This window comes from Candidatus Poribacteria bacterium, from assembly GCA_016866785.1.
In the GTDB taxonomy this organism is placed as follows: domain Bacteria; phylum Poribacteria; class WGA-4E.
The window spans coordinates 1-51,336 of the sequence record VGLH01000011.1 but is presented as its reverse complement, the minus strand read 5'-3'; the positions used below and the strand labels follow the sequence as shown (position 1 = coordinate 51,336).

Here is a 51,336-nt window from a genome sequence, read left to right as displayed (position 1 = left end):
CTCTTCGCGCGACATGCCCATCAAGTCGGTTCGCTCGCCGTCGATAGCGGTTCCCGTCATCGCGAGATCGGTCGTCTGCTCAGATGCCATCGGTGAGCTCTTGCCCACGGGGCCCATCACGCTCCGCCGCCGCTGAGAAGGGCTCGCAGGCGCTCGTTGATCCGCTGCGGGTTCGCCTTCCCGCGCGACAGCTTCATCACCTGTCCGACGAGGAACCCCAGCGCCTTATCCTTGCCGCCCCTGAAGTCGGAGACGGGACCCGGGTTCTCCTCGATGGCTTGCGTGACCCACGCGTCGAGCGAGGTCGTGTCCGACACTTGCACGAGACCCTGTTCCTCGATGATCCGCTCCGGAGCCTTTCCGGTCGAGACCATCTGCTCGAGAACCGTCTTGGCGATCTTGCCGCTGATCGTCCCGTCGGCGATGAGGCGGATCATCGACGCCAGCGCTTCGGGTCGGACGGACGTCTCCTCGACGGTCTGCCCGGCGTCGCGCAGCAGGGCAGTGAAGTCGCCCATGATCCAGTTGCTCGCTGCCTTCGGATCGCCGCTCTCGCGCGCGACCTGCTCGTAGTAGCCCGCGAGGGGGCGTTCCGCCGTGAGAACGCCGGCGTCGTAGTCGGGGATGCCGTACTCAGCCACGAACCGGTTTCGACGAGCGCGTGGAAGCTCAGGCAGTCGGCTGCGCACGTCCTCGACCCACGCCGAATCGACTTCCATGGGAACCAGGTCGGGCTCGGGGAAGTAGCGGTAGTCGTGAGCTTCTTCTTTGCCGCGCATGGCGCGCGTCGTGCCAGAGTCCACGTCGAAGAGGCGCGTCTCCTGGACGACCTTGCCGCCAGCTTGGAGGATCTCGCGCTGCCGGACGATCTCGTGTTCCAGCGCCGCCTGGACGAATCGGAAGGAGTTCATGTTCTTGAGCTCGGCGCGGGTGCCCAGCTCGGATTCCCCGACGGGACGCAGCGAGATATTCGCGTCGCAGCGGTAAGAGCCCTCGTCCATGTTGCAGTCGCTGACGCCGAGGTATTCGAGGATCTCCTTGACGGCGCGCCAGTAGGCGATGGCTTCGGCTGGCGAGCGCAGGTCGGGCTCGCCGACGATCTCGATGAGCGGCACGCCCGCGCGGTTGAAGTCCACCCAGCTCGCGTCTGCCAATCCCTCCGCGTGGACGAGCTTGCCGGCGTCCTCTTCGAGGTGGACGCGCCGGATGCGGCAGAACCGCTCCTCGTCGTCGACGTCGAACGCGATGCCGCCGTCGAGGCAGAGGGGCAGATCGTACTGCGAAATCTGGTAGCCCTTGGGCAGGTCGGGGTAGAAGTAGTGCTTGCGGTCGAACTTGCTGTACGGGGCGATGGAGCAGCCGAGGGCGAGCCCCGCCATGACGGCGTATTCGAACGCGGTCTCGTTGAGAACCGGAAGAACGCCCGGAAGCCCCAACGTGATGGGATCGACGCGGGTGTTCGGTTCGCCGCCGAACTGGTTCGCGGAGTAGGTGAACAGCTTGCTCTGCGTCCGCAGCTCCGCGTGTATCTCGATGCCGATGACGACTTCGTAGTCCATACCCACCCGTTTGCCTCGCCGAGGCTTCTAGGACGTCAGTCAGCTTCCGCCTTCGGGGACGTTCGGGACGCGCAGCAGCCGTCCGAAGAGACGGCTCTTGATCGTCAGGAAGGTTCCCAGCACGGCGAAAAGACCCGCCAGCGCCCAGACGGAATGCCAGTTGCTCCGCATCAGGCTCCACAGCGATTCGCCGCCGAGCATCGTTTGCGCCTGCTGGAGCGCGATGGAGCGGTCGATCGAGTGCTGCTCCGCCAGTTGGTCAGCCAGATGTCCTGCGGTGTTCCACTTGGCGTTGAGGATGAACGTCAGCGCGATCCCGAGGATGGCGGCGATCCCAGCCGGCACGATGCTGCCCCATCCCCTCGACTTCGTGACGTAGAGGACGACCGCGCCGCACAGGATGCCCATGAGGAAGACGCCTCCGGGGAACACGCCCCGATTGGTCGCCAGCAGACGCGCCAGGAGCAGCGCTCCGCCGACGGCGGGAGCGAGCGCCGCCAACGCGCCGAACCACTGCCGCATCGACGATTCGTTCATGCGGAACCTTCCCCAAGCCTCGGTCGGCGCGTATGGTAGTCGGTCGATTGCTCGAACGCAAACGCCGCGCGCAGCAACGACGGCTCATCGAACGGCTTCGCGAGAACCTGCACGCCGATCGGCAGGCTCCCGGACGTGGACCCACAGGGGATCGAGATACCGGGGATGCCTGCCAGGTTCGCCGAGATCGTGAAGATGTCGGACAGGTACATCTGGAGCGGGTCGTCGGTCTTTTCGCCCAGCCCGAACGCCGCCGTCGGCGACGTCGGCGTGACGATGAGATCGAACCGCTCGAACGCCTCGTCGAAGTCGCGTTTGACGAGCGTGCGGACCTTCTGCGCCTTGAGGTAGTAGGCGTCGTAGTAGCCGGAGCTGAGAGCGTAGGTTCCCAGCATGATACGCCGCTTCACTTCGGGACCGAAGCCCTGGCTCCGCGTCTTGCGGTACATGTCGATCAGTCCGCGCGCGTCATCGGCGCGGAACCCGTAGCGCACGCCGTCGTACCGCGCGAGGTTCGAGCTCGCCTCCGCCGTGGCGACGATGTAGTAGACGGCGACGGCATACTCCGTGTGCGGCAGGGAGCACTCCTCGACCTCGGCTCCCAACGCCTCGAACTGGCGAACCGCCGCGCGGACGGAAGCCTCGACCTCCGGGTCCATCCCGTCGATGAAGTACTCGCGCGGGATACCGATCCGCAAGCCCTTCACGTCGGGGATGAGCGATTGCGTGTAGTCGGGAACCGGCAGATCGGCAGACGTGGAATCGTAGGGGTCGTGCCCGCTGATGGCTCCGAGCATGAGCGCCGTGTCGGTGACATTGCGCGCGAAGGGCCCGATCTGGTCGAGCGACGAGGCGAAGGCGATCAGCCCGAACCGGGAGACGCGCCCGTAGGTGGGCTTCATCCCGACGATGCCGCAGAGCGACGCCGGCTGGCGAATCGACCCGCCCGTATCCGATCCGAGCGTCAACGCCGCCATGCCCGATGCGACGGCGGCGGCGGAACCCCCGCTGGAGCCGCCCGGAGCGCGCGTGCGATCCCACGGGTTCCGCACCACGCCGAACGCCGAGTTCTCGTTGGATGAGCCCATCGCGAACTCGTCCATGTTCAGCTTGCCGACCAGCACGGCGCGCTGCGCCTTCAGCTTGGCGACGACGGTGGCGTCGTACGGGGCGATGAAGGACTCCAGGATCTTCGAGGCGCAGGTCGTTCGGACGCCCTCGACGCAGAGGATGTCCTTTAGTCCGACGGGAACGCCCGCCAGCGGCGGTAGGCTCTCGCCTCTGCCGATCCGCGCATCGACGTCTCTCGCCGTCGCCAGCGCGGAGTCCTCCATGAGGGTCAGATAGGCGTTGATATCGCCGTTCGCGCTGCGGATGCGGCTCAGGACGGACTCGGTCACTTCGACAGCGGACGCCTGCCGCGAGCGGATCAGGTCGCCGATCTCATGCGCCGTGCGGTCGCAAAGGGCATCGGATGGCATACGCTCGGTTCTCGCAATCACTCGATGACGCGGGGCACTTCGTAGTGACCCTCGGACTCTTCGGGCGCGATGGCAAGCGCCGCCTCACGGGACATGGACGCCGCCGCTTCGTCGCGCCGGACGACATTGCGGATGGGCAGCACGTGCGACGTCGGCGGCACGTCGTTCGTGTCGAGCTCGTTCAGTTTTTCGATGTAGGCGAGGATGCGGCTGAGCTGTTCCGTGAGCTGGCTCGTCTCTTCGTCGGACAGCTCGAGTCGCGCCAGTTGGGCGACGTACTCGACGTCCTGCGTCGTGATGCGGGACAATCCAGCCTCCTTCTCAGTCAGAGCGGGCGCAGCTTGGCGAACTCGGCGAGGAGCGACTTCACGGTTCCGTCGTCGAACTCGACCTCGACGCGCAGATCGGCTCCCTGGCCCTCGACGCGAAGCACCTTCCCGCTCCCGAACTTCGCGTGGGCGACGCGCCGGTGCTTCCGAAGGAAATCATACTGCGAGGAAGCCGTCTGGGGCTCCGGATCGAAGCGCGAGACGGACTTCGTCGGTGCGGGTGGAGCCTTCGGCGCAGGTGTTCCCGTCATCGCGGCGGAGAGCAGTCGTCGCGCCTCCTCCGGGCTGGGTCTGCGTCCGAAACCGCGCGGCGCGAAGCCGGTCGGCGTCCACGGTTCCACCTCTTCGAGCAGATCGGCTGGCACTTCGTCCAGGAACCGCGACCGAAGCGTCTCCTGCTGGAACCCCTGCACGCGCCGGACGCGGGCGCGCGACAGGTGGAGCTCCTGCATCGCGCGGGTCATGCCGACGTAGCAGAGGCGGCGCTCCTCCTCGAGCTCCGCTTCGCTGTTCATCGCGCGTTGATGCGGGAACAAGCCCTCTTCGAGTCCCGACAGAAAGACGCAGGGGAATTCGAGCCCCTTCGCGCCGTGGAGCGTCATCAGCGTGACGCGGTCGGGGGCTTCCTCCATGCCGTCCACGTCCGTCGCCAGCGTGATCGTCTCCAAGAACCCCTCCAGCGACGGGTTCTCCTCGTGTTCGGCGTAGTCCGCCGCCGCCGAGACGAACTCGGAGAGGTTCTCGATGCGCCCTTCGGCTTCGATGGTGTTCTGCTCTTGGAGGCTCTTCAGGTAGCCGCTCACGTCGATGGCGCTTTCGATGATCTGCGGCACGGAGCCGTCGAGCTGGATCGACCGGAGAACCGTCAGGAACCCGGCGAGACTGCGCCGCGCTCCGGCGTTGAGCGTCTCGATCTCCTCGGCGCGTTCGACGGCTTCCATGAGCGTCAGATCGTTCGCCTCGGCGAACTCCTGGACCCGGTCGAGGGTCGTCTTGCCGATGCCGCGTGTCGGCGTGTTGATGATGCGCTGGAGGCTGATGTTGTCGCGCGGGTTCACCAGTACGCGCAGGTAGGAGATGATGTCCTTCACCTCCATCCGCTCGTAGAACTTCACGCCGCCGACGATCTGATACGGGATGTTCTCCCGCCGCAGGGCGTCTTCGAAGTTCCGCGACATGGCGTTGATGCGGTAGAAGATGGCGCAGTCGCCGTAGGGCTTGCCGTCGCTCTTCATCGCGCGGAGGGTGCGGCAGACGTACTCGGCCTCCTGCCGCTCATCCTCGGCGTCGAAGTAACGGAGGAGGGCTCCTTCGGGGTTCTGTGTGTAGAGCTCCTTGCCGCGCCGCCGCCGGTTGAACCGGACGACGTTCTGCGCCGCCGAGAGGATGTTCCCGGTGCTCCGATAGTTCTGCCCCAGCGAGATAACGGTCGTCTTCCGGTAGTCGCGCTCGAAGTCCAGGATGTTCTGGATGTCCGCGCCGCGCCACGAATAGATGCTCTGGTCGTCGTCTCCGACGACGCAGATGTTCTCGTGCTGCTCCGCCAACATGCGCGTCAGTAGGTACTGGCTATGGTTGGTGTCCTGGTACTCATCCACGTGGATATAGAGGAACCGGTGCTGGTATTCCGACAGAACGCCCGGATGCTCCTGGAACAAGCGGATGGCGAGCAGGATGAGGTCGTCGAAGTCGAGCGCGTTGGTGACGCGGAGTTGCTTCTGGTAGGTCTCGTAGAACTCGGCGCAGCGTTGCTCGAAGTAGTTCGCTGAGTTGGCAACCTCTTGGGGTCCGAGCATTTGGTTCTTGGCTCGGCTGATGGTTCCCAGGACGTCGCGCGGGCGGAACCGGTTCTCATCGACCTGGTGGGACCGCAGGACGTGCTTCATCAGCGCGACCTGATCGACGTCATCGAAGATCGTGAACGTCGGCGTGTAGCCGTCGAGCCGCGCGATGTCGCGGCGCAGAATCTGCACGCAGGTCGAGTGGAACGTCCGCGCCCAGATGCTTCGGCTCTGGGGACCCACGAGCGTTTCGAGGCGATGCTTGAGCTCTCCGGCGGCTTTGTTCGTGAAGGTGACCGCCAGGATTCGCGTGGGAGGGACGCCCTTCTCGTGGATCAGATAGGCGATCCGGTGAGTCAGGACGCGCGTCTTGCCGCTCCCAGCGCCAGCGAGCAGCAACAGCGGGCCCTCCGTATGGAGCACCGCCTCCCGCTGCGGCTCGTTCAGGTTCGCTAGGATGTCCATAGAGCTTCTGGGCAGAGGAACGCGCGGACGGGCATAACCACGCCTCGATGGTAGCACACGCCGAGGCGGCGCGTGAAGCCGCGCTCAGTCGGCTCGCGCATGCAACGGCGAGTCCGGGCCCTCACGGAGAGGAAGCAGACGGAACCCCTTCTCCCCGCAGGGAGAAGGTTGGGATGAGGGCGCGCATTGATACGACCGCCCCGAGCCGGTAAGATGCCGCCCGAACCCACGGTGACACAACGGAGGCTTGCCAGATGCTGACGCCCGCGCAGCGGTTCCACTTCGACGTCAACGGGTTCGTCGTCGTTCCCAGCCTGTTCGATGCGGACGAAACGGCAGCCGCGCGAGCCGTCCTCGACCGGATGCTCGTCGACGAGCAACTCAACGAGCATCGCGCCTGGGTTCGCGCCAAGAACGACCACCACACGCACTTCGGACCCATGATCGAGTACGACCCCGTGCTCCTCGACATCGCCGCGCACGAGAAGGTGCTGCCGATGCTCGAAGACCTCGTCGGCGGCGAAGTGCGGCTCGAGGAGACCGAAGCCATCGTGAACCGCCGCAACCCGAACGCCAGCGCCGAAGAGCTCGCCAAGCGACGGTTCCGCCCGACGGGATTCCATCGCGGCATCTCGCCAGAAGTGAGCTCGTTCGCCCGCGACGGCAAGCACCACTATCTGTGGGTCAAGACGCTCATGCTGCTCTCGGACGTTGGACCCGACGACGGCGGAACCGTCATGATACGCGGGAGCCATCGTCTGCCGCATGCCGTCGGAGACGTGCGGGAGTGGTGGGACGACTCGCACGTTGCGCAGGCGGAGGGCCCGGCGGGCTCGGTTCTCTTCATGGCGGAATCGACCATCCACTCGACGGCGCAGATCCGGTCGGATCGAACGCGTTACGTCCTCATCAACGGCTACACGCCACCGTGGACGCAGGCATGGCCCCAGTATGACCCCAGTCCGGAGTGGGTCGAGAAGCAGACGCCGGAGATGCGGCGGTTCCTGCTGGGAGAGAGCCGCTACTCGTGGGGAGTGCGGTAGCCTCTCGGTCGGTTCGACCGACGTCCAGCCGCGCGGCTGCATCGACGCCTACGGTTCGGCGATGAGCCGTTCGACGGCGTTCTCCAACGCCATCGTCACGTCGCGGATGGCGGCGCGCTTGTCTGCCGCGTAGGCGTCCCGATAGGCATCGAGGCGGATGGGCTCGCCGACCCGGACGCGACCTGTCCTCGGCACGAGGCTCTTCGGCGACCCGTAGACCTCTTCCTCGATGAGCCAGAGGGTCTCGAAGAACGTCTCCGTCCGCATGGAACGCTCGACGGCGAGCGCATCGAAGGCGTGGAATGCGCAGACGCGCTTGATCGCGTCAGTGAAGGTCGCGAACGTCCGCGACCGACGTTCCCGCAAGTCGTGGGCGTAGCGGCTAGGCGTGCCCAGCTCTGCGTAGACCTCATCGTCCAACCGGTTGCGCAGGGCGCGCGCTCGGTCGAGGATCGTTGCGCTCGACCGGGGTTCCATGCCGAAGAAGTGCTCCATCTGTTCGAGAATGCCCGAACGAAGCCGCGCGACTCGTTCGGTCAAGGGAGCCTCGGACTCGGCCTCTCCGTAATACGTCGTTTCCAGCACATCGAGCAGGTGGCGACCGATGGCGCGGAACCGTTCCAGGGGTTCCTCGCGCGAGACGCTGCCCAGCAGGTCGCGTTCGAGCCCGGCAAGCCCGTCGCGGAGCTGTTCCTCGTGGGCTGAGTCGATCTCGTACCGGATGCCGGTCGGTACGAGAAGCACGTCGGAGCCCTTCCCGGTGGTGATCCGGTCTTCGAGCCCCCAGAACGAGAGCGTCGTGACACCGGTCTCGAAGGGCGTCACCGCGCCGGGACGATGCGAGAGCTCCCCTTCGGGAAAGATGACCAGCGGTCGGGAACCGTCGGCGATCAGCGCTCGGGTCGCGCGGAACGATGCGCGGTCGGCGGTTCCCCGCACGACCGAGTAGGAGCCCGCCTGCTGCATGACCCACCCGCGCCATCGCCCGCCGCCCAGTTCGGTGAACGACTCTCGCGCCGCGAGGAAGAAGAAGGGCCGTCGCAGGCGCGACGATAGGGCGAACATGAGGTACGGGTCGTCGTGGTTGCAGTGGTTCGGGAGGAGCACGACGCTGTGCGGGAGCGCCGCTCGAAGGCGTTCGAGGTCGTCCGCATCGACGTTCAGGCGCAGGCCCTTCCTCGAGCCTCGCAGGATCGCGCCGTTGAACGCGCTCAGGAGGCGGTACCCGGCCGTGCTGTGTTTCGGCGGAATGAAGCTGAGCATCGGGCTACGGCTCCCCAGTGGGACGACGGCAACCGAGAGCCTATCATGGCGAACGCGGCATCGCCACGAGCCCGCCGACAGCGCGCCGGTTCACGCCGGGCTCAAGCGATATCCGTGAGGACTTCGGTAGAGGTCAGTCTGCCGAGGAGGGTTCAGCTCGCCGCCGTCGGATCGCCTGCCAACCGAGAGAAGCCGCGACGACCGCCATGATCCCAAGCGTGATCCATCCCAGCGGCACCCGCTCGACGAAAGTGCGGAATCGGTCGCCGAGGATGTACGCCGGCACGCCGAACACGGCGAGATGGAAGAGCGTCCCGACCGTGCTCAAGAGGACAAATCGCGCGTATCCCCTACCCATGTGCCCGAAGGCGAACGGGACGTAGAGTCCAAGTCCGCCGAGGAACCTTCCAAAGAGCATCCACGTCTTCGGACGCCTGCCCATCACGGACGTCGCGGCTTCGGCGCCGCGTGCGAACCACTGGGCGAGCCGCATGCCGCCCGCATCGCGCCCGTTCATCGACCTGCCCATCCAGTAGACGGCGTGTTCCCACATCAGGACGGATGCCGTCGCCGTGGCGAATAGCACGTAGGGATCGATGCCCTTGCCGCTGGCGGCGACCATGGCGAGCACGAAGACGTTGGGAATCGCTGAGTGATCCACCGTCGTCACGAGGAAGACCGGCGCAAGGATCGCCAGCGTGCGCAGTGCGGGCAATGGATGTGCCTTCGGGGACGGAGTGAGACCGACGCGCCGATGATGCCACGCGCGCTGTGGTTCGGCAACCGGTGAGTCCGCGTCCTGACCTTCTCCCTGAAGGCTCCCTGCAAGGAGAAGGGGTTCGGTTCTGCCCCTGCGGTTACTCTCCGTCCTCGGGCGGGAGCGATGGGACCGGGCTGGCGAGATAGGACTCGAGGATGATCGCCGCCGAGACTTCGTCCAGGCGCGCCTTGACGCGCTCTCGTTCCTTCTTGCTGGGGGCTTGACGCCTGCCCGTTCTGGAGGGCTTCCGCAACACGCGCGACGCTTCGGTCGTCGTCAGCCGCTCGTCCCAAAGCACGACGGGAACCTCGGTGGCAGCCTTGAGCTGCTGCACAAAGACGAGCACCTTCTCCGCCTGAATCCCGATGCTGTTGTCGAGCATCTTCGGCAGACCGACGACGATCCGAACGGCATCGTGCTCAGCGGCGATGCGGACGATCTCGCGACAGGCGGCGCGGTCGCTGCTTCGCTCGATGGTCGTCAGCGGCGTCGCCAGCATGCCGAGCGCATCCGACTTGGCGACGCCGATCCGCTTGTCGCCGACGTCGAGTCCAAGAAGAATGGGCATGGAGTCTCCCAGCCAAACGCGGAGTCGCGCTTCCGAATCCGGTTGCCTACGGTTCCCGGCACATGTTACAAGGGTCTCCGCCGCGTTGTCGCCGGGGACGCAACCGCGAGCCGTCGGAGACGTCCTTGTTCCGCCGCGCCATTCCCGCGATCGCACTGCTGCTCGCCATCGTCGCATCGGCGCCTGCCGCGCTGCCGATTCGCTCCGGCGTTCGGACGTGGGACGACAACCTCCCGCTCGATACCGGCGAGCGCCCAAGCCAACTGCTGCTCGACCTGAGCGGTGTCTGGTCGTTCCGTCCCGACCCGAAGGACGAAGGACTCGACGCGCGTTGGCAGGAGCCCGAGTCGTGGACCGGCGACCATGCCGGCGTCCCGTTTCGCGTTCCGGGAGTATGGAACGAAGGGCAGGAAGTCGGTGTTCAGCCGAACTACAACGGCGCTGGCTGGTTCCGCCGAACGTTCGATCTGCCCGACGCATGGTATGACAGTACACTCGAACTCCGCTTCATGGCGGTCTACCTCGTCGCAACCGTGTGGCTCAACGGCGTCGAGCTCGGATCACATCGAGGCGGCTACACGGCGTTCTCGTTCGACGTGTCGGCGGCGGTCGCGCATGGGACCAATACGATCATCGTCCGCGTCGACAACACACCGAAGCCCAGCCAAGCGCCCCATCATTCGATCGACTGGTGGAACACGGGCGGCATCACGCGCGAGGTCTACCTGGTCAAGCGCGAGCTACCTACTGTGGAACGGCTCTCCATCCGCGCATCGCTCAACCCCACAACGGCGACGATGACCATCGGATTCGGGCGCGGCGTGCCGCGAGCCGTCCGCATCGCTGTCGCGGACGCCAGCCTGGAGCACTCCTACACGTTCGAGCTGGACGATTCGATCCTCTCGCTGCGGCGGTCGGCGTCGCTGGAGGTCGAACTGGAGCTCCCCATACCCGATGCGTTGCCCTGGTCGCCGGAGTCGCCGAATCTCTACATCGCCAAGGTGTCGTGGCAAGGCGAGGACGACGACTGGAACGTCGCCTGGGAGCGGTTCGGGTTCCGCGAAGTGCGCGCGGTCGGCTCCGAGGTTCACCTGAACGGCTCCCCGGTGTGGCTCCAGGGCATGGCGTTCCACCAGGACTATCCGGGGATGGGCAGCGCGGGAACGCGGGAAGCCCAGCGCGCCGATCTGCTCATGTGCAAGCAGCTCGGCTGTAACTTCGTCCGGCTGGGACACTACCCGTTCCACCCGGATTCGCTCGACCTGTGCGATGAGATGGGGCTGCTCGTCTGGTCGGAGATACCCGTTTGGCAGAACCCGGCGTCCGATCTGGGCGATCCGGGGTTCAACGACCACTGGGTCTATCCGCAGCTTCGGGAGATGCTGAACCAGTTGGGGAACCATCCGTCGATCATCGTCTGGAGCGTCGGCAACGAGTTCAGCCAGGCGTGGCTCTCGCGCGGGCAGCGCGAAGACGACCGGATCATCGACTACGTGCGCCGGACGACGGCGTGGGTCCGCGAACGGGACTCCAGCCGCCTCGTCTCGTACGCTTCGGCGGCGTCCACGGGTGTCGGCACGTGGGAGTTCCTCGACGTCATCGGCAAGCCGCTGCACTACGGCTGGTTCCACTCCGCAGATGTGTACGACCTCCGCCGGGAAGTGGACATGGTCCGCGAGGCGATACCCGACAAGCCGATCCTGTGCGTCGAGCTCGCCGGCATGTCCTACACGGATCGGTTCGCGCCGTACGGAGCCGACGAGCGCCACTCGCTCGAATACCACGACAAGCTGCTTCGGGTCGATCTGCAGTCGCTGATGTCGCGTCGGAGCTTCGTCGTCGGAACGACCGTGTGGACGCTCCGCGACCTCAAAGGCGGTCGCGAGATCGGCACCTATGGGCTCTTCACACGCGACTGGAAGCCGAAGTACCTCTACGACACGGTGAAGCGGCTCTACGCGCCGGGACCTCGCGTCCTGATCCACGAGCCGGCGACGCGCGTCCGGGCAGGTCAGACGTTCGACGTGTCGCTGGAGCTCTTCGGGGCAGAACCGGATGGAGCCCGGCTGGGCGGGCTCGACTGGTTCATCTTGTCGGAGCAGGGCGTCGTGGAGCGAGGAGAGCTCCCGGTTCCCACGCCGACTGGGTCGGTCACAGCCATCGGCAGCGTCCGCTGGGAACCGCCGAAGAACGCGCGCGGATTCCACCTGCTGGTGGTGAATCTGCGCAGTGCCGACGGTTCCCTCGTGATGATGAACGACCTGCCGTTCGACGTCGTCCGATCCGACGACGACAAGGGCGAGACGCCGGCGCATCTCTGGGTGGACGCCGACGCGGAGGGCGTGCGGGTGACCGTCGCCGGGATCGTCAAGACGACGGACGCGCTGGGCAAGGTTCCGTTCGTGCTGCCGGGCGGGACGTATGACGTGCGCTGGGAGACTCCCGATGGGTCGTCCGGCACGATGCGATCCAAGGTTCGGAAGGGCTCTGAGACGACGGCGACGGTGGGGCCCGCAGCGGGGAGGAACTAGCAATGGCGGAACGCTTTGCAGGCGCGTGGCCCGTTCTGTTGACGCCGTTCGCGGCTGACGGCTCCATCGACCTGGGAGCCTACCGAACGATGCTGGAGTGGTACATCGCGCGAGGGGTCGGGGGGTTCTACGCGAACTGCTCGTCGAGCGAGATGTTCGTGCTCGAGAACAACGAGCGCTTGAGCTTGGCGCGGGGAGCCGTCGAAGCGTCGGCGGGGCGCGTTCCCGTCACGGCAACGGGCAACTTCGGGGAGACGCTGGCGGAGCAGATCGCCTTCTGCCGCCAGATGGGGGACACCGGCGTCGACGCGGTCGTGATCCGGGTTCCAGATCACGAGACGACGGACGAGGAGCTCCGTACGCACTTCCTCGCGTTTGCCGATACGCTCGACTGCCCGTTGGGAGTCTACGAGTGCCCGTCGCCGGTGCGTCGGCTTCTGCCGGCGTCGCTGACGCGCGAGCTCGCGCAGACGGGCAGATTCCTCGCGTTCAAGGAGACATCCTGCGACCCCGCCAAGACGGCGGCTCAGGCGGAAGCCGCGCGTGGCACGCCACTGGGCATCTTTCAGGCGAACACGCCGTTCCTGCCGGAGGCGATGGCGGACGGGTGCGCAGGAACCATGAGCCTTGCGGCGAACGTCGATCCCGAAGACGCCGCGGCGGTCACGGCTTCCGGCGGAACGGACGCTTCGGCGCACGCGCGGCTCTGCCAGTTCGATTTCCTGACGCGGCTGGGGCATCCGCTCGTGTCCAAGGAGATTCTGGCTGCCCGAGGCGTGCCGATCTCCGCGACGACGCGCGTGCTGCGAGGGGAGCTCTCGCCAGAGTTCCGCAGGGGACTGCGCCGAGCCGTCGAGGGCATCGTGGAACGCGGGATCGCGCCGGCTTAGCGACCCATGGCGATGGGTGTGCGTTGCCAGCCCTCTCGGGCCCGCATCCCGACTTTCTCCTGCAAACTGTCGCGCGCTCAGGGCCCGTGTGGGAGAAGGTCAGGACGAGGGGCAAGGCTGCACTCCGTGTCGGCAGACCGCTCAGCTCCGCCTCCTTTCCGCTTCAGGGAGGATGGGGCTAGAGCGCTAACGCAAACCCGACCAATAAGATCGTGATTGGGCAACTCCTACCGAAGTACTTGACAAGAACGCTCACTTATTGCTAGAATATAGCCAGAATCTTGACCGTATCGGTCGGCAATCCGTTGGTTCTAGGTCGTCGGACGCTGCGATGCGGATCTCATCGAAGGCTCGGTACGCGCTCCTGGCGATGTGCGAGCTCGCCTCGCAGCCGGGCGAAACCCTGTCCGTCGCCGCTCTGGCGGAGCGTCAGAACATCCCGCACACCTTCTTGGAACAGCTCCTCCTGCGGCTCAAGCGCGCCGGGCTCACGACCAGTCGGCGAGGACCCGACGGCGGCTACACCCTCGCCGAGAACGCCGACCGCATCCGCATCGGGGACATCTACACCGCGATCGAGGGACCCATCGACCTGCGCGCCGACTCGCGCGAAGCCGGCTGCGCGGACACCGAGCGAGCGGCGGAGAGCGTGTGGCAGGAGCTCGAAGACGCTGTGCTCGAACGGCTCAACGGCATCACGCTCCAAGACGTGGCGGATCGGTCGGCGCAGACGACTCAGGAACCCGTCGTGGCGCACAACTTCACCTTCTCGATCTAGTTCCGGGAGCCGTCCGTGACGCGCAGCGCTATTGCGAACGTGCTGGGATTGATCGGGAGCACCCCGCTGGTGCGACTGAACAGCCTCCCAGAGCGCGGATGTGCGGAGATACTTGCGAAGCTCGAATCACACAATCCCGGCGGGAGCATCAAGGACCGCATCGCGCTGTCGATGGTGATCGACGCGGAGCAGCGCGGGGCGATCCGTCCGGGAGCCACCATCGTCGAGCCGACCGCTGGGAACACGGGGTTGGGGCTCGCCATCGTCGCGCAGTCACGGGGCTATCGGGCGATCCTGACGATGCCCGAGAACGTGAGTGTCGAGAAGCGGACGCTCCTGACGACCTTCGGGGCAGAGATCGTGCTGACGCCCGAATCGGACGGCATGGCGGGTTCCATCTGGGAGGCGGAGGAGATTCTTCGCCGGACGAAGAACGCGTTCATGCCGAACCAGTTTCGGAACCCGGCGAATCCGGCGATCCATCGACAGACGACGGGTAGAGAGATCCTCGAGGCGACGCAGGGGCAGATCGACACCTTCGTGACGGGCGTCGGGACCGGCGGCACGCTGACGGGCGTCGGGCAGGCGCTGCGGGAGCACATCCTCGGTGTGAAGATCGTCGCCGTCGAACCGGCGGCGTCGGCGATCCTGTCGGGCGGCAGACCGGGTCCGACGCGGATCGACGGCTTGGGCGCGGGGTTCGTGCCCGAGGTGCTCGACGCGAGTCTGATCGACGAGGTCATCGCGGTGGGCGAGCAGGACGCCTACGACACGATGTGCGCGATCAGCCGGTCGGAAGGTCTGCTGGTCGGGATGAGCGCGGGAGCCAATGTCTTTGCCTCGCTTCGGGTGGCGGAGCGTCTGGGGCCCAAGAAACGGGTCGTCACCGTGTTGTGCGACACGGGAGAGCGCTACTTCAGCTTGGCGAAGCATTTCGAGAAGTCGTAGCGCGGCGGCAGAGAAAGAGGTCAACCGCCGGAGGGTTTTCCGGCACGTGCGGAACGCGTGTGCGCGAACGAGGAAGAGGTCAACCATGGCAGGGCAGCTCGCGCCATCAGGCGCTGCTGACGATTTCGACAGGATCGCGGGTTTCGCGCAGCAGTTCGCCGGCGCGGATCCGTCGGACGTGCTCCGGTGGGCGCGCTCGCGCTATGCGCCGGAGCTCGCCATCGTGTCCAACTACGGTCCGGGAACGCTCGTGGCGATCCACCTGATGGCGGAGATCGACGCCACGGTACCCGTGATCCATCTGAACACCGGCTTCGAGTTCCCGGAGACGGAGGCGGTCGGTGAGCGGCTTCGCGAGCGCTACGGAGTAGAGATCATCGAGGTCGTTCCTGAGTTGACGGTCGACCAGCAGGCGGAGAAGTATGGTCGCGACCTGTTCCGCACGGACGCCGACTTCTGCTGCCACATGCGGAAGGTCGAACCCCTGGCGAACGCGCTGTCGGGCTATCGCGCGTGGGTCACAGGCATCCGGCGAACCCAATCGGAGACGCGACAGGACGCCCGGATCGTCGAGTGGGACCTGCGGCACGACATGGTGAAGGTCAACCCGCTCGCCGAGTGGAGCCGGGACGACGTGTGGGCGTTCATCCGCAAGCACGGCATCCCGTACAATGAGCTGCACGACCGAGGCTACGCGAGCATCGGGTGCACACACTGCACGCGTCCCGTCACGGAAGGCGAGGACGAGCGCTCCGGTCGATGGAGCGGCACGGCAAAGAGGGAATGCGGCATCCATATGGCGCACTTCGCGCCGACGTCGCGCGCGCAGGTTCGGCAACGGCACACCGCATAGAGGGGACGTGGGTCGGACATGGGTAAAGGCTTCACGGTCTGGTTCACAGGACTGTCCGGCGCAGGCAAGACGACGATCTCGAACCGCCTCGAAGCGCTCATCCGGGAACGCGGGCGAAACGTCGAGATTCTCGACGGCGATGTCGTCCGAACCCACCTGAGCAAAGGTCTGGGGTTCAGCAAGGAAGACCGCGACGAGAACATCAAGCGGATCGCGTTCGTCTGCAAGCTCCTCACGCGCAACGGCGCGGCGACCCTCGCGGCCGCGATCTCGCCCTACCGCGAGGTGCGCGACTACGCGCGGGCGGAGATCGGCAACTTCGTCGAGGTGTACGTCCGGTGCCCGCTGGAGGTGTGCATCGAGCGGGACGTGAAGGGGCTCTACAAGAAGGCGCTCGCGGGCGAGATCCCGCAGTTCACCGGCGTTTCCGACCCCTACGAAGAGCCGCTGAACCCCGAAGTCATCTGCGACACGGATACAGAGACGGTCGAGGCATCGGCGAAGAAGATCATCGCCAAACTGGACGAGCTCGGGTACCTGTAGTCGCGGCATCCGACGCGGCTGCGATACGCCCGCTAGCTTGACGCCGACGATGAGCCGCCAGCAGCATCGCTTTCACGGAGACGCGCGACGGTTCGAAATCCTGGCGGCGTTCATCGCCGACCGGTAGGGGACTTCCGTGCGCTACATCGCCGGCGGACGCGGGATGCTCTCCCGCTTGCTGAACAAGCGGCACAACGACGCTGCCGAAGTCGTCGATCCGCGCGGCTGGGTGCTCCGGGGCGTTCGGCACGAGCGCGTCGTGCTGGATTTCCGGGGACCCAAGAACGTCGGTATCGTCTCGGAACCACCGAGCGCGTGACGTTTTCCGTGAGCGCGGAGCGATCCGTCCGATATAATGCGCTGGAACGCGGCTCTCGTGTCAGCTTAGGAGGACGATCCTCGTGGCTCTGGTTCGCATCCCGACTCCGCTTCGACGACTGACCGCCGGACAGGCGGAAGTGACCGCCGACGGCGATACCATCGCCGCCATCATCGACGATCTCGAATCGAAGCACGCCGGCATCAAGGCGCGCATCTGCGACGACAGCGGCGCGATCCGCCGGTTCGTCAACATCTACCTGAACAACGAGGACGTCCGGTTCCTCAAGGGAGCCGAGACCCCCGTCGCGGCTAACGACGAGGTCTCGATCATTCCCGCGATCGCCGGGGGCTCGATCCCATCGAAGGGATGACATGGCAGGCTTCACCGACGAACAGATCCGGCGGTACAGCCGGCATATCATCCTCAAAGAGGTCGGCGGCAAGGGACAGACGAAGCTGCTGAACTCCAAGGCGCTGCTCATCGGGGCAGGCGGGCTCGGCTCTCCGGCGGCGCTCTATCTCGCGGCGGCGGGCGTCGGCACGCTGGGCATCGTCGATCACGACCGGGTCGACATGAGCAACCTCCAGCGGCAGGTCCTCCATTCGATGGCGGACGTCGGCAGGCTCAAGGTTGAGTCCGCCGCCGAGACGCTCACCGGCATCAATCCCGACGTGAAGGTCGTCCCTTATCCGGAGAAGCTCTCGTCCGAGAACGTCATGGCGATCTTCGGCGACTACGACATCATCGTGGACGGGTGCGACAACTTCCCAACTCGGTATCTCATCAACGACGCCTGCGTGTTCCTGAACAAGCCGAACGTCCACGGGAGCATCTTCCAGTTCGAGGGACAGGTGACCGTGTTCCATCCGGGCGTGGGGCCCTGCTACCGATGCCTCTACCCGGCTCCGCCGCCGCCGGACTTGGCTCCGAGCTGCCAGGAAGCGGGGGTTCTCGGCGTGCTGCCCGGCATCGTCGGGACGACGCAAGCGGTCGAGACGATCAAGGTGTTGCTGGGCATCGGCGAGCCGCTCGTCGGGAAACTCCTGCTCTACAACGCCCTGACGCAGGACTTCCGCAAGCTCAAGCTGAACCGCGACCCGGAATGCCCTGTCTGCGGTGACAACCCGACGGTCACCGAGCTGATCGACTACGAGGAATTCTGTGCCGTCCACTGGTGATGCTGAAGGCGATCACGGCTCGCTTGGCATCCTGCTGACGACGGGCTTCGAACACCAGGACGCCCACACGGTCGTCCGACTGGCGCGCGCCGCTCATGCGCAGGGGCGGCGCGTTCGCGTCTTCCTCATGGCGGACGGAGCCTACCACATCGCCCGCGAGGCGTTCCAGGCACTGGCGCGCGACGGCATCGAAGTCGCCGTCTGCGCCCACAACGCCGAGGAACGCGCCATTCCCGAAGTGACCGGCGTCCCAAACCTCCATTGGGGCAGCCAGTTCGATCTGAGCCTGATGACATCCGAATGCGCCCGGGTCATCGCGTTCAACTGAACGCGCTCAATCACGGCGAAGGACGGACCCATGGCAGCGGTGAAGATCGCGTTGGTCGGCTGCGGCAGCGTGTCGCAGCACTATCTCGCCGATCTGCGGAAGAGCCCGGACGCGCAGGTGGTCGCTGTCTGTGACGAGCGGATCGAGCGCGCCGAGGGACGGGCCCGAGAGTTCGGCGTCCCGGCAGTCTACGGATCGCTGGCAGACCTGCTCGCGGCGGAGCCGTTCGACCTCCTCATCAACACGACCGGCATGCAGACGCACTACCCGCTGAATCGGCTCGCGCTGGAAGCCGGCAGGAACGTCCTCTGCGAGAAGCCCATCGCCTCGACGCTGGCGCAGGGACAGGAACTGCTCGCCCTCGCCAAGCGGAAGGGCGTCCGCATCTGGGGAGCCCCAAACGCCGTCACGAGCCCGCAGTTCCGCTGCCTGGCGGAGCTCCTCGCCAGCGGCGAGATCGGGAAGGTCCACGCCGCGCACGCATGCTACGGGCACTCGGGCCCGTCGTGGGGCCCCTGGTTCTACAGGAAGGGCGGCGGAAGCCTCTACGACCTGGGCGTTTACAGCGTGACAACGCTGACAGGGCTCCTGGGGCCCGCACGAGCCATCGTCGCGCTTGCAGGAACGGCAATCCCGGAGCGCGAGATCGAGGGCGAGCGCGTGCAGGTCGAAGCCGACGACAACACGATGCTGCTCATCGACCACGGGGATGCCGTCTACTCGCACATCCAGACGGGATTCGTCTACCGCCGTCACCGTGAGGACCGTACCATCGAGCTGATCGGAACGCGCGGCGCGGCGAACCTGCTCGGATGGGACTGGGCTCCGAAGGGCGTCGAGGTGTGGTCGGATGAGCACCCGGAGTGGCAGACGCGGTGTCCGGACGCCGGCAGCTACACGTGGCAGCACGGGGCATCCTACCTGGCAGCGTGTCTTGTGTCAGGGTCGGAGCCGCTGATGACCGGCGAGCACGCCGTCCATGTGCTCGACGTGATGAACTCGGCGCTGGAATCCGCCGCGACGGGTCGGCGGGTCGAGGTTCGCTCGTCGTTCCGACATCCGCTCTTCGCCTGAGAGGGTGCGCGTGTCACGCGTGACGGTCATCATTCGTAGCGCGCCTCTGAGAAGCCGCCGCACGGCAGAAGCCCTGCGGATGAGCCTGGGACAGTCGCTGTCTGAGAACGAGGTGGACGTGGTCCTGGCTGGCGATGCCGTCTATGCGCTGGGGCAGGTGGAACCGGAACGGATCGACGGCGGCGACATCGCGCGCCCGATGGAGACCCTCCCCCTTCTCGGATGCGGCGTCTACGCCGAGGCGGAATCGGTGGAAGAACGCGGCGTGCGAGTTCCGCGCGATGTTCAGGTTCTGACCCGCACCGAGATTGCGGAACGAATCCTCGACAGCGATTGCGTCATCCCATGGTGAGCTACGACGTGCTCCATCTGGTCCGGCGCTTAGACGAGTCCTACGGCATGGCAATCATCGCCGAACAGGCACAGAAGGCGAAGGTCGCGGTCGTCTATCTGCAGGACGCTGTCTTTCGTCCCAGTGAGACGAGCGCCGATCGGTTCGCTCTCGACGAGGACTGCCAGGCGCGCGGCGTCTCGCCCGACCTGCCGCGTCTGTCCTACAATGAGCTCATCGATCTCGTCTTCGCGAGCAGGCGCGTCGTGTGCTGGTGAGAAGGTGACATGAAGCCCTGCGGAGTCCATGCAGACAGCCGCGTTCCCGACGAAGGTATCCTGACGCACATCGGCAACACGCCGCTGCTGCGTCTGCGCCGGATTCCACGCGATTTGGGGCGTCCCAACGTCGAGCTGTTCGCCAAGGCGGAGTGGTTCAACCCCGGCGGATCGGTCAAGGATCGTGCCGCGCTGCGGATGATCGAGGACGCGGAACGCTCCGGCGCGCTGACGCCCGACAAGGTGGTTCTCGACTCGACGTCAGGCAACACGGGAATCGCCTACGCGCTCATCTGCGCGGTCAAGGGCTACCGATGCGAGCTCGTCATGCCGGGCAACGTGAGCCAAGAGCGGCTTCGCACCGTCCGGGCGTATGGCGCGAGCGTCACGTTCTCCGACCCGCTGGAAGGCTCCGATGGAGCGCTTCTGCTGGCTCGGTCGATCTACGAGACGTCGCCCGACAAGTACTACCTGCCGTGCCAGTACGACAACGACTCGAACTGGCGAGCGCACTACGACACGACGGGCGTCGAAATCCTCAAGCAGACGAACGGGCGCGTGACTCATCTGCTCGCAGGCGTTGGCACGAGCGGAACCGTCATGGGAACCGGTCGGCGGCTGAAGGAGTGCAACGACCAGGTCCGCGTCTACGCCGTCGAGCCGGACAGCGGGTTCCACGGTCTCGAAGGGCTCAAGCACATCGAGACGGCAATCGTGCCGGGCATCTACGACCCGTCGGTGCTTGACGGAACCATCCACGTGGGGACGGAAGAGGCATACGACATGTCGCGCCGTCTCGCCGCCGAGGAGGGGATTCTCGTCGGGAAGTCGGCGGGCGCGGTGATGGTCGGGGCGATGCGGCTCGCCGGTGAGTTGGATTCCGGCGTGGTCGTGTGCGTGTTCGCCGACGGCGGGTCGCGCTATCTGAGCTCCGCCCTGTTCGAGGAATAACGCGCTGTGGAGGTTCCCGCCCAAGTCTGGCAGGCGATCGTCGCCCACGCCGAGCGTGACTACCCCGAGGAATGCTGCGGCGTCTTACTGTCGGCGGGCGGATCGATGATCGTCCGCGAGTGCCGAAACGTCCAGAACGCGCTGCACGCCGCCGATCCAGCCGCCCATCCGCGCGACGCCCGCACGGCGTACTCGGTCGATCCGCTGGAGCTGCTCGAAATCACGCGGGAAGCCGACCGAGGCGGCGCAGCGATCGCGGGATTCTACCACTCCCACCCGGATCACGAGGCATACTTCTCCGAGGAGGACCGCGCCCGCGCGGTCATCGATGGCTGGGACGAGCCAATCTATCCCGACGCGACGTACATCGTCGTGTCGGTGCGGAACGGACGGGCTGCGGGAGCCCAAGGGTTCCGCTGGGACGATGCGGCGCGTCAGCACGTCGAATGCGCTATCGTGGAGAAGAGTTGATGACCGAAACGCGCGTCGATCAGGAGCTCGACCTCAAGGGCGAGATCTGTCCGTACACGTTCGTGAAGTCCAAGCTGGCGATGGAGAACCTGGCGGCGGGTCAGGTGCTCCGCGTGCTGTTCGACCACGAGCCGGCGGTCCGGAACGTGTCGCGGAGCATGGAGCACGAGGGTCATACGGTTCTCGCCCGCGGAGCCGTCGGGGAGCGGCTCTGGCAAGTCGTCGTCCGCAAGGCATAGACTCGACGAAGGGTGCGCCATGCCGCGATATGCCTACATGTTGCGGCTTCGAGACGATCCGCAGGCGATCGCGGAGTACCGCGAGCACCATCGCCGCGTGTGGGACGAAGTGGTCGAGGCGCTGCAGGCTGTCGGCATCCAGCGGATGGATATCTACCTGCTGGGTCGAACGCTCGTCATGACAATGGAGGTCGGCGACGACTTCGATCTGGAGGGGTGGGGCGCGGCGTACCTGGCGCATCATCCGCAATGCCGCGAGTGGGACGCCCTGATGCGCACGTATCAGGAGCCCGTTCCCGAAGCTCAGCCGGGCGAATGGTGGGCGCGCATGGAGCCGGTGTTCCAGCTCTGACGAATCGGAAGGAGAGACGCCGTGGCAGCAGTAGTGCCGGATCGGTTCCGCTGGCGGCTTTCCGAGCCGCTGCTGTCGCCGCTGGATCGTCCGGGCGACCCGTGCTTCTCGGTCAAGGACCCGACGGTCGTCTATTCCGGCGGACGCTGGCACGTGTTCTGCACGATTCGGAGCCGCGTCCGATCCCACCAGATCGAGTACATCGCGTTCGACGAGTGGGAGAACGTCTCGCAGGCAGAGCGCCATCTGCTGCGGTGTCGCGAAGGCTACTTCTGCGCGCCGCAGGTGTTCTTCTTCCGACCCCACGAGCAGTGGTACCTCGTCTATCAGGTGGGCGAGCAGGGCAGGAAGCTCGGCTTGCAGCCGGCGTTCTCGACCACGACGACGGTCGGCGATCCCGCCTCGTGGTCTCCGGCGGAGCTCTTCTTCCCGAACGCCGATCCGGAGGGCGTCGAACGCTGGATCGACTTCTGGGTCATCTGCGACGATGACCACGCCTACCTGTTCTTCACGTCGCTCGACGGACGGCTGTGGCGGATGTCCACGCCGCTGCCCGACTTTCCGCGCGGCTTCTCGAACGCGACCTGCGTGCTGACGGACATCCACCCGGAGTGGCGGCTGTTCGAGGCGAGCCACACCTATCGGCTACGCGGTTCGGAAACCTACCTGACCGTCGTAGAGGCGGAGAACCGTCTGCGTGACAACCGCCGGTTCTACCTGTCGTTCCTCGCCAACCGGCTGGACGGCGACTGGGAACCCGTGGCGGCGTCGGTCGCGAACCCCTTCGCCAGCGCGGATAACGTCTCCGCCGACGGCGAACTCTGGGCGGAGCACGTGAGCCACGGCGAGCTGCTTCGCGCCGGAGTCGACGAGCGGTTGGAGGTCGATCCGCAGGGCTTGCGGTTCCTCATCCAGGGCGTGCGAGCGGAGCAGTTCGGCGGCAGACCCTACGGCGAGATCCCCTGGCGGCTGGGCATTCTGAGCGCCGAGATCGGCTGACCTCCTGCGACGGCTCTATCGACACAGCTAAGCAATCCTAACCACCGATTCCGCCGTCAAATAGTGTAGGAATCCGGCACGATCGCTCTGGCGTTATGGAGTTCGCTGGCTATATGTATTTGTGAACACAATCACAATCTGGTGCGGTGAAGGTATCCGGGGGTTCGCGCCAAGGCGGTGTAGCCATGCGATCCATCTTCGATCCGGCAGCGCAGCACAGTGACGTCGACAGCAAGGTCGTCGCCGCTCTCGAACGCCTCTCCGAAGCTTTCCGCATCCTGCTCTGGATGGAGAATCGAGAGACGCGCCTGAGCCCCATCCAGATGCAGTTTCTCGTCCACTGCCTCTATCAGCCTGCCGAGAACCGGACGGTCGGGAGTCTGGCGGAGTACTTCGGTCTGACGCCCGCGACCGTCAGCGACGCCGTGCGGGTGCTCGAAGCAAAGGGCTACGTGGGTCGCCAACAGGATGCCCTCGACCGCCGGGTCGTGCACCTCTACCTGACGGCGGACGGAAGAACCGTCGCTCAGCGCGTCAGCGGTTGGGCGGAGCCGATGCGCAAGGCGCTGGCGGACATCTCGCAGGATCAGAAGTTGGTCGCGATGGAAGTGCTGATGGGCATGATCGCGAACCTCTTCCATTCCGGCGTGATCAGCGTCGCCAACATGTGCCTGCTGTGCGCGAACCTCGCGGCGAACGCGTCGGGCGACGAGGACGCGCCCTATTGGTGCAGCCTGCGCGACCAGCCAGTTCACGCGAGCGATCTGCGGCTGAACTGCGCCTCGCATCGTTCCCTCTACGGGGGGTTCGGCTGAGCGCCCGAAGCTCTTCTGCGGCATGCCTTTCTCCGTTAGGATGGGCGTACGGGTTCCCTACCTGAGAAAGGACTGCTGCAATGCGTGAGCTTCGGTTTGGCGTCGTCGGCTGCGGGGGCATGGGCACCCTTCACTGCAGCAACGCGAGCTTTGTGCCCGGGCTCACGACGGTCGCCTACTGCGATGTCGATCTCGCCCGCGCCGAGAAGTTCCTCGCGGCGTACGGCGGCGAGTACGCGACGACCGACATGGCGCGCGTGTTCGGCGACGCGTCGATCGACGGCGTGCTCGTCCAGACGGGCGAAGTGCACCATCCCCGCGTGGTCACAGCGGCGGCGCGCGCCGGGAAGCACATCTTCTGCGAAAAGCCGCTCGCCCGCACACTCGCCGAGGCGCGGGAGGCGGCTCAAGCCGTCGATGCGTCCGGCGTCAAGATGGTCTTCGGCGTCTGTAACCGGCTCGCGCCGATGGTTCGTCGCGCCAAGGGCATCGTTCCGAACCCCCACTACACCTTCTGTCAGTGTTCCGACACGGTGACGGGTCAGGCGGTTCACAACCTCGACCTCGCCGTGAACCTGTTCCACGAAGCGCCGCTGGTGCGCGTCTACGCGCAGGGAGCGCAGGTCTGGAACTACGATCCCCATCTGCCGGTGGACAGCTTCGTCGCGACGCTCACCTTCGCCGACGAGAGCGTCCACTGCTACATCCAGCACGGCGGGAGCCGTAACGGGACGCTCCGCAAGTACAGCTACCAGCTCTTCGGCAAGGATCGCTGCGTGTTCCTCGCAGAGCGGTTCAAGAAGTGCATCGTCCACGATGCGTCCGGGACGGTCACGCAGACGATGAGCTTCGAGGGACCCGACTTCGGCGGGCAGGGCTATCACGACGTTCGGGGCCCCATCGGCTACATGGGACACTATGATGAGATCGCCCATCTCGCCGACTGCATCCGAAACGACGGTCAGACCGAGATGACCGTCCGGCATGGCGTACGGGTTCTCGCGGTCGAGAAGGCGATCCTGGAAAGCTGCGTGTCCGGCGCTCCGGTCGACTTCCCGGCGTTCTGCCGCGCCAACGGGATCGAGGCGTATGCCTGAGCCCTACGCGACGGCGTCGGAAGCGCGACTGGCGATGCGTCGGGGCGAGTGGACGGGTCCCACGACCTACCGGATGCCCGGATGGGTTCAGTGTAACCTGGTCGCTCTGCCGCGCGAGGATGCCTACGACTTCCTCGTCTATTGCCAGCGGAACCGCGACGCCTGCCCGATCGTGGACATCACCGATCCGGGGAGCGTGGAACCCGCCCACGCCGCTCCCGGGGCGGACCTGCGCACGGACCTCGCCCGCTACCGAATCTACCAGAATGGGGAGATGGCAACCGAGCCGACGGACGCTCGCGAATGGTGGCGCGATGACCTGGTCGCCGTCCTCATCGGTTCCAGCCTGACGTTCGACGAACCGCTCCGCCGCGCCGGCGTCGAGCTTTCGCCGGACGTGTGGGTTCTTCGAACGGAGTTGCCGACGCGTCCGGCGGGACGCTTCTCCGGCAGGCTCATCGTGACGCTCCGGTTCCTCCGACCGCGCGACGCGATCATCGCGACGCAGTTGACGGCGCGATTCCCGTGGAACCACGGAGCGCCGCTTCATATCGGCGATCCGTCCGACATCGGCGCGGACGTGGCGGATCCCATCGTCGGCGAACCGATCACCGAGCCGCCCATCGGGAGGACAGGCGTGTTCTGGGCGTGCGGTGTGACGCCCCAGCAGGCGGCGCTCGACGCTCGTCTGCCGCTGATGATCACGCATTGCCCGGGGCACGGCTTCATCACGGACCTGCGCGCCGACGCGATCTGCCAGCCGTAGCGCCCTGTCTTGTGGCGCACGGATCGACGGCTACACTTGTAAGCGCGAGAGTCGAGGCGGTGGAACCGCCCCAAACCGACCCGATGGGAGGAGAGCCCATGCGACGTTCGACCGCGATTCTGTTTGCCATCGGCATCCTGACGATTCCCGTTGCCGCCGCGCAGGCGTACACGCTGGGGCTGGTCCGCGAGGGAGCGGCGCAGCCCAACGCCGAAGCCGCCTACAAGTGGGCTGCGAGCAAGTACGACACGAAGGAGATCGGCCGTCCGAAGGCGAAAGCCGATCTGCTCGGCTACGGCGTCGTGTGGTGGGATGAGAGCCACGCTCCGGCAATCCCTGCGCCGTTCCTCGACAAGGCAACCGTGGATGCCTTCCGAGGCTACGTGCAGGACGGCGGTGGTCTGCTCCTGTCTAACCTGGCGTTCCATTACCTGTTCGAGATGGGCGTCGAGAGTGGCCAGCCCCGCTATTTCGGGCGCAACGACGCCAGCCCGCTCAACTGGACGGACTTCCAAATATCCAAGGGGCAGGACAAGCATCCGGTCTTCAGCGGGCTGAAGATCGAGAACGGGTTGATCCAGTACGACATTCAGGGCTGGACGGACGGATCCGACTTCTATGCTGCTGCCGGACCCACAGGACCCAAGGACGGGAAGACTCTGGCACAGGTCGTCGATGGTCAGCCGCAGACGAACCCGCTCGTCGAGTATTCCGTCGGGAACGGCGCGATCGTGGCTATCGGGTGGGTCTGGTCGTCGTGGGTCGTCAACAAGAAGCTCGATGACGTCAACACGAAGCTCCACGCGAACATCATCGACTACCTGGCGACCAAGTCAGCGTTCGCGGCGGTCGCGCCGCGCGGCAAGCTGGCGACCTCCTGGGCGGAGCTGAAGCGCTAGCGGATCAAGAGCATCCGCTGCACGCTTCGGAGCTCTGCGCCGCCGCGAGACGGAGCGATCCGCACTTCGTACCAGTAGAGCCCGGCGGCGACGGGCTCGCCCTGATCGTTGCGCCCATCCCACGGGATCGCGCGAACGCGGGACGAGTAGTCGCCCGACGGCAGAACCCCCGCGTGAATCGTCCGGACGACGCGCCCATCCGCCGCGTAGACCGTCACATCGACGCGCGATGTCTCCGCGAGCGTAAAGGGAATCCACGTCTCCGGGTTGAAGGGGTTCGGGTAGTTCTGCCCGATCCGCGTCACCACCTGTGACGGTGGTTCGCCCTGTGAGGAGCCTTCCTCGACCGGCTCGACGGCGAGTGGAGCGCCGTCGTCCGTCCGGCGGTAGGTTCGCAGGAGCGTCGCGTCGGCGGTGAGCAAGCGGCTTCCGACGAGCGCGATGCCGCCGACCCAATCGAGTGAACGCACGCGCGCCGTCTCGATCGGCGCGGCAGGGTCCTTCGCATTCCACGCGGCGACGTAGCTCTCGCCTCCGGCAAACACCCATCCCGCCTGCGCCGTCAGAACGCGGAGGTCGAACCCGGCGTCCCATCTGGCGACCGGAACCGGCGCGAGCGGACCCGCCACGTCGTAGACGACGATGTCCGTCCCTGCTCCGACGAACAACCGGTTCCCATCGACTTGCAGGGCGCGGGCGGAACCAGTCGTCGGCAGCGTCCGCACGAGGCGGAGATTCGCCGGATCGCTCGCGTCGAACACGTCCACGCCCGATTCGGTCGCCGCCGCATAGAGCGCCGTTCCCGCCAAAGCGAGCGCTGCGACATGTCCCGAGCTCGACGCGCCGCCCCGCACCTTGAACGTCCCGGCGTCGAGCGACAGCGCCGTGACGCCGATCCCGCCTGCGTAGACCGTCCTCCCGTCGGGCGAGAGCGCGACATCGATGACCGGTCCTGCCAGCGAGAGCGCCGAGACCCGACGTGGACGCGATGGGTCGGCGAGGTCGAAGGCTTCGACGCCGTCGTCCGTCGCGGCGACAGCGATGCCGGTTCCCAACCGCGCAGCGTTCGCTGGGGAGAGCGTCGGCGCATACGCCAGCGGACGCGTTCCGGCGGGAACGGAGACACCGATCACGGCGACTCCTCCGCTCCCGATGGCGGCGGCAACGATGCCCCCCGATGCGCTGAGACGCCGTCCCTCCCCGGACGCCTGCGAAACCCACGTCAGCCGAGGAGCGGACGGGTCCGCCGCGTTCACAGCGGCGAGGCGATCCCCTTCTGCCACGTAGACCCAATCGCCGACCCACACGAGCGACATCGGGTCGCCGTCGAGCGGGATGCGGCTGAGGAACCGCGCGTTCGCCGGATCCCGCGCGTCCCAGAATGAGATACCCTCCGTCTCCGCGACGGCGAGCGTGTTCCCTCGGAGCGCGATTCGTTGCGGCACGCCGACCGTGTCGCCGCGTGTCACGGTCTTCAGAGCGTTTAGGTCGCGCAGATCGATGGAGACGAGCCGGTCGGTGGCAGCCCAGAGCGTATCTCCGGCAGGAGCCATCCCCTGGACACGGAACGCCCCGCGCCCGATCCGCCGCAGAGCGGGGAGACCGTCCAGCGCGAAGACCTGGAGCCCCTGAGAGGCGTCCGACATGAAAAGCCGTCCGTCGCCCACGGCGAGGTCGATCCCACCGGAGCCAAACGAGGTCTGGGCAAGGCGGGGGTTCGCCGCGTCGGTCAGGTCGAACACGCGCAGACCCGTGTCCGAGTTGAGGACGAAGAGCCAGGTGCCGAACGCGGCGAGGCGCGAGGCGTCGCCGGTCGTCGCGCGCGTCGCGAGGCGTTCCAGCGTGTCTCGGGCGTAGACGCCGATTCCAGACCGTCCCTGCGCGACAACGAGGGCGTCGCCGACAAGCAAAACATCCTGGGCGAGTCCGTCGGTGGGAGCGATCGCCCGTAGACGCGGCGAGCCGAGAACCGTCCGGTCGAACGCCGCGATGCCCCACCCCGCCGCCGCCCAGAGCGTGTCTCCCGCCACCGCGACGGAGAGCAGGTCGGCTCCGATGGGCAGGGCGTCGAGGGCGGTCAGACTCCCCGATGCCCCGTCCATCCTCAGGGAACCGGTCGGCGCGAAGCGGTTGGGGTTCGGCGCAACAGGAGTCGGGAACGCCGAAGGCGTGTCGCCGTCTCGGTCGGCTCCCGGGGCGACCTCGTAGGACAGCGCCGCATCGACGGGCGCGGCGAGAATGAGCGTCGCCGATTCCCCGGCGTTCCCCCGGATCGTGTGGACGCCAGTTCCGTTGGGGTCGAGACGCACTTCGCGCGCTTCGCCCGCCGCGGGCCTCCAGACGGTCGCAGCGAAGGGCGCTCCCGCTTCGGCGGTTACACGGACCGACCACGTCTCCGGAAGGTTCGAGAGCTCGACGTAGGCGGCGCTCCACGCACCGAGCCGGGCGGTTCCGCGCGCGGGAAGGCTCTGCCGCCGATCGATGGCGCTGGCAGGCACACGAAAGTCGCGGCGAAGGCTCGTGTATCCGGCGGACGGATGCGCGGCTCGGTCGTTGACAAGATTGGCGAGCGTCCACGAGCGGAGCAGGTCGGCAAGTGCCCGTGCGTTCCCGCTCGCCTGCATCGCCCCGGCGACGGCAGCCATTCCGCGTCCCGGCGCGCGTCCCAGGTTCTGGGCGAAGCTCCTGCCGCCGTACTGATCGACGCAGTAGAGCAGCAGGAGGAAGCTCCCGCCGTACCATGTCTGAAGCGTGTTCCCCGCCGTGAGCGAGAGCGAGGGCTTGGAGAGGTATCCGGTGGCGAAGTCCGAGTGGATGTTGCCGTAGACCGCCCATTCGGCGAGCGTGGCGCGTCCTTCTTCCAGCCAGCGCTCGTCGAGCCGTCCGCCGCGCTGATGCCAGTTGAGGAGGTGCGTGAACTCGTGGGCGACGAGGTTGATGAGCCGGAACCGGTCGTAGTCGCGAAGGGCGAAGACGTCGAGGAAGAGCATCTCGCGGGCGTTGCTGTTGGGCAAGCGAGCGAGCTCATCGACGGGCGAGAAGTAGCCACCGAAGCCCGCCGCGTTCCCGTTGCCCTCGACATCGTGGAGCAGGATCGTCACGCGGGAATCGCCGTCGACGCCCGGCAGCCATTCGGAACCGAACCAGGCTCGGACGGACGGGTAGATAACGCGATCGAACTCGCGCGCCAGGTCGGAGATGGCGGCGTCCGTGGCGACGTCGGCGAATCGGTCGTCCACCCAGACGGAGCAGCGCTCGGCGATGAGGCGGAGCGTCGCGCGGGCGCGGGTCTCCGGGATGTGCGTGAAGAACGTCCACTTGTCGCCGACGGCGGCAGGCGGCGCGGCGTGCGCGAAGGCGGTAGAGAGCCCTGGGGCGTCTGCGAAGCGTTCCGCCAGCGGGAACGTTCCGCACGCGGCATCGGCGGCGGCGGGTCGAGCCCACGCGGCGGCTGCGAGGCACACGATGAGGAGGGTGAGTCCTGCCGCCCCGTACGCTCTCCGCATGTCTCTGGTTCCTCCGAAGCCCGACGTTCACCCGATGCTACGGCGTCGCCCGTCTGGAGTCCAGTCGGGGATGTATGTACAATCCACTCGCCGGGAGGAGGGGACGATGGACGCAGCGACGTGGGATTTCTTCGAACGCAACGGGTACGTGGTTCTGCCGGACGCGCTGAGCGCCGAAGACACGGCGCGCTTCCGCGAGCTCTACGACCGCGACCGGAACGAGTTCGGTTACCTCTGGCGCATGTACTCCCACCACCAAACGATCAACTGCGACGCGCTCGTCTCGACGCCGGAGCTCGACGAAGCGATCCGCCATTCGAAGGTTCTGCCCGCCATCGAAGCCCTCATGGGCGGGCCCGTCTGTTTCTCCGAAATCTGCATCCGGCACATGGCGCGGCACGACGGAACGCTCCGGCGCGGCTGGCATCGCGACCGGCCACATCTCCCGACGCATCCGCTCCGGATGGACTACATCCAACTGATGGTCTACCTGACGGACGTGGACGAGACGACCCACTGCTTCTCCATCTCGCCGGAGAGCATCGACGACCCGGTCCTGTCGACGGAGAAGCAGCTCGAACGCGGAGGAGTCGTCGATATCCACGGGCCCGCCGGAACGTGCGCTCTGTTCAACATCGCCACGCTCCACACGGCGACGGTGCGGAACACGACGGCGGAACGCAAGACGATCCAGGTCTACTACGGGCACCGCGATGGCAAGTACCTCAGCAACGACTCGATCATCCCGCCCGCCTTCTGGCGGAATCACGCCGACCCTGAGGTACGCGCCTTCTACGGGAACCTGAACCCGAAAACGCACCTCTACATGGCGGCGATGCATGGTTAGGTCCCGATCCATCCTGGCGGCGCTGGCTCTCGTCCTCATCGCGACGAGCGGATCGGCTGCCCCGTCCGACGACGCGGAACGAGCCGTCACGTTCCAGACGGCGCGCCTGACCGCCGACAATCCCTTCACGCGCGCCAGCGCTACGGACGAGCTCCGCCGACTGTCGGCGGTCGAAGCGAACCGTGAAGCCCTGCGCGGAGCCGTTGCCGCCCTGAAGCCCTTGCTGCAAGACCCCCAGCCGGTCGTTCGGTGGAACGCAGCCGTCGTCGTCGCTCGCGTCGGCGACGATGCCGCCGCCCAAGCCGCCCACGCCGCGCTCGAACGCGATACGCGCGACGATCTCTACAGCGTGCGTATCGGAGCCGTCGAAGCGCTCGGAGAGCTCGGCACGCCGCGCGCCCACGAGCTCCTGACGACCGTCGCCGAGACGGACGACGACGAGGAAGTGGTCGATGCCGCTCGCACGCAGTTGGGTCCGCCGCCCGGACGTGGCAACGCCTTCGACGCCTTTGGGGGAGCCCCCGAAGGTCCTGACCAGCAAGACAGAGCCGGTGGTTTCTGGATGCTCGGCGCCGGGGACGAAGACTCCGAGAGCCCCGCATCCGCGTTGAGCCGCGCGCGGGACGCCGCCGCACGCGCTCCCGCCCCCGACGCTCTCGCGACGCTCGCCGACGTGAGCCGGTTCCGGGGCGGGTTCGTCACAGACGAGGAGACGGTCTCCCTCCCCGACGCGTTCCGACCCGCCGTCCTGCCGATCATGCGGATGCTTCGGGCAGGTTCGCCGCTGAGCCCGATGGACGCCCGCAACGCCGCATGGGCGCTGGGCGTCAGCGGGTCGCTGCCGATGCTCATCGCCGCGCTGGAGGACCCGCTCGATGCGACGCGCGAAGCCGCCGCCGCCGCGCTGTTGGTCGCTGTGACGGACGTCTCAGGCGTCGGGAGAGCCGACGCAGGAACCGCAGAAGTCGCCGACGCGCTCGTCTTCTCGCTGTCCGACCCGTCGGAGCCGGTGCGCCGGATTGCCGCTCTGACGCTGGGCAAGGTGCGGTCGGAGCGCCACCGCCGCGACCTGCACATGGCTCTGGATGACAAGAGCCCACGGGTCCGAGCCGCCGCCGCGTGGGCACTCGCGCAGATGCCTCCTTCCGACGAGCGGGAAGCCGCGCTGGCGCGTATGCGGCATGAGGAGGCAACGTCGCCTGACGCGATCTTCGCTCTACTGTCACTGGGTCCGCCCGACCTCGTGGAGCTTCTGGCGTCCGCGCTGTCAGGCGGCGACCCAGCCGTGTCGTACGCCGCCGCCGCCGCGCTGGCGGAGATGGGCGCCGACGGCATTCCGGCCCTGCGTGAACTGCCGGACGGGGCTCCGCCGTGGGCTCGTGACGGGGCGCAGCGCGCTTTCGCTTCGATCTTTGGGAACGCGTGGGCGGTTCCCGTCTCCGAGGCTTCGGGCGATGCGGGCGATGGACAAGTGACGGTTCCTGTGCTCGTCATGGCAGGCGGCGGATGGCGGCATCTCTCGCTCGTGCGGATGGAGCGACCGGTTCCCGGAGCGCAGGTACGCGTTTCGGGCGTGGCGTCGCCGTCGGTCACGGACGAGCTCGGCTGGGCGCGCTTGAAGATGCCCGTCGATACGGCGCTGACGGTGCGGGTTGAGGCGAAGGGCTACGTCACCGCCGACGTTTCGGTCGATGCGGCGGCGGGGACTCAAGAACCGATCATCGTGCGCCTCGACGAACGATAGAGGAGTCCAGGATGCTTCGCGGAATACCGTTCGAGCTGTCTCCGGAACTGATGCACATCCTCATGTCGATGGGCCACGGCGATGAGATCGTCATCGCCGATGGGAACTTCCCGGCGGCGTCCAACGCCCGGCGGCTCGTGCGCGCTGACGGGCTCAGCGTTCCGGCGGTGCTGGGAGCCGTCGCGCCGTTCTTCCCGCTGGATGCCTACGCAGACGACCACGCGGTCATCATGCAGACCGGCGGCGAAGTCGCCACGCCGTCCATCTGGGCGGAGTTCGCCCGCATCCTGACTGAGGCGGAGGGCAAGAAGGTCACGCTGACCCCCATCGACCGATTCGCCTTCTATGAACGAGCTCGTCAGGCATTCGCCGTCGTCGCGACGAGCGAGACGGCGATCTACGCGAATATCATCCTCAAGAAGGGCGTCGTGCTGCCGTAGTACCTGCGCAAAGGAGCGCGTATGGAATCCCCCATCCTCGAAGCGACGCGCGACATCGTCGTTGCCTACATCGGGAAGTATCCGACGGGGCAGTCCGCCTATTCGGCGAACATCGAAGCCGCGATGAACCGGATGCGCCAGGACATCCTCGCCTTCACGCGGGACGTGTACGCGACGCTGGAGCGCCTCGAAAGCGGCGCTGAACCGCCCCCACCGCCGGACCCGATGGGCTGACTCTATGCCGGAGCGACGCACGCCGCTGGTTCCCCTGCTGGTCGGCGTGACGAAGCTGCTCCTTCGGCGGGCGATGATCGGCTGGATGCTGCGGGCGTTCGGCGTGGTCGTGCTTTGCCTCGTGCCGCTGGCAGTCGTCAGTTCGTGGGGGTCGCTGGAGCCATCGCACCGGGCGGGCGTTCTGCTGGCTGCCGGGGCGGTCGCGGGGGCGGCGGTCTTCCTGCTGTGGCTGGGGCGTTACCTGCGATCCGGCTGAGCGATCCGTCACTCGCTCGTGCGTTCGACGCGGTAGTGCAGGAAGAGCTCGCCCTCTTCGATGCGCGTCGAGATGAGGCGGAGCCGCGCCGCGCGTTCGAGCGGGAGCCCGTCGCCGCCGATGGGCGTCGGCACATCCCTGCCGCCGACGAGAACCGGGCAGAGCGTCAGGTAGACCTCGTCGATAAGTCCCGCTTCGAGGAACGCCCCGGACGTCTCGCTGCCCCCTTCGAGCAGGATCGACCGGACGCCGTGCCGCTCGGCGAGATAGGCGACGGCTTCGCCCACGTCGTGTACTTCGGCGACTTCCGCGACGGCGGCGAGCGCGTCGCGCGCTTCGCGGCTCGCCTGGGGTCCCACGAAGACGACCGCCGGCGACGTGTGTCCCTGGAACATCCGCGCGGAGGGCGAGACCGTCGCGCGAGCGCTCAGAACGGCGCGGACGGGCGTCTCCGTCTGGTTTCGGCGCAGGCGCGCGGCTCGGATGTCGGCGGGCAGCCGAAAGGGCGGATCGTCGGCGGCGACGGTTCCCGCTCCGAGGATCACGGCGTCGGTCTCGCCGCGCAGGCGTCGCAGGAGCGCCTTGTCGCGGGGCGATGTGAACCGAGGCCCCGCGCCGTCGCTCGTCGATATCTTCCCGTCGACGGTCGATGCGACGACGAGCGTGATGCGGGGTCGATCCGTCACGGGTCGTCAGTCCTCCCAGGCGCAGAAGAGCCGGTCGCCGGCGGCGATCATCGCGCGGAAGAGCGCAACCGGTTCCACCGACCCAACGATGCGGAACGACAGCACTTCGCCCGCCGGTTCCACCAACTGCCTGCCCATGAGGGCTTCGAGCTCACTCAGGTCACGGAGCCTGCGCCGGACTTCGGTTCCGTCGTCGGTCAGCCACGCGTAGCGGACGTCGGTTCCGTCGCGTTGGGCGCGGACACGGACGAACCGCCTGCCATCGACCTCCCAGCGGAGCTCGAACTCGATCGCGTCGGTCGATTCCAGCGCGCCACGGATGCGCCGGTCGAGCTCGGAGAGTCCTGCGGTCGTCGTCTGGCTCACGAGTTCGGTTCCTGTCGCTGGCGCACGGCTTCGTAGAGCAGAATACCCGCCGAGACGGAGGCGTTGAGCGATTCGATCCTGCCGTACATGGGGATGTGGACGAGTGTGTCGCACGCTTCGGCGACGAGTCGGGCGAGCCCTTCGCCCTCGCTCCCGATGACCAGCGCGCACTTCCCGCGGAAGTCGTAGCCCGTGTACGGGATCGCGTTCGGAGCCTCCGTGCTCGTCGCCCCGACAACCCAGTAGCCCGTTTCCTGTAGGCGCTGGATCGACTGGACGATGTTCGCGACGCGGACGACGGGTAGGTATTCCGTGGCTCCGGCGGATGCCTTAGCGACGGCAGGCGTCACGGGCGCTGCGCCGCGCTTGGGCACGACGACGGCGCGGGCTCCTGCCGCCTCCGCCGTACGGATGATGGCTCCGAGATTGTGCGGGTCTTGGATGTGGTCGAGAAGGACAACGAGCGCGTCCGTTGCGGCTGACGTTTCGTCGATGAGGTCGTCGAGCTCGGCGTAGGACGCGCCGCGCACCAGCGCGACGACGCCCTGGTGGTTGCCGCCGTGGGCGAGGCGGTCGATGCGCGAGCGCTCCGCTGATTCGTGGGGCACGCCGGCGGCACTCGCCAGATCGACAAGCTCCTGGGCGGCGGTGTCCTTGGAACCTCGCGCGAGGATCAGCTTGGCGACGCGCTCCGGATGGGCGCGCAGGGCTTCACGCACCGTGTTCCTACCGAAGATCGGTTCCATGCGTTCCTACATGCCGTGACGCAGAACCACCGACACGTCGAGCAGCGCCGCAACGCCCCAATGGAGCAACCAACCGTAAACGAAAGACTCGGAGCGCCACGCGATCCAGCCGAGGAACAGCCCCGCCGGAAGCGACCCGAACGCTTCCGGAAAGGGCTTACCAAAGTGCGCGATGACGAACGGCAGCGTCTGAATCCAGATCGCCGCGGATCCGAAGTCGCGCGCCAAGCCGTTGAGCATCCAGCCGCGGAAGAAGTACTCCCACGCGAGGAAGTAGACGCCGTAGAGCAGCTCGTAGACGATGAGAACGCGGACGTCCTCGCGCGCCAGGGTGCAGAGCGGGTACTTCGCCGCGAAGGACGGTAGACCGCTCACGGCGACCACGACCGCCGCCATGGCGATGAACGCCGGTAAGAGCAGCCATGCCGCGCGCGGATCGCCGATACGAAAGCCCGTCTCGGCTGGGCTTCGCCGGAACCCCGCCCAGGACAGGACGGCTGGCACGACGAACAGCAGAGTCGCCGCGATGCCGTACCACCAGGCGTACGGCAGGAGCTCGTACCATGGAAGGGACGTCCAGGCGCCTGTGAAGCCTCGGAACGTTCGGGGTCTGCCGACGTAGCGCTCGATGGTCAGGAGAGCCGGCGCGGCGGTGAGGACGACGCAGGACTCCGCCGAGAGCGAGCCCCGCAAGTCGCGCAGGAAGCTCGTCGTCGTGTCTCGCAGTCGGCGCACGCGGGAACTCCTCGTCCGGTCGGCGGAAGTGTAGCCGACGCAGTCACGGCGCGCAAAAGGCGGCATGGCTCGTTGGCGTGTGGTATACTCGGAGCCGCTGTCACAGGCGAAAAGGAAGCCGATGTCTCGCCCTATCGAGTTGGACCGAGTCAAGATCGGTCTCGTCCAGACGACGTGCTCGGACGACACCCCGTCGAACCTGAGCCGTACGGTCGCCGCGATCCGACGCGCGGCGGCTCGTGGAGCCCAGATCGTCTGCCTGCAGGAGCTCTTCCGCTCGACCTACTTCTGCCAGACCGAGGACGCGGATCGGTTTGACCTGGCGGAACCGATTCCCGGCGAATCGACGGCACTGCTGGGAGCCCTCGCGGCGGAACTGGGCATCGTGATCGTCGCGTCGCTCTTCGAGGCGCGCGCCGAAGGGCTCTACCACAACACGGCGGTCGTCCTCGACGCGGACGGTTCCATCGCCGGCATCTACCGCAAGATGCACATTCCCGACGACCCCCTCTACTACGAAAAGTACTACTTCACGCCGGGCGACACCGGGTTCCGCGCGTTCGACACGGCGTTCGGTCGGATCGGCGTCCTCGTCTGCTGGGATCAGTGGTTCCCCGAAGCGGCGCGGCTGACGGCGCTCCACGGCGCATCGATCCTGTTCTACCCCACCGCCATCGGCTGGCACGCATTCGAGAAGGACGAGTGGGGCGAGGCACAGCGCAACGCTTGGGAGTCCATCCAGCGTTCCCATGCCATCGCCAACGGAGTCTTCGTCGCGGCGGTCAATCGCGTGGGAATCGAGGGCGGGCTCCAGTTCTGGGGAAACTCCTTCGCGTGCGATCCGTTCGGACGCGTCATCGTTCGCGCCGAGGAGCGCGAGGAGACGCTGATCGCCGAGTGCGACATGGGCTTGCTCCGCGAGATCCGCCGCGCGTGGCCCTTCCTGAGAGATCGTCGGATCGATGCCTACGGCGGCATCATGGAGCGCTATCTGGACGGCAGACGACGATGAGCGCCCGTTACCGGATGCCGGCGGAGTGGGAGCCCCACGCCGCGACGTGGCTCGCCTGGCCCCACAATCCGGAGACGTGGTACCTCGGCGTCGAGCGGGCTGAACGCGCGTTCGTCGAGATGATCCGAGCCCTCGTGACGGGTGAGATCGTCTGTGTGCTGGTGAACGACGAGGCGATGGAGCTCCGGGCGCGGACGTGCCTCCAGCAAGCGGACGTGCCGACAGCGCGAGTCCGGCTCCATCGTATCCCAACGAACGACGCGTGGATCCGCGACTACGGGCCCAACTTCGTCGCCACCCAGGACGGAATCGCGCTGAACGACTGGGGGTTCAACATGTGGGGCGGGAAGTACCCCCCATGGGACCTGGACGACGCCGTGCCTGCGCAGGTGGCGGCGCTGCTCGACATGCCGCGCGTGGAACCGGGGCTCATCCTGGAGGGCGGCTCCATCGACGTGAACGGAACCGGCACGCTCCTGACGACGGAGTCGTGTTTGCTGAACCCGACGCGGAACCCGGGGATGAGCGTGAACGAGATCGAGAACGTGCTGCGCCGCCACCTGGGTGTAACGAACGTCCTATGGCTGGGCGAGGGCATCGTCGGCGACGACACGGACGGACACGTGGACGACATCACGCGGTTCGTCGGTTCCCGCGCGGTCGTGACGGCGGTCGAGGACGATCCATCGGACGAGAACCACGAGCCCCTGGCGGACAATCTGTGCCGCCTGCAGGAACTGAGAGCCGAGGACGGAATGCCTCTGGAAGTGGTTCCGCTGCCGATGCCGGAACCGGTCGAAGTCGAGGGCGTCCGCCTGCCCGCGAGCTACCTGAACTTCTACATCGGGAACGAGTGCGTGCTGCTTCCGGTGTTCGGAGGAGAGAGAGATGCGCTGGCGAGGTCTGCCTGCGCGAGCCTGTTCCCGACGCGCCGGATCGTGCCGATCATGGCGCGCGATCTGGTGCTTGGGCTGGGCGCCTGCCACTGTCTGACCCAGCAGCAGCCGGCGCACCGAGCGTGACGGAGGCGTCACGATGGGTAACACGGAACTGATCTACGCAGCGTTGGGCGCGACACTGGCAGTCGCCGGAGTCGCCGTCATGGTGGTCGGCTACGCGCGATCCAAGACCGCCGGGCATAGTTCGGTGCTCCTGGCGGTGGTCCTTTGGATCGGCGTTCTGCTCCAGTGGGCGGTCGGAAGCGGGTTCGCATACGGGGATTCCGCGTCGGGGCTCGTCGGCACGACGGGGTTCTTCTCGCTGGGTACCGGTGTCCCGATGGGCTCGGCGTCGGCGTGGTGGTTCTACACGATGCTCGCCGTGTTCGCCGGGACCGTCGCCGTGTCGGGAATGCTGGGCAGGACGCGGTTCGGCGCGTCGATGATCGTCATTCTGGTGACGATGGGCGTCATCGTGCCGGTCGTCCAGCACTGGGTCTGGCATCCGAACGGATGGCTGCACTCGCTGGGGTTCCGCGACTTCGGCGGGGCGGCGGCGATCCACATCCTTGGCGGGGCGGCGGCTCTGGGGGCGACTCGCGCCGTTGGTCCGAGGATCGGGCGCTACTCGCGCGAGGGGCTGCCGAACGCGCTGCCGGCGCACAATCTGCCCATGAGCGCCGTCGGGTTCTGGCTCCTGACGATCGGATGGCTCGGGCTCCTGATGGGCAGGGGGACGCAGGTGAGCAACATCGTCGGCGTTCCGACGCCTCCGCTCGCCGAGATCGCCGTCGTGGCTCTGCTGGGACAGTCGGCGGGGGCGTTGGCGGCGATGTCGTTCGCGTGGGGGCGGTTCGGGAAGCCGGACGTCGCGCTCATCCTGAACGGCGCGGTCGCCGGGACGGTCGCGGTCGTCGCGGCGGCGGATCGGCTGAATCCATTGGCTGGCGTCATCGTCGGGGGGGTCGGCGGGTTCCTGTCGGTGTTGGGAACGCAGTGGAGCGACCGGCTGCAGCTTGACGACGTGGGCGGCGTCGTGCCGGTTCACGGGCTGGCGGGCGTCTGGGGATGCCTCGTGGCAGGACTGCTCGTTCCGAGTGAAGGGCTCTTGATGGGCGGGGGGTCGCGCTTGCTGGTCGCGCAGGTGATCGGCATCGCGGCTGTCGCCGCTGCTGGAGCCGGCGCGATGTGGCTCACCTGCACGATCCTGTCGCGATTCGCTGGGCTTCGAGTCTCCCGCGACGACGAGCTGGAAGGGCTGGATCACGTGGAGCACTCCAACGAGGCATACCCGGACTTCCAGCGCGCCGAGTTCAAGTAACGCGCCCTCCGCGTGCGGATGAGCGCGCGTCCCGATCATGAGCGTCGAACCGATCGGGTGGTTCACGGAAGCCGTCCGATGAAGTACAGCGAGCTCTTCCACTCGATCCAGGGCGAGGGAACCCTCGTCGGCGTTCCCAGCGTCTTCTTCCGCACGAGCTTCTGTAACCTCCGCTGCATCTGGTGCGACACGCCCTACACGAGTTGGGAGCCGGAGGATCGCGATATCGCCGTCGAAGAGGCGTTCGAGCGGATCGCGTCCTACGGCTGCCGACATGTCGTCATCACAGGCGGGGAGCCGTTCATCCAGGCGAGGGAACTGGCAGGGCTCTGCGGTCTGCTCGACGAAGGCGGCTACCACACGACGGTCGAGACGAACGCGACCGTCTTCGCGCCGGTGCGGGCGCAACTCATCTCGATGAGCCCCAAGCTCGCCAACTCGAATCCCACGAGCGACCGCCGAGCGTTGGCGATGCACGAGCCGCATCGGTACGCGCCTGACGTCATCCGCGCGTTCGCGGCGCGGCATGCCTGCCAGGTCAAGTTCGTCGTGTGCGAACCGTCGGACATGGATGAGATCGACGCCATCGTCCGCGAGTGTGAGCTCGCTCCGAGCTCGGTCGTGCTCATGCCGGAGGGCAGAACGCCAGACGAGACCCGCACTCGCACGGCGTGGCTTGCGGAGGCGTGCGTCGAGCGAGGCTATCGGCTCTCTCCGAGGCTCCACATCGACATCTGGGGGACCAAGCGTGGCGTCTGACCGTCCGCCTGCCATCGTGCTCCTGAGCGGCGGGATCGACTCGGCGACGGCTCTCGCCATCGCGGTGGACGACGGTTTCGACGCTTACGCGCTGAGCTTCGACTACGGACAGCGCCACCGCCACGAGCTCGACGCTGCCCATCGCATCGCTGCCGCGCTCGGCGCCGTCGAGCACCGCACGGCGCGGATCGACCTGCGAGCGTTCGGAGGCTCCGCCCTGACCGACGACATCGCCGTGCCCAAGGGCAGAGATGCTGGCGACATCGGCGAGGGAATCCCCATCACCTACGTGCCTGCGCGGAACACGATCTTCCTCGCGTTCGCGCTCGCCTACGCCGAGGTGCGGGGCGCGAGCGACCTGTTCATCGGCGTCAACGCGCTCGACTACTCAGGCTACCCCGACTGCCGCCCGGAGTTCATCGAGGCGTTCGAGCGCATGGCGAACCTGGCGACGAAGGCGGGCGTCGAGGGAACGACGCGAATCCGGGTCCGCACGCCCCTCATCGCGCTGACGAAAGCCGAGATCATCCGCCGGGGAGCCGCCCTGGGCGTGGACTACGCGCTGACCCACTCGTGCTACGACCCGTCCGACGACGGAGCCGCTTGCGGCGCGTGCGACTCCTGCCTGCTGCGTGCCAAGGGGTTCCGCGAGGCGGGCATCCCCGACCCGACACACTACGCCACCGTATCCGCACGCTGACCATCGAACGGAAGGCGCATGGATTTCACCGTCACGACAGGCGCGACGCAGCCGGAACCGCCGAAGGTTCCGTGTGCGCTGGTCATCTTCGGCGTCGCGGGGGATCTCTCGCGCCGGAAGCTGCTTCCGTCGCTGTTCCAGCTTTGGCGGCAGGGGCACCTCCATCCGGCAACGTCCATCGTCGGCGTCGCTAGGCGTGAATGGGGTGACGACGCGTTCCGCGATGAAGTGCGCGAATGCCTGTCCGAGTTTGCCGCAGGCTTCGAGGTCGGTTCCGATGAATGGGCGTCCTTCGCCGCGCGGCTCTTCTTCGTCGCCCTCGACCTGGAAGACGCCCAGGGGTTCCACCGCTTGGCGAGCCGGCTTGCGGCGCTGAGTACTGACGGGCAGCGGTATGTCTTCTATCTCTCGACGCCGCCGGATGCCATCGCGACCGTCGTCGATCACATAGAATCGGCGGGGCTGGCATCGTCGCCGGAGCCGGGGTGGCATCGGATCGTCGTCGAGAAGCCCTTCGGGCACGACTTGGCGAGCTCCCAGGCGCTGAACGCGCGGCTCCTACGTGCCTTCCGCGAGGAACGGGTCTATCGGATCGATCATTACCTTGGCAAAGAGAGCGTCCAGAATCTGCTCGTCTTCCGATTCGGGAACACGATCTACGAGTCCATCTGGAACCGGCGGTACGTCGATCACGTCCAGATCACCGTCGCGGAGACGCTGGGCGTCGAGACTCGGGGCCCGTTCTACGAATCGACCGGCGCTCTGCGCGACATTGTCCAGAACCACGTCATCCAGTTGATGGCGACAGTGGCGATGGAGCCGCCCTCGTCGCTCGACGCGCGCCATGTGCGGCTGGAGAAGGTCAAAGTCGCCGAGGCGCTGCGTCCCATCGCGGCAGAGGACATCCTGCGGGGCCAGTACATCGCTGGCGAGCATGGCGAGGCGCCCGTGCCGGGATACCGCGAGGAGAGCCGCGTCGCGCCGACCTCAACGACGGAGACATACGTCGCCGGCAAACTCTTCATCGACACGTGGCGATGGAGTGGCGTGCCGTTCTACTTTCGAACCGGCAAGCGGCTGCCCAAGCGCGTCACCGAAGTCGCCATCCACTTCAAGGAGCCGCCTCTCGCCCTGTTCCGCGACTGCCAGGGAACGCCCTGCCGGAACGTCCTGGCGATCCGCATCCAGCCCAACGAGGGCATCGCCCTGTCGTTCGCCGCCAAGACGCCCGGCGTGTCGATGGACATCGCGACGGTCGAGATGGATTTCCGCTATGACCGCGCGTTCCGTCAGCCGTTGTCGGATGCCTACGAGACGCTGCTCCTCGACGTCATCCAGGGCGACTCGATGCTTTTCGCCCCGGCGGAGATGCACGACGCCGCGTGGCGTGTTCTGACACCCGTCCTGACGGCGTGGGCGGCGTCGTCAGCCGGACTGGCGTTCTACCGGGCTGGTACGTGGGGACCCGCCGAGGCGGACGAGCTCCTGATCCGCGACGGCAGGGAGTGGCACTCCCTCTGACGCGCGTCGCGATTGCCGATCGCCGCGTCGACGGGTACGATGTCATACAGTAAGTCATCGTTCGCTGCCGCAGGAGATCGCCATGTCGGAAGGAACGGTGCGCACGACCGTCGTACTGCCCGTTGAGACGTTGGAGCGGCTGAAGCGGTTGGTGTCGCCGCGTAAGCGCAGCGCGTTCATCGCCGATGCGGTTCAGGAGAGGCTCGCCGTGCTCGATTTCCACGAAGCGTTGGACGAGTGCGCGGGCGCGTGGACGGACGAAAACCATCCCGACCTGAACACGGCTGAGGATATGGAGCGCTACCTCCGAGAGCTTCGCGACGCCCAAGGCTGGCACGGGATTCGGGAGAAGTGACCCATACGAGGACGCACTATCTCTTCGATTCGGACGTTCTGATTTGGGCGCTTCGGAACCATGCACCGACTGTCGAGCTCTTGCGCTCCCTTGTCACCGATGCGAGGCCCGTCTGTTCTGCCTTTACGGTCTTCGAGGTGTGGGCTGGCGCGAGAGCGGGCGAGGAACCCAAGACTCGTCGCTTCTTCGAGCCGTTCCGCGTGCTGCCGGTCAGCCGTCCAGTCGCTGAGGTAGCCGCTCTTTATTGGCAGACATTCCACCGACAAGGTCAAACGCCTGGCAAGGTCGACATGCTGCTGGCGGCAACGGCACGCATCCACGGGCTAACGCTCATCACCTACAACCGCCGCCACTTCCCGATGAACGACATCGCGATCTTCGAGGACATGCCCGCCATCTGACCCACCGGCACGTCGCCCCAGCCTTCCGGCTCCTGACCGACTCCGATAGAATGGCATCCGCCGACCCGCCGGGGAGACCACGCCACCGACGACGCAGGGTCCATGAAAGCACGACAACGCTCCAGCGTCTCCATCAGGACGATTCTCATCGGCGTCTTGCTGATCCCGCCCAACGCCTTCTGGCTCATGCAGATGGAGCTGATCTATGGCGGGACCTTCCCGTCGACGATCCCGCTCCTATCCACGGTCGTCTTCAGCGTCCTGACGCTCGTCGGACTGGGCGCATGCCTGCGCTGGGTCGCGCCCACAGCGTCGCTCCAACAGGGCGAGCTCCTGACGATCTACTCGATGCTCGCCGTCGCCACGGCGCTGCTGGGAACCGACGTTCTTCAGACCCTCGTCCACATCATCGCGACGCCGTTCTGGTACGCGACACCTGAAAACGAGTGGGCGGAGCTCTTCGGCTCGGAGATGCCCGCGTGGCTCACCGTGCGCGATATGGGCATCCTGAGCGGGTTCTTCATGGGCGAGTCGTCGCTCTACCTGAAGGCGCACCTGCTGGCGTGGCTGGGACCTGCGCTCTACTGGCTTGGGTTCGTACTCGTCTTCGTGTTCGTGATGGTCTGCCTGAACGTCATCGTCCGGAAGCGATGGACGGATCACGAACGCCTCGCCTACCCGATCGTCGAGCTCCCGTACGAGATGACCCGCGATCTGACCGGTACGAGCGTCCTGCGGAACCGGCTTCTCTGGGCGGGATTCGCGCTCGCGGGCGGCATCGACTTGTGGAACGGTGTCAACTACCTTTATCCGGCAGTGCCGTTCATCCCGGTCAAGGCGACCAACATCGGCGGCATCTTCACGGAGCGTCCGTTCAACGCGATTGGCTGGATGCCCATCACGTTCTACCCCTTCGCGTTCGGCATGGGGTTCATCATGCCGCTGGCGCTCTGCTTCTCGTGCTGGTTCTTCTACCTGTTCTGGCGGATCGAGCGCGTGTTCGGGACGGCGGTCGGATGGTCCACGGTTCCCGGGTTCCCGTTCCAGGCGGAACAGATATCGGGCGTGTGGCTGGCGCTGCTGGGCTTCGCGTTGTGGGAGGGAAGGCGCTACTTCGCGGACGTCACACGTCGCGCCCTGAACCGTCCGTCGGAGCTGGACGATTCGCAGGAACCGATGCGCTATCGCGCCGCCGCGTGGGGAGTGGTCGTCGGCACGGCGCTCATCGTCATCTTCTGCCACCGCGCCGGGATGTCCGTCTGGGTCGCGTTCAGCTACTTCTTTATCTACTTCGCCATGTCGTTGACGATCTCGCGCATCCGGGCGGAGCTGGGTCCCCCCGTGCAGAACCTGCGCGACGCCGGTCCCGACTCGATCCTGACGAACCTGCTGGGATCGCGGGCGTTCACCAAACGCGACCTGTCGGTCATGTCGATGTTCTTCTGGATCAACGGCGAGGCGTACCGCAGCCATCCGATGCCGCACCAACTTGAGGGGTTCCGGCTGGCGGAACGCGCTGGCATGAGCAGTCGGCGGCTCATCGTGGCGATGATGGTCGCGTCGGGGATCGCCGTGTTCGCGGCGTTCTGGGGCGTGCTTCACTACGGCTACAAGCTGGGATCGGCGGTCAGTTTCTGGGGCCCGGCGGCGACCTACTTCCCGCTGGCTCCGTACCGCCGATTGGCGGGCTGGCTCGTGAACCCGACCGAGCCGCACGGCTTGGCGGTCGCCATCACGGGCGGATCGCTCGCCGCGACGCTGGGAATGCTCATCCTGCGGACGCGCGTCCTGTGGTGGTCCCTCCACCCGATCGGGCTCGCCATCTCGCACGCGTGGGGGATGAACTGGTACTGGTTCCCGCTGCTCATCAGTTGGGCGATTAAGCGAACGCTGCTGAACCACGGCGGCGTGCGCGCGTATCGGAAGGCGCTGCCGTTCTTCTTCGGGCTGATCCTCGGCGAGTTCATCGTCGGGAACCTTTGGAGCCTGCTCGGGATCGCGCTGGGACGCCGCCTCTACGCGTTCTGGGTGTAGCCGCGCGCGGTCGTACGCCGTGACGCAGACCCCTCACCCCAGCCCCCACCCACGATGGGGAGAGGGAGCTACGGATCCCTTCTCCCCTTGTGGGAAAAGGTCAGGATGAGGGGTGGAACCGCAGACCGACAACCGCTTGGAGGACGAACAATGCTCACGTCGCTGCTCGTTGCCGCCGCGCTGCCAGCCGCCGCGCCGATCTCGCTGCACCCGGACAACCCGCGCTACTTCCTCTTTCGGGGCGCTCCGACGGTTCTCATCACGTCGGCGGAGCACTACGGAGCCGTCCTGAACCTCGACTTCCAGGCGGAACCCTATCTGGATGAGCTCGCCGCCGACGGGTTCAACCTGACCCGCGTCTTCGGCGGCTCCTACGTCGAGCACTACGGCGCGTTCAACATCACCCAGAACACGCTCGCTCCGGCTCCGGGACGGTTCATCTGCCCCTGGGCGCGGAGCGATCAACCCGGATATGCCGCCGAAGGGAACCGGTTCGACCTCACCAAGTGGGACGAGGACTACTTCGCGCGTCTGCGCCGGTTCTGCGAGTTGGCGAGCGAGCGAGGCATCGTCGTCGAGGTCGTGCTCTTCTGCCCCTTCTACGGCGACGAGCAATGGAACCTGAGCCCGATGAAGGCGTCCAACAACGTCAACGGCATCGGCGACATGGGGCGCGAGGAGCCCTACACGATGAAGGACGCGGCGCTCCTCGCCGTCCAGGACGCGATGACCGTGCGCGTCGTCCAGTCGCTCCGCGACTTCGACAACGTCTACTTCGAGATCTGCAACGAGCCGTACTTCGGCGGCGTCACACTCGAATGGCAGGCGCACATTGCGTCCGTCATCGACGGGGCGGAGCGCGGCATGGCGGCGAAGCACCTGATCGCCCAGAACATCGCCAACGGCTCCGCGAAGGTGGATAACCCCGATCCGCTGGTTTCGCTCCTCAACTTCCACTACGCCAGCCCTCCGACCGCCGTCGCGGAGAACGCGCACCTCGGGCGCGCCATCGGGTTCGATGAAACGGGCTTCCGGGGAACCGCCGACCTACCCTACCGCAAGGATGGATGGCACTTCATCCTCGCTGGCGGGGGGTTGTACAACCATCTCGACTACTCGTTCACCGCGCAGCATCCCGACGGCACGTACCAGTTCCCGGAGAAGCAACCTGGCGGCGGCGGGAAGACGCTCCGAGCGGCTCTGCGCGTCCTGCGCGACTTCGTCAACGGGTTCGACTTCGTGCGGATGGAGCCGTCGAACGAGATCGTTGGCGGCGTCCCCGAAGGCGTCGTCGTGCGCGTCTTGGCGCAGCAGGGAGCCGCCTACGCCGTCTACGTCGATGGGAAGGCTCCGGGCGGGTTCACGCTCGACCTTCCGAAGGGAACCTATCGCGTCGAGTGGGTCGATGTGATGACCGGCTCCGTCGCTGCCTCGCATCGGGTGGAACACGGCGGCGGGGCATGCCGCGTCAAGCCGCCGGCTTATTCGGACGATATCGCGCTCCGCGTCGTTCGCGATTGACCAGAGGGGCTCCGATCTGCGCCGGCATGGCGACAGGGCGAGGGCGCGGCACGGGTCTGTGGCAGTACGGTCGCAGCCTTGACCCTTCGACCGACGGAGTGGTACCGTTCCGTCACACGACCAGCCTGCAAGGAGACCCCCGACCTTGATGAAGCGGCGGCTCTACACGCCCGGTCCCACGCCGATACCGCCCGAAGCGGTGCTCGCCATGGCGCAGCCCATCGAGTATCACCGCTCGCAGGAGTTCCGCGCTTTGGTGCGGCGCGTGCGCGAGAACCTGCGCTACGTCTGGTGCACGGAATCCGAAGTCGCCATTCTCGCGGCGTCTGGGACGGGCGCGATGGAGTTCGCCATCGTCAACCTATTCTCGCCGGGCGATACGGTCGCGGGCATCCGGGGTGGGAAGTTCGGGGAACGCTGGGGCGACATCGCGACGGCGTACGGCTTGGCGTACGTGCCCATCGACGTCGAGTGGGGAACCAGCCCGGACGCTGAGGAGGTCGCATCGGTGCTGGACGCTCATCCGGGCGCCAAAGCCCTGCTAACGACGCTCTGCGAGACCTCGACCGGTGCACTCCAGGACATCTGCGCATACAGCGACGTGACTCAAGAGCGCGGGACGCTCCTCGTCGTGGATGCCGTCAGCGCTTTGGGCGCGGACGAGATCCGCATGGACGCTTGGGGAGTCGATGCCCTCGTGTCGTGTTCCCAGAAGGGCTTGATGACACCGCCGGGACTCGCCTTCTGCGCGCTGAGCGAACGAGCGCGGCAGGCGAGCGAACGCTCGACGCTGCCCAAGCACTATTTCTCCTACGCCAAGGCGCTGAAGAACCAAGCCAAGGACGAAACGCCCTTTACGCCGGCGATCTCGCTCCTCTATGGTCTCGACGCGGCGCTGACCGCCATGCGCGAAGAAGGCATCGAGAACGTCTGGGCGCGGCATGCACGACTTGCCCACGCGACGCGCGCCGGAGCGAAGGCGCTCGGACTGCCGCTCTTCGCGGCGCATCCGGCGAACGCGCTGACATCCATCCGATTGCCCGACGACTGCGATGGCGCGGCTCTAGTGCGGCACATCCGCAACGCGCATGGAGCCATCTTCGCGGGCGGGCAGGAGCATCTCGCAGGCAGGATCGTGCGGATCGCGCATCTGGGCTGGATGGACAACTACGATGTGCTGACCGCTCTGGGCGCTCTCGAGTGCGGGATGCGCGACGTCGGGATGGATATCCGCCTGGGCGCAGGAGTGGCCGCAGTCCTCGAGGCGCTCAGCCAGCCTCCCGTCTAGCGGCGACGGAGCCCCGCGATGGCGCAATGGGCGCTCGGAATCGCGATTGCCGCGTTCGTTCTCGCCGCCGCGCGGTGGATCGCTGATCTCATCGCTGGCACGGTTCCCTTCCGACCACGCCGCGAACGCCATGAGGGCGTCCACCTCCGCGTCGAGCTCCTCGCCAGCGGGACCAACTGCTTCATCATCCGGGGCGGTTCGACCCTCCTGTTCGTCTCGCTGCGTGTCTACAACGAGAGCCCGCAGCGCCCGGCGACGCTGTCGCGGATCGACATGCGACTCCGCCACGGGCGGCGGTGGATGGTCGCTTCGCCCTATCCGGCAGCGGAAGCCGACATCTTCGCCAGCCTCGTCCGCAACGGGCTCCCGGCGGACGTGCCGCCGTCGTCCCACCTCGACTTCTACGAGGTGTATCAAGTTCCCGATCTGATGCCGCAGACATCCATCCCCATCCGCGTCACGGCTTCCGACTACACCGGCTCGCGCGGCGTGACCTTCGACCGCCTCTCGTTGCGGCTGGACACGCGCCCACCCCTCGACATCCTGTTCCAGACGCTCGATATTTAGCTGCTGCCGGGTCGCACAGGAGCCCGTCGTCGTAAGTGTGGTAGGATGCCGCCGGACGTCAGCGGTGGGTGACGGAGAACGCCTCGATCCCCAAGGAGCTACCCATGACCCCACGCGAAGCCGTCCTGGCTCAGATCGCGCATCAGGAGACGCGACCAGTTCCCTACACGTTCGGATGCGAAGACCCGGAGCTCACGGAGCGGCTCGTCGCGCACTACGGAGCCGAACGCTGGCGGAGCCTCTTCACGCCCTACATCGTCCACGTCGGCGGGATCGACGCAGCGCTTCACCAGCCGAACACGGTCCCGTTCGCGCGCGACGGCTTCGGTTCCCTCTGGCGCATGGATCGGCGGCCGTGGCACTTGCAGGAACCGGCTCTCAAGGAGCCGAGCTTCGAGGGCTACGACTTCCCAACGGCCGACCGATTCGTGAACCCCGGCTTGAGAGACGGAGCCGCCAAGGCGATGGCGGCGCATCCCGACTCGTTCAGCATCATTGGCTTGGGCTGGGGCTTGTTCGAGCTGACGTGGCGCATACGCGGCTTCGAGAACGCGCTCATCGACGCCGCGACGGAACCGGACTTCTACGCGGAGCTCCTCGACCGGCTCACCGACCTGCGGCTCTCGATGGTCGCCCAGTGCGCCGATGTTCCCGCCGACGCGATCTTCTTCGGCGACGACTGGGGCGATCAGCGGGGCGTCATCCTCGGACCCGACCGCTGGCGGCGGTTCCTCAAACCCCGCTGGGCGAAGGTGATCGACGCCGTCCACGCCCAGGGCAAGATCGCCATGTGCCACTCCTGCGGCAGCATCGTGGACATCCTGCCCGACGTCATTGAGATCGGTCTCGACGTGTTCGAAAGCGTTCAGCCGGAAGCCGAAGGGATGAACCCCTACGAGCTGAAGCGCCAGTACGGCAAGCACATCACCTTCTGGGGATGCCTCGGCAGCCAGAGCACCATCCAGTTCGGGACGCCGCAGGAGATCCACGACGAGGTGCGTCGGCTCGTGCGGGAAGTCGGCGCGGGAGGCGGGTTCATTCTCGCCGCTGCGAAGGCGCTCCAGCCGGGGACGTCGTTCGAGAACGCCGTCGCCGTGGTGGAGGCGTTCACCAACCAAGGGGCATAGGGTCTGCCAACCGGATTCACAGGAAGACCAATCCCACCGTAACCCTCCCCGCTGCCGCGAGGGGAGGGTGTTTCCATTCCCTCTCCGCTTTTGGGAGAAGGCAGGATAAGGGGGTAGAACTAGGACCGATGATGGCAGACACTAGAGACACTAGGATGTGTCTGACAGATCGGATTGCTCCATGGTGGCCAGTCAGCGCCGTTTCCGCTGGCAAACAGCGATCAACCAGCTGAGCACAGAAACTCGCTGGGCGATGCCGCTCTGGAACACGGCAGGCGAAGCTAAGTGTCTATCTCAATCGACGAATGCAGTTATCCGATAGTCTCCTGTGAGTTCGTCGATTCAGAAGTCTATCGCGTGCAAACGACCGACGATGCCAAGCCGGAACCCAAGCCCGAATCGACGATCTGGGCGGTTCCCGACGACGTGTGGGAGATCATCGAGGAGATTCTGAGCCGCGAGTATCCTCGACATCGGCAAGACCGCAAGCGTGTGCCGCTTCGCCCGGTGTTGGACGGGGTTGTCTACAAGCTGCGCACCGGCTGTCAGTGGAATCGGATCCCCAAGGAATACGGCGACGACAGCACGATCCATCGCCATTTCCAGGCGTGGTGCGAGATGGGTATCTTCGATGCCATCTGGCGTCAGCTGCTTCTCCGGTGCGAGGGGTTGGGCGGCATTGACTGGACATGGCAGTCCGCCGATGGGTCGATGGGCAAAGCGATGGGCAAGTCGACCATCTCCGCCGACGCGGTCGGACCCAACCCAACGGATCGCGGAAAAAAGGGGTGAAACGAAGCGTCGCCGTGGAGAGCAACGGTGGCCCGTTGGGTGTGATGATCGCCGGAGCCAACGTCCACGACACCCAGCTGCTCGCGGCAACGTTGGACGCCCTCGTTCTCGCGCCGCCATTTCCGACGGAGGAACAGCCGTTGCACCTGTGTTTGGACAAGGCATACGACAACCCCACGGGAACGCGGGCGCTCGCCGACTTTGGATACGTCGGGCATGTTCGTCGGATCGGCGAGGAGAAGCTCGACGATCACGGGGAGAAGACCCATCCGGCGCGGCGCTGGGTGGTGGAGCGCACGATGGCGTGGTTGGCCAAGTACCGCTCGATTCTGGTGCGCTATGAGGTCAAACCGGAGAACTACCGCGGACTGATGAAGCTCGCCTGCATCCTCATCTGGACGCGCATCTGGCATCGGCTCAAAGCCGAAAACCCCGATTGAGATAGGCTCTTAGCAGCGATGTCGTTTCGGCTCTTCGTCTTCTCATTGACGCCGCCGTGGTATGTCGTGCTGGCGACGCAGGCGCTCCACGCCCTGACGTTCGGCGGAACCCACGTCGCGTCGATGCGGATCATCCACCGGATCACGCCGGAAGCCTTCCGGGCGAGCGGGCAGACGTTCCTGACGGCGTTGGTCGGGCTGGGGGGCGTGCTGGGCGGGGTCTGGGCAGAGACGTATGGTCTGCCGGGGCTGTTCCGCATGCTGGCGATCGTCGGGGCGGCAGCAACGCTGCTGGTGTTCCTCGGCTTCGCGAAGTGGCGTGAGGACGTGGGTGCGTAGACAGCCTCGCGCTGAGGGAGCGACGACCACGCTCAGCCACGACCTCGGACGACCTGGGCTCTTCGCATCGCTCCCCATAGGGCCCAAACACGTTCACGGAGAGATACAAGGACCCGACGGGTCCGCATGCCCGCCGCCATGCCCCCTGCTCGTTCGATCTCCTAGGGTCGAACGAGCATCCTCGTCATCCCTTCGGGAGCACTTTGATTCTGGCGCAACGATCCGTTTTCGG

At 66.5% G+C, this 51,336-nt stretch carries 56 protein-coding genes and 1 pseudogene; 44 read left to right on the top strand and 13 right to left on the bottom strand.

Going from position 1 to position 51,336, the window contains the following annotated elements:
- Positions 1-116: 116 nt before the first annotated feature.
- Genes gatB through FJZ36_03165 form a run of 5 tightly spaced genes read right to left on the bottom strand, consistent with a single transcriptional unit; the run spans position 117 to position 6,152 of the window.
- On the bottom strand, positions 117-1,559 hold the full coding sequence (gene gatB / locus FJZ36_03185; GenBank protein MBM3213902.1) for an Asp-tRNA(Asn)/Glu-tRNA(Gln) amidotransferase subunit GatB: 1,443 nt from the start codon (positions 1,557-1,559) through the stop codon (positions 117-119).
- A 39-nt stretch (positions 1,560-1,598) separates the two neighbouring features.
- On the bottom strand, positions 1,599-2,096 hold the full coding sequence (locus tag FJZ36_03180; protein MBM3213901.1) for a hypothetical protein: 498 nt from the start codon (positions 2,094-2,096) through the stop codon (positions 1,599-1,601).
- Positions 2,093-3,577 (bottom strand): Asp-tRNA(Asn)/Glu-tRNA(Gln) amidotransferase subunit GatA, encoded by a 1,485-nt coding sequence (gene gatA / locus FJZ36_03175; GenBank protein ID MBM3213900.1) that lies wholly within the window; start codon positions 3,575-3,577, stop codon positions 2,093-2,095. The genes FJZ36_03180 and gatA overlap by 4 nt, the downstream gene beginning before the upstream one ends.
- Positions 3,578-3,594: 17 nt before the next feature.
- Entirely contained in the window at positions 3,595-3,885 is a 291-nt protein-coding gene (gatC, locus tag FJZ36_03170) for an Asp-tRNA(Asn)/Glu-tRNA(Gln) amidotransferase subunit GatC (GenBank protein ID MBM3213899.1), read from the bottom strand.
- Between the two features lie 17 nt (positions 3,886-3,902).
- Complete coding sequence (locus FJZ36_03165) at positions 3,903-6,152, bottom strand: ATP-dependent DNA helicase PcrA (GenBank protein MBM3213898.1); 2,250 nt, start codon at positions 6,150-6,152, stop codon at positions 3,903-3,905.
- A gap of 254 nt (positions 6,153-6,406) precedes the next feature.
- On the opposite strand from FJZ36_03165, the gene FJZ36_03160 reads away from it, so the two are divergent.
- Complete coding sequence (locus FJZ36_03160) at positions 6,407-7,195, top strand: phytanoyl-CoA dioxygenase family protein (GenBank protein ID MBM3213897.1); 789 nt, start codon at positions 6,407-6,409, stop codon at positions 7,193-7,195.
- Between the two features lie 48 nt (positions 7,196-7,243).
- On the opposite strand, the gene FJZ36_03155 is transcribed toward FJZ36_03160, so the two are convergent.
- From FJZ36_03155 to ruvX, 3 genes are all read right to left on the bottom strand, one after another.
- A complete protein-coding gene (locus FJZ36_03155; GenBank protein ID MBM3213896.1) occupies positions 7,244-8,458 on the bottom strand; it encodes a 1-acyl-sn-glycerol-3-phosphate acyltransferase in 1,215 nt (404 codons plus the stop codon).
- 133 nt (positions 8,459-8,591) lie between these two features.
- Positions 8,592-9,173, bottom strand: a complete 582-nt coding sequence (locus FJZ36_03150; GenBank protein ID MBM3213895.1) for a hypothetical protein — start codon at positions 9,171-9,173, stop codon at positions 8,592-8,594.
- A gap of 142 nt (positions 9,174-9,315) precedes the next feature.
- Positions 9,316-9,786 carry a Holliday junction resolvase RuvX gene (gene ruvX / locus FJZ36_03145; protein ID MBM3213894.1) on the bottom strand — a complete coding sequence of 157 codons (471 nt, stop codon included), beginning with the start codon at positions 9,784-9,786 and terminating at the stop codon, positions 9,316-9,318.
- 62 nt (positions 9,787-9,848) lie between these two features.
- Here ruvX and FJZ36_03140 point away from each other — a divergent pair, with 62 nt between their 5' ends.
- The 22 genes and pseudogenes from FJZ36_03140 to FJZ36_03035 all read left to right on the top strand — a co-directional run bounded on the left by FJZ36_03140 (position 9,849) and on the right by FJZ36_03035 (position 26,429).
- On the top strand, positions 9,849-12,317 hold the full coding sequence (locus FJZ36_03140; GenBank protein MBM3213893.1) for a hypothetical protein: 2,469 nt from the start codon (positions 9,849-9,851) through the stop codon (positions 12,315-12,317).
- A 2-nt stretch (positions 12,318-12,319) separates the two neighbouring features.
- On the top strand, positions 12,320-13,207 hold the full coding sequence (locus FJZ36_03135; GenBank protein MBM3213892.1) for a dihydrodipicolinate synthase family protein: 888 nt from the start codon (positions 12,320-12,322) through the stop codon (positions 13,205-13,207).
- A 331-nt stretch (positions 13,208-13,538) separates the two neighbouring features.
- Positions 13,539-13,985 (top strand): Rrf2 family transcriptional regulator, encoded by a 447-nt coding sequence (locus FJZ36_03130; protein MBM3213891.1) that lies wholly within the window; start codon positions 13,539-13,541, stop codon positions 13,983-13,985.
- 15 nt (positions 13,986-14,000) lie between these two features.
- Positions 14,001-14,933, top strand: coding sequence for a cysteine synthase A (gene cysK, locus FJZ36_03125; protein MBM3213890.1), 933 nt, complete (start codon positions 14,001-14,003; stop codon positions 14,931-14,933).
- Positions 14,815-15,786 (top strand): phosphoadenylyl-sulfate reductase, encoded by a 972-nt coding sequence (locus FJZ36_03120; GenBank protein MBM3213889.1) that lies wholly within the window; start codon positions 14,815-14,817, stop codon positions 15,784-15,786. The genes cysK and FJZ36_03120 overlap by 119 nt, the downstream gene beginning before the upstream one ends.
- An 18-nt stretch (positions 15,787-15,804) precedes the next feature.
- Entirely contained in the window at positions 15,805-16,329 is a 525-nt protein-coding gene (gene cysC, locus FJZ36_03115) for an adenylyl-sulfate kinase (GenBank protein ID MBM3213888.1), read from the top strand.
- A 49-nt stretch (positions 16,330-16,378) separates the two neighbouring features.
- A pseudogene (locus FJZ36_03110) lies at positions 16,379-16,648 on the top strand (hypothetical protein).
- Between the two features lie 82 nt (positions 16,649-16,730).
- On the top strand, positions 16,731-17,021 hold the full coding sequence (locus FJZ36_03105) for a MoaD/ThiS family protein (protein MBM3213887.1): 291 nt from the start codon (positions 16,731-16,733) through the stop codon (positions 17,019-17,021).
- A gap of 1 nt (position 17,022) precedes the next feature.
- Complete coding sequence (gene moeB, locus FJZ36_03100; GenBank protein ID MBM3213886.1) at positions 17,023-17,829, top strand: molybdopterin-synthase adenylyltransferase MoeB; 807 nt, start codon at positions 17,023-17,025, stop codon at positions 17,827-17,829.
- Positions 17,813-18,157 (top strand): DsrE family protein, encoded by a 345-nt coding sequence (locus FJZ36_03095; protein MBM3213885.1) that lies wholly within the window; start codon positions 17,813-17,815, stop codon positions 18,155-18,157. Before moeB ends, FJZ36_03095 begins: the two co-directional genes overlap by 17 nt.
- Before the next feature lie 30 nt (positions 18,158-18,187).
- A complete protein-coding gene (locus tag FJZ36_03090; GenBank protein MBM3213884.1) occupies positions 18,188-19,231 on the top strand; it encodes a Gfo/Idh/MocA family oxidoreductase in 1,044 nt (347 codons plus the stop codon).
- On the top strand, positions 19,215-19,583 hold the full coding sequence (locus FJZ36_03085) for a DsrE family protein (GenBank protein MBM3213883.1): 369 nt from the start codon (positions 19,215-19,217) through the stop codon (positions 19,581-19,583). Before FJZ36_03090 ends, FJZ36_03085 begins: the two co-directional genes overlap by 17 nt.
- Complete coding sequence (locus FJZ36_03080; protein ID MBM3213882.1) at positions 19,577-19,840, top strand: hypothetical protein; 264 nt, start codon at positions 19,577-19,579, stop codon at positions 19,838-19,840. The genes FJZ36_03085 and FJZ36_03080 overlap by 7 nt, the downstream gene beginning before the upstream one ends.
- Before the next feature lie 9 nt (positions 19,841-19,849).
- Positions 19,850-20,791 (top strand): cysteine synthase family protein, encoded by a 942-nt coding sequence (locus FJZ36_03075; protein ID MBM3213881.1) that lies wholly within the window; start codon positions 19,850-19,852, stop codon positions 20,789-20,791.
- Positions 20,792-20,797: 6 nt separating this feature from the next.
- Entirely contained in the window at positions 20,798-21,262 is a 465-nt protein-coding gene (locus FJZ36_03070; protein MBM3213880.1) for a M67 family metallopeptidase, read from the top strand.
- Entirely contained in the window at positions 21,262-21,501 is a 240-nt protein-coding gene (locus FJZ36_03065) for a sulfurtransferase TusA family protein (GenBank protein MBM3213879.1), read from the top strand. Before FJZ36_03070 ends, FJZ36_03065 begins: the two co-directional genes overlap by 1 nt.
- Before the next feature lie 19 nt (positions 21,502-21,520).
- Positions 21,521-21,853, top strand: coding sequence for an L-rhamnose mutarotase (locus FJZ36_03060; GenBank protein ID MBM3213878.1), 333 nt, complete (start codon positions 21,521-21,523; stop codon positions 21,851-21,853).
- 3 nt (positions 21,854-21,856) lie between these two features.
- Positions 21,857-22,852 carry a hypothetical protein gene (locus FJZ36_03055; protein MBM3213877.1) on the top strand — a complete coding sequence of 332 codons (996 nt, stop codon included), beginning with the start codon at positions 21,857-21,859 and terminating at the stop codon, positions 22,850-22,852.
- Between the two features lie 185 nt (positions 22,853-23,037).
- On the top strand, positions 23,038-23,667 hold the full coding sequence (locus tag FJZ36_03050) for a winged helix-turn-helix transcriptional regulator (GenBank protein MBM3213876.1): 630 nt from the start codon (positions 23,038-23,040) through the stop codon (positions 23,665-23,667).
- A gap of 80 nt (positions 23,668-23,747) precedes the next feature.
- Positions 23,748-24,764, top strand: coding sequence for a Gfo/Idh/MocA family oxidoreductase (locus tag FJZ36_03045; GenBank protein MBM3213875.1), 1,017 nt, complete (start codon positions 23,748-23,750; stop codon positions 24,762-24,764).
- Positions 24,757-25,530, top strand: a complete 774-nt coding sequence (locus tag FJZ36_03040) for a DUF1445 domain-containing protein (GenBank protein ID MBM3213874.1) — start codon at positions 24,757-24,759, stop codon at positions 25,528-25,530. The genes FJZ36_03045 and FJZ36_03040 overlap by 8 nt, the downstream gene beginning before the upstream one ends.
- A gap of 59 nt (positions 25,531-25,589) precedes the next feature.
- Positions 25,590-26,429: a DUF4960 domain-containing protein gene (locus tag FJZ36_03035; protein ID MBM3213873.1), complete on the top strand. Its 840-nt coding sequence runs from the start codon at positions 25,590-25,592 to the stop codon at positions 26,427-26,429.
- Here FJZ36_03035 and FJZ36_03030 read toward each other — a convergent pair.
- The gene (locus FJZ36_03030) at positions 26,426-29,935 is read right to left on the bottom strand and encodes a hypothetical protein (protein ID MBM3213872.1); all 3,510 of its coding nucleotides are present in this window, start codon (positions 29,933-29,935) and stop codon (positions 26,426-26,428) included. The two genes, FJZ36_03035 and FJZ36_03030, sit on opposite strands and share 4 nt — an antisense overlap.
- Between FJZ36_03030 and FJZ36_03025 the strand changes: the two genes are divergently transcribed.
- Genes FJZ36_03025 through FJZ36_03005 form a run of 5 tightly spaced genes read left to right on the top strand, consistent with a single transcriptional unit; the run spans position 29,628 to position 33,456 of the window.
- Positions 29,628-30,782 (top strand): phytanoyl-CoA dioxygenase family protein, encoded by a 1,155-nt coding sequence (locus FJZ36_03025; GenBank protein MBM3213871.1) that lies wholly within the window; start codon positions 29,628-29,630, stop codon positions 30,780-30,782. The genes FJZ36_03030 and FJZ36_03025 overlap by 308 nt on opposite strands.
- Positions 30,775-32,526, top strand: a complete 1,752-nt coding sequence (locus FJZ36_03020; GenBank protein MBM3213870.1) for a hypothetical protein — start codon at positions 30,775-30,777, stop codon at positions 32,524-32,526. The genes FJZ36_03025 and FJZ36_03020 overlap by 8 nt, the downstream gene beginning before the upstream one ends.
- A gap of 11 nt (positions 32,527-32,537) precedes the next feature.
- The gene (locus tag FJZ36_03015) at positions 32,538-32,966 is read left to right on the top strand and encodes a fucose isomerase (protein MBM3213869.1); all 429 of its coding nucleotides are present in this window, start codon (positions 32,538-32,540) and stop codon (positions 32,964-32,966) included.
- Positions 32,967-32,987: 21 nt separating this feature from the next.
- Positions 32,988-33,200: a hypothetical protein gene (locus FJZ36_03010; GenBank protein ID MBM3213868.1), complete on the top strand. Its 213-nt coding sequence runs from the start codon at positions 32,988-32,990 to the stop codon at positions 33,198-33,200.
- Positions 33,201-33,204: 4 nt separating this feature from the next.
- Positions 33,205-33,456, top strand: a complete 252-nt coding sequence (locus FJZ36_03005) for a hypothetical protein (protein MBM3213867.1) — start codon at positions 33,205-33,207, stop codon at positions 33,454-33,456.
- Between the two features lie 8 nt (positions 33,457-33,464).
- Here the strand turns inward: FJZ36_03005 and FJZ36_03000 are convergent, their stop codons facing one another.
- From FJZ36_03000 to FJZ36_02985, 4 genes are read right to left on the bottom strand one after another with little or no spacing between them, the layout of a single operon-like run.
- Positions 33,465-34,142, bottom strand: coding sequence for a hypothetical protein (locus FJZ36_03000; GenBank protein MBM3213866.1), 678 nt, complete (start codon positions 34,140-34,142; stop codon positions 33,465-33,467).
- Positions 34,143-34,148: 6 nt separating this feature from the next.
- Positions 34,149-34,508 (bottom strand): hypothetical protein, encoded by a 360-nt coding sequence (locus tag FJZ36_02995; protein ID MBM3213865.1) that lies wholly within the window; start codon positions 34,506-34,508, stop codon positions 34,149-34,151.
- On the bottom strand, positions 34,505-35,254 hold the full coding sequence (gene rlmB / locus FJZ36_02990) for a 23S rRNA (guanosine(2251)-2'-O)-methyltransferase RlmB (protein MBM3213864.1): 750 nt from the start codon (positions 35,252-35,254) through the stop codon (positions 34,505-34,507). Before rlmB ends, FJZ36_02995 begins: the two co-directional genes overlap by 4 nt.
- Positions 35,255-35,260: 6 nt before the next feature.
- The gene (locus FJZ36_02985; protein MBM3213863.1) at positions 35,261-36,055 is read right to left on the bottom strand and encodes a CPBP family intramembrane metalloprotease; all 795 of its coding nucleotides are present in this window, start codon (positions 36,053-36,055) and stop codon (positions 35,261-35,263) included.
- A gap of 55 nt (positions 36,056-36,110) precedes the next feature.
- Between FJZ36_02985 and FJZ36_02980 the strand changes: the two genes are divergently transcribed.
- The 16 genes from FJZ36_02980 (at position 36,111) to FJZ36_02905 (ending at position 51,104) form a co-directional block, all read left to right on the top strand.
- Positions 36,111-37,001 carry a carbon-nitrogen hydrolase gene (locus FJZ36_02980; protein MBM3213862.1) on the top strand — a complete coding sequence of 297 codons (891 nt, stop codon included), beginning with the start codon at positions 36,111-36,113 and terminating at the stop codon, positions 36,999-37,001.
- Entirely contained in the window at positions 36,998-38,023 is a 1,026-nt protein-coding gene (locus tag FJZ36_02975; protein MBM3213861.1) for an agmatine deiminase family protein, read from the top strand. Before FJZ36_02980 ends, FJZ36_02975 begins: the two co-directional genes overlap by 4 nt.
- Before the next feature lie 13 nt (positions 38,024-38,036).
- Positions 38,037-39,260: an ammonium transporter gene (locus tag FJZ36_02970; protein ID MBM3213860.1), complete on the top strand. Its 1,224-nt coding sequence runs from the start codon at positions 38,037-38,039 to the stop codon at positions 39,258-39,260.
- 78 nt (positions 39,261-39,338) lie between these two features.
- On the top strand, positions 39,339-40,019 hold the full coding sequence (locus FJZ36_02965) for a 7-carboxy-7-deazaguanine synthase QueE (protein ID MBM3213859.1): 681 nt from the start codon (positions 39,339-39,341) through the stop codon (positions 40,017-40,019).
- Positions 40,009-40,719 (top strand): 7-cyano-7-deazaguanine synthase QueC, encoded by a 711-nt coding sequence (queC, locus tag FJZ36_02960; GenBank protein ID MBM3213858.1) that lies wholly within the window; start codon positions 40,009-40,011, stop codon positions 40,717-40,719. The genes FJZ36_02965 and queC overlap by 11 nt, the downstream gene beginning before the upstream one ends.
- A gap of 18 nt (positions 40,720-40,737) precedes the next feature.
- Positions 40,738-42,240, top strand: coding sequence for a glucose-6-phosphate dehydrogenase (gene zwf / locus FJZ36_02955; protein ID MBM3213857.1), 1,503 nt, complete (start codon positions 40,738-40,740; stop codon positions 42,238-42,240).
- Between the two features lie 82 nt (positions 42,241-42,322).
- On the top strand, positions 42,323-42,595 hold the full coding sequence (locus FJZ36_02950) for a hypothetical protein (GenBank protein MBM3213856.1): 273 nt from the start codon (positions 42,323-42,325) through the stop codon (positions 42,593-42,595).
- Positions 42,571-42,996, top strand: a complete 426-nt coding sequence (locus tag FJZ36_02945) for a type II toxin-antitoxin system VapC family toxin (GenBank protein ID MBM3213855.1) — start codon at positions 42,571-42,573, stop codon at positions 42,994-42,996. The genes FJZ36_02950 and FJZ36_02945 overlap by 25 nt, the downstream gene beginning before the upstream one ends.
- Positions 42,997-43,098: 102 nt before the next feature.
- A complete protein-coding gene (locus FJZ36_02940; protein ID MBM3213854.1) occupies positions 43,099-45,030 on the top strand; it encodes a hypothetical protein in 1,932 nt (643 codons plus the stop codon).
- Positions 45,031-45,180: 150 nt separating this feature from the next.
- Positions 45,181-46,551: a hypothetical protein gene (locus FJZ36_02935; protein ID MBM3213853.1), complete on the top strand. Its 1,371-nt coding sequence runs from the start codon at positions 45,181-45,183 to the stop codon at positions 46,549-46,551.
- A 145-nt stretch (positions 46,552-46,696) separates the two neighbouring features.
- Positions 46,697-47,839 (top strand): alanine--glyoxylate aminotransferase family protein, encoded by a 1,143-nt coding sequence (locus tag FJZ36_02930; GenBank protein MBM3213852.1) that lies wholly within the window; start codon positions 46,697-46,699, stop codon positions 47,837-47,839.
- Positions 47,840-47,857: 18 nt separating this feature from the next.
- Positions 47,858-48,406 carry a hypothetical protein gene (locus tag FJZ36_02925; protein ID MBM3213851.1) on the top strand — a complete coding sequence of 183 codons (549 nt, stop codon included), beginning with the start codon at positions 47,858-47,860 and terminating at the stop codon, positions 48,404-48,406.
- A 104-nt stretch (positions 48,407-48,510) separates the two neighbouring features.
- A complete protein-coding gene (locus FJZ36_02920) occupies positions 48,511-49,533 on the top strand; it encodes a hypothetical protein (protein ID MBM3213850.1) in 1,023 nt (340 codons plus the stop codon).
- A 285-nt stretch (positions 49,534-49,818) separates the two neighbouring features.
- Positions 49,819-50,325 (top strand): transposase, encoded by a 507-nt coding sequence (locus tag FJZ36_02915; protein MBM3213849.1) that lies wholly within the window; start codon positions 49,819-49,821, stop codon positions 50,323-50,325.
- A complete protein-coding gene (locus tag FJZ36_02910) occupies positions 50,223-50,765 on the top strand; it encodes an IS5 family transposase (protein ID MBM3213848.1) in 543 nt (180 codons plus the stop codon). Before FJZ36_02915 ends, FJZ36_02910 begins: the two co-directional genes overlap by 103 nt.
- Positions 50,766-50,783: 18 nt before the next feature.
- Positions 50,784-51,104 carry an MFS transporter gene (locus FJZ36_02905; GenBank protein ID MBM3213847.1) on the top strand — a complete coding sequence of 107 codons (321 nt, stop codon included), beginning with the start codon at positions 50,784-50,786 and terminating at the stop codon, positions 51,102-51,104.
- Positions 51,105-51,336 lie beyond the last annotated feature (232 nt).

Coding starts and splice junctions, on each gene's coding strand:
- gatB (MBM3213902.1), bottom strand. CDS start 1,559: ATGGACTACGAAGTCGTCATCGGCATCGAGATACACGCGGAGCTGCGG.
- FJZ36_03180 (MBM3213901.1), bottom strand. CDS start 2,096: ATGAACGAATCGTCGATGCGGCAGTGGTTCGGCGCGTTGGCGGCGCTC.
- gatA (MBM3213900.1), bottom strand. CDS start 3,577: ATGCCATCCGATGCCCTTTGCGACCGCACGGCGCATGAGATCGGCGAC.
- FJZ36_03165 (MBM3213898.1), bottom strand. CDS start 6,152: ATGGACATCCTAGCGAACCTGAACGAGCCGCAGCGGGAGGCGGTGCTC.
- FJZ36_03160 (MBM3213897.1), top strand. CDS start 6,407: ATGCTGACGCCCGCGCAGCGGTTCCACTTCGACGTCAACGGGTTCGTC.
- FJZ36_03155 (MBM3213896.1), bottom strand. CDS start 8,458: ATGCTCAGCTTCATTCCGCCGAAACACAGCACGGCCGGGTACCGCCTC.
- ruvX (MBM3213894.1), bottom strand. CDS start 9,786: ATGCCCATTCTTCTTGGACTCGACGTCGGCGACAAGCGGATCGGCGTC.
- FJZ36_03140 (MBM3213893.1), top strand. CDS start 9,849: ATGTTACAAGGGTCTCCGCCGCGTTGTCGCCGGGGACGCAACCGCGAG.
- FJZ36_03135 (MBM3213892.1), top strand. CDS start 12,320: ATGGCGGAACGCTTTGCAGGCGCGTGGCCCGTTCTGTTGACGCCGTTC.
- FJZ36_03130 (MBM3213891.1), top strand. CDS start 13,539: ATGCGGATCTCATCGAAGGCTCGGTACGCGCTCCTGGCGATGTGCGAG.
- FJZ36_03120 (MBM3213889.1), top strand. CDS start 14,815: ATGTCTTTGCCTCGCTTCGGGTGGCGGAGCGTCTGGGGCCCAAGAAAC.
- cysC (MBM3213888.1), top strand. CDS start 15,805: ATGGGTAAAGGCTTCACGGTCTGGTTCACAGGACTGTCCGGCGCAGGC.
- moeB (MBM3213886.1), top strand. CDS start 17,023: ATGGCAGGCTTCACCGACGAACAGATCCGGCGGTACAGCCGGCATATC.
- FJZ36_03090 (MBM3213884.1), top strand. CDS start 18,188: ATGGCAGCGGTGAAGATCGCGTTGGTCGGCTGCGGCAGCGTGTCGCAG.
- FJZ36_03080 (MBM3213882.1), top strand. CDS start 19,577: ATGGTGAGCTACGACGTGCTCCATCTGGTCCGGCGCTTAGACGAGTCC.
- FJZ36_03075 (MBM3213881.1), top strand. CDS start 19,850: ATGAAGCCCTGCGGAGTCCATGCAGACAGCCGCGTTCCCGACGAAGGT.
- FJZ36_03065 (MBM3213879.1), top strand. CDS start 21,262: ATGACCGAAACGCGCGTCGATCAGGAGCTCGACCTCAAGGGCGAGATC.
- FJZ36_03060 (MBM3213878.1), top strand. CDS start 21,521: ATGCCGCGATATGCCTACATGTTGCGGCTTCGAGACGATCCGCAGGCG.
- FJZ36_03050 (MBM3213876.1), top strand. CDS start 23,038: ATGCGATCCATCTTCGATCCGGCAGCGCAGCACAGTGACGTCGACAGC.
- FJZ36_03045 (MBM3213875.1), top strand. CDS start 23,748: ATGCGTGAGCTTCGGTTTGGCGTCGTCGGCTGCGGGGGCATGGGCACC.
- FJZ36_03040 (MBM3213874.1), top strand. CDS start 24,757: ATGCCTGAGCCCTACGCGACGGCGTCGGAAGCGCGACTGGCGATGCGT.
- FJZ36_03025 (MBM3213871.1), top strand. CDS start 29,628: ATGGCGGCGTCCGTGGCGACGTCGGCGAATCGGTCGTCCACCCAGACG.
- FJZ36_03030 (MBM3213872.1), bottom strand. CDS start 29,935: ATGCGGAGAGCGTACGGGGCGGCAGGACTCACCCTCCTCATCGTGTGC.
- FJZ36_03020 (MBM3213870.1), top strand. CDS start 30,775: ATGGTTAGGTCCCGATCCATCCTGGCGGCGCTGGCTCTCGTCCTCATC.
- FJZ36_03015 (MBM3213869.1), top strand. CDS start 32,538: ATGCTTCGCGGAATACCGTTCGAGCTGTCTCCGGAACTGATGCACATC.
- FJZ36_03010 (MBM3213868.1), top strand. CDS start 32,988: ATGGAATCCCCCATCCTCGAAGCGACGCGCGACATCGTCGTTGCCTAC.
- FJZ36_03005 (MBM3213867.1), top strand. CDS start 33,205: ATGCCGGAGCGACGCACGCCGCTGGTTCCCCTGCTGGTCGGCGTGACG.
- rlmB (MBM3213864.1), bottom strand. CDS start 35,254: ATGGAACCGATCTTCGGTAGGAACACGGTGCGTGAAGCCCTGCGCGCC.
- FJZ36_02985 (MBM3213863.1), bottom strand. CDS start 36,055: ATGCCGCCTTTTGCGCGCCGTGACTGCGTCGGCTACACTTCCGCCGAC.
- FJZ36_02980 (MBM3213862.1), top strand. CDS start 36,111: ATGTCTCGCCCTATCGAGTTGGACCGAGTCAAGATCGGTCTCGTCCAG.
- FJZ36_02975 (MBM3213861.1), top strand. CDS start 36,998: ATGAGCGCCCGTTACCGGATGCCGGCGGAGTGGGAGCCCCACGCCGCG.
- FJZ36_02970 (MBM3213860.1), top strand. CDS start 38,037: ATGGGTAACACGGAACTGATCTACGCAGCGTTGGGCGCGACACTGGCA.
- FJZ36_02965 (MBM3213859.1), top strand. CDS start 39,339: ATGAAGTACAGCGAGCTCTTCCACTCGATCCAGGGCGAGGGAACCCTC.
- zwf (MBM3213857.1), top strand. CDS start 40,738: ATGGATTTCACCGTCACGACAGGCGCGACGCAGCCGGAACCGCCGAAG.
- FJZ36_02950 (MBM3213856.1), top strand. CDS start 42,323: ATGTCGGAAGGAACGGTGCGCACGACCGTCGTACTGCCCGTTGAGACG.
- FJZ36_02940 (MBM3213854.1), top strand. CDS start 43,099: ATGAAAGCACGACAACGCTCCAGCGTCTCCATCAGGACGATTCTCATC.
- FJZ36_02935 (MBM3213853.1), top strand. CDS start 45,181: ATGCTCACGTCGCTGCTCGTTGCCGCCGCGCTGCCAGCCGCCGCGCCG.
- FJZ36_02925 (MBM3213851.1), top strand. CDS start 47,858: ATGGCGCAATGGGCGCTCGGAATCGCGATTGCCGCGTTCGTTCTCGCC.
- FJZ36_02920 (MBM3213850.1), top strand. CDS start 48,511: ATGACCCCACGCGAAGCCGTCCTGGCTCAGATCGCGCATCAGGAGACG.
- FJZ36_02910 (MBM3213848.1), top strand. CDS start 50,223: ATGGCAGTCCGCCGATGGGTCGATGGGCAAAGCGATGGGCAAGTCGAC.
- FJZ36_02905 (MBM3213847.1), top strand. CDS start 50,784: ATGTCGTTTCGGCTCTTCGTCTTCTCATTGACGCCGCCGTGGTATGTC.